Source organism: Methylorubrum pseudosasae, assembly GCF_029504475.1.
GTDB classification, from domain to species: domain Bacteria; phylum Pseudomonadota; class Alphaproteobacteria; order Rhizobiales; family Beijerinckiaceae; genus Methylobacterium; species Methylobacterium extorquens.
Genome location: NZ_JAQGDU010000002.1, coordinates 698,561 through 754,091, shown reverse-complemented (window position 1 = coordinate 754,091; position 55,531 = coordinate 698,561). Strand labels below are relative to the sequence as shown.

Below are 55,531 nucleotides of genomic sequence, written 5' to 3'. Positions count from 1 at the left end.
CCGCGCTCGTCGCGCCCGGAGCCAGCAAGGCTTCGTCCTCGTCGTCGGCCTCGCCGTCGATCTCGGCATCGGCCTCTTCGTGGCCGGTCACGCCCGCGGCTCCCGCGAGGCTGCGGGCGACGCGGCGCAGGAGCTTGCGCAGGCGGCGGCGCTCCTTGTTGTCGAAGTCTTCGAGCAGCTCGGCCTCGACCTCGTCCCAGATCCGCTCGATCGCGGCGGCCTTGGCAAAGCCTGTCTCGGTGAGGCGCACGCGCACGATGCGGCCGTCGCCGGCTTCGGCCCGGCGTTCGACGAAGCCGAGGGCGGCGAGCCGCGAGATCGTCTTGGAGGCGGTCGGCGGGCGCACCCGCAGGGTCGCGGCGAGATCGCCCATGGTCATGCTGCCGGCCGCCGCCAGCGCCTGCACCACCTGCTCCTGGCCGGCGAACAGGTCGAGTTCGGCGAGCCGGTCGCCGATCCGGGCGCGGTGCAGCCGCGCTGCCTGAACGAGCGCCCAGCCGACGCTCTTGGCCGCCGGGGGGCGCAGCCGCTTGACGGTCTTGCTCGCCTTATCCTTTGCCGCGCTTCGGCCGCCCGGCTGAGCGGGAGCTTCGCCGTGTGCCGCCATGGCGACCACTTCGTTTGCCGCCGACATGATCCGGTTTCCCTTCACGGACGTGCGGGCTCCTGAAAGCTGCCCGGAAAGAGTGCCCTCTGGGCGGCCCGCAGGGCAAGCATCTGCCGACCGGCGATGAAACTTCGATGACAGAAACCCTTCGCTTTGCCGACACAGGGCCGACAACACACCGCTTTTGCGAGAAACCGCTTCACGGCGCGGCCGATTTCGTGGATTCCGGCGCCGCATGAGCTTCCACCGGAACCGAGACGACGGGCTGTTTCCATGAAGCGCCGCGAGGCGCTCGGCCTCTACCCCCTGCGCGACCTGCGCCGTTGTGCGGACGACGCCTGGATCGCGACCGGCCCCGATCCGGTTTTCGCGCTCGGCCCGTCGGACGCGGTGTCGGCCCTGTCGGGCCAGCGCATCCGCATCCGCTGCCGGCCGGATTCGGTGCGGCCGGTGCTCGCGGTCGAGGCGCGGGGCGAGGCCGAGCCGCGCCGCTACCGGCTCACCGTGCGGGCAGACGGCACCGATGACCTGATCCGCCTGCCGCGCGGCACACGCGCGCTACGCCTGGAAGCCGCCGAGGCAGGCCCGCGCTTCCGCCTCGACGGGGTGCGGATCGCGCCGGCGGGCCGGATCGAGGCGGCCCTCCTATCCGCCCAAAAGATCATCGAACGGTTGCCGCCGCAGGAGCGTCGGCCGCTGCGCCTCCTGCGGCGCGCCGTCGGCCTCCTGCGCAGCGTGCCGCCCGGCGAAATCTGGCGCCGCCTCACCCGCGCCGCCCAGACCCACTGTCCGCCCGCCAGCTACGCCGCCTGGATTCAAGCGGTGGAAGCCAAGGCCCTGCCCTCCATCGAGACGATGCGGGCGCAGCTCGCGGCCCTGCCGGAGCGCCCATTGATCTCTCTGCTCATGGCGGGCGGCGACGATCCGGTCCAGCTCGGGGAGACGGTCGCGAGCCTGCGGGCGCAGGTCTACCCGGATTGGGAATTGTGCCTCGCGGCGGCGCCATCGGCCGCGCTTGACGCGCTAGCGGCGGAGGACGGCCGCATTCGTCTGCTGCCGTCCGCGAAAAGCAAAGCGGCCTCCCTCGATGCGGCGCTGGCGCAGGCGCGCGGCCCCTATCTCGCCACGATGGAGCCCGGCGCCCGGCTCGCGCCGCAGGCGCTTCTCGCCCTCGTCCGGCGGCTCGCCCGCGAGCCCGATCTCGACCTGCTCTACACGGATGAGGACCGGATCGGGCCGGCGGGCGAGCGCTGCGATCCCTATTTCAAGCCGGACTGGTCGCCCGAGACACTCGAGAGCAGCTTTTACATCGGCGGGCTTGCCCTCTACCGCACTGCCCTGGTGCGGGCGGCCGGCGGCTTTCCGGGCGAGAGCGAGGGCGCGGCCGACTACGACCTCGCGCTCCGCGTGACCGAGCGGAGTGAGCGCGTCGGCCACGTCGCGCAGGTGCTCTGCCATCGCCGCGCCGCCGCGCCCGATCCGGAGGCGGCCGCCCGCGCGCTGGCCGGACGCGCCCGGCGCACCGGCGGGCTCGATGCCGTCCGCGCGCTCAGCGCCTCAAATTTCGCCCTGCGGCGCGCGCTCGCGACGCGCCCGCTCGTCTCCCTGGTGATCCCGACCGCCGGGCGCGACAGCCTCATCGGCGGGCGCACGGTCGATCTGCTCGCCGCCTGCCTCGCCAGCATCCGCGAGACCGGCACTTACGACAACATCGAGATCGTGGCGGTGGATAACGGCGACCTGCGCCCGCAGACGCGGGCCGCCGTCGAGCGGTTCGGCGCGCGCACCGTCACCTGGGACAAGCCCGTCTTCAACGTCGCCGCCAAGATGAATCTCGGCGCATGGGCGGCGAGCGGCGACGTGCTGGTCTTTCTCAACGACGATATCAGCGTCGTCACGCCGGACTGGATCGAGGCGATGCTGGCGCAGCTCGCCATCCCCGGCGTCGGTGCGGTCGGCCCCAAGCTCCTGTTCGAGGATGGCAGCCATTCAGCATGCCGGCGTGGTCTTCGGCGAGGGTCTGCCGGACCATGTCTGCCGTGGCTTCCCCGGTGACGACGCCGGGTATCACGGCTCGAGTCTGGCCAACCGCAACACTCTCGCCGTGACCGGCGCCTGCGTGATGGTGCGGCGGGCGGATTTCGAAGCCATTCAGGGCTTCGACGAGGGATACGCCATCAATTACAACGACATCGACCTCTGCCTGCGGCTCGGCGAGCGAGGCCTGCGCACAGTCTATTGCGCCGAGGCGAGCCTGCACCATTACGAGAGCCGCAACCGCATCCCCACCGTCGATCCCGCCGAGCAGGCCCGCTTCCGCAAGCGCTGGGGCGCACGGCTCGCCCGCGACCCGTACTACCCGGACCCGTTCGGCATCCGCCCGCCCGCCTTCACCCTCGACGCCGAGCGGTTTCCGGCAGCACGGCAGCACATGGTAGAGGCGTGGCGATGATGACGACGACAGACAGACCCGGAGACCACCTGTGAAGGCCGTGATCCTCGCGGGCGGGCTCGGCACGCGGCTCTCGGAGGAGACCGTGGTGCGCCCCAAGCCGATGCTGGAAATCGGCGGACGGCCGATCCTCTGGCACATCATGCAGATCTTCGCCGCCCACGGCGTGACCGAGTTCGTGATCTGCCTCGGCTACAAGGGCTACGTCATCAAGGAGTTTTTCCTCAATTACCGCTTGCACTTGAGCGACGTCACGCTCGATCTCGGCCGAGGCGACGTGCAGTTCCACCGCTCGGCGGCCGAGGACTGGAAGGTCTCGCTGATCGAGACGGGAGACGCCACCATGACCGGCGGGCGGCTCAAGCGGGTGCGCGACTATCTCGGCGACGACGATTTCTTCATGACCTACGGCGACGGCGTCGCCGATATCGACCTCACGCGGCTCGCCGCCTTCCACCAGGCGCACGGGCGGCTCGCGACGCTGACGGCGGTGGTGCCGCCGGGCCGCTTCGGCGCGCTCGACCTTGCGGGCGACGCGGTGCGCAGCTTCCGCGAGAAGCCGGCCGGCGACGGCGCGACCATCAATGGCGGCTTCTTCGTATTGTCGCCAAAAGTGCTCGACCGGATCGAGGGCGACGCCACCGTGTGGGAGAGCGGCCCCCTGGAGAGCCTCGCCCGCGACGGCCAGCTCCACGCCTATCATCATCACGGCTTCTGGCAGGCGATGGACACCCTGCGCGACAAGAAGCACCTGGAAGAGCTCTGGGCCCGTGGCGACGCGCCCTGGAAGGTGTGGTGATGGGTGCGCTCAACCCCGATCCCGCCTTCTGGGCGGGCAAGCGCGTGCTGCTCACCGGGCATACCGGCTTCAAGGGCGCGTGGCTGAGCCTGTGGCTCGCCCGCCTCGGCGCCCGCGTCACCGGCTTCGCCCTTTCCCCTGAGACGCGGCCGAACCTGTTCGAGGCGATCGGATTCCCGTCCGAGGACTCGCGCATCGGCGACATCCGCGACCTGTCGGCGCTTGCCGCGGCCGTAGCGGCTGCCGAGCCGGAGATCGTGATCCACATGGCGGCGCAGGCCCTGGTGCGGCCCTCCTATACCGATCCGGTGGGGACGTTCGCGATCAACACTATGGGCAGTGTTCACCTGCTGGAAGCGGTGCGGTTGGCCCCGAGCGTGCGCGCCGTCGTCGTCGTGACGAGCGACAAGGCCTACGAGAACCGCGAATGGCCCTATGCCTATCGCGAGACCGAGGCGATGGGCGGGCGCGATCCCTACAGCGCCTCGAAGGGCTGTGCCGAACTCGTGACGAGCGCCTACCGCGCCTCGTTCTTCGGCGCAGGCGGCCATCCGGCGCGGATCGCCAGCGCGCGGGCCGGCAACGTCATCGGCGGCGGCGACTGGTCCCTCGATCGGCTAATCCCCGATATCGTGCGCGCCTTCGGGGCCGGGGACTCGGTCGAGATCCGCGCGCCGCACGCGATCCGCCCGTGGCAGCACGTGCTGGAACCGCTGGCCGGCTACCTCAGGCTCGCCGAATGCCTCGCGGGCGACGACGGCGCCGCCTTCGCGGAGGGCTGGAATCTCGGGCCGGCGGACGAGGATTGCCGGCCGGTCTCTTACCTCGTGGAGCGGCTGGCGCAGGGCTGGGGCGGGGGAGCCGGCTGGCACCTCTCGCAGAAGACCCATCCGCACGAGGCGACCTATCTCAAGGTCGATGCCTCCAAGGCCCGCGCCCGCCTCGGCTGGGACCGGCGGCTGACCCTCGACACGGCGCTCGACTGGACTGCCGCTTGGTACCGCGCGGCCGCGTCCGGCGCCGATCCCCGCGCTCTGGCCGAGGCCGAAATCGCGCGCTACGAGGCGCTGGGCCAGCCTGGAGCAAAAGCCGGAGTCCAAGCGTGACCGCCCCGACCTGCCGCGCCTGCGGCGCCGCCCTCACCCGGACCTTCTGCGATCTCGGCCTGTCGCCGCTCGCCAATTCCTACGTCACGCCGGAACGGCGCCACCGGGGCGAGGTCTTCCACCCGCTCCACGCCTATGTCTGCGATGCCTGCTGGCTGGTGCAACTCGAAGCCTTCGAGAGCCCCGAGGCGATCTTCTCCGATTACGCCTACTTCTCCGGCTTCTCCGCCGGCTGGCTGCGCCACGCCGAGAGCTACGTCGCCGCGATGATCGCGCGCTTCGGCCTCGGGCCGGATAGCAAAGTCGTCGAAGTCGCGAGCAATGACGGCTACCTGCTGCAATACTTCGTCGCCCGTGGCGTGCCGGTGCTCGGCGTCGAGCCGGCAGCCAACGTCGCTCGCGTCGCCGTCGAGCGCGGCGTGCCCACCGAGGTCGCGTTTTTCGGCCGCGAGACCGCCCGGCAGCTCGCGGCGGCGGGCCACAAGGCGGATCTGACGGCGGCCAACAACGTGCTCGCCCACGTGCCCGACATCCACGATTTCGCGGCGGGCTTTGCCGAAATCCTGAAGCCAGAGGGCGTGGCGACCTTCGAGTTCCCGCACCTCCTGCGGATGATCGAGCAGCGGCAGTTCGACACGATCTACCACGAGCACTTCTCCTACCTCTCGCTCGGCGTGGTCATCGGCATCCTGCGCCAGCACGGCTTGCGGGTGTTCGATGTCGAGGAATGGCCGACCCATGGCGGCTCGCTGCGCGTCTTCGCCTGCCACAAGGCCGCCGCGCACGCGCCGACGCCGGAGTTGGAGCGCGTGGTGCTCAGCGAGTGGGGGGCGCACCTGTTCGACCCCTCCGGCTATGCCGGGTTCGGGCGGGCGGTGGCCGACATCAAATGCGCGGCGCTCCGCTTCCTGATCGAGGAGCGGGCGGCGGGCCGCACGGTCTGCGCCTACGGCGCGGCGGCCAAGGGCAACACCTTCCTCAACTATTGCGGCATCAAGCCGGAGCTGATCCGCGCGGTGGCCGACCGCTCGCCGCACAAGCAGGGCACGTGGCTGCCCGGCAGCCGCATCCCCGTGGTCTCGCCGGACGAACTCTTGGGCGTGCGCCCCGATACGGTGCTGATCCTGCCCTGGAACCTCAAGGACGAGATCGCCGGCGAGATGGCGGCGATCCGCGAATGGGGCGGACGCTTCGCCGTGGCGATCCCCGAACTGACGGTGTTCTGATGGTCGCTTCAGCCATCCCTTTTGCGCCCTCATCCTGAGGTGCCGCGAAGCGGCCTCGATGGATCGTCAGGGATCGCGCGGCTGGCCGGAGGATCCTTCGAGGCCCGCTGGCGCGGGCACCTCAGGATGAGGGGTTAAATGGAATCAAGCGTGCCGCTGAGCCAAAGGAAGGCGAACGCCTGGTGATCTTCGAGGAACTCGCGCTGCCCGGCCTGTTCCGCGTCGTGCCCGAGCCGCACGCGGACGAGCGCGGCTTCTTCGCCCGCACCCAGTGCGAGAGCGAATTCGCGGAGCGTGGGCTGGTCGGGCACTTCACGCAGTCGAGCGTGTCGTTCAATCATCGCCGCGGCACCGTGCGCGGGATGCATTTTTCGAAGTTGCCCCACGCCGAGACGAAGCTCGTGCGCTGCACCGGCGGCGCGATCCACGACGCGGTGATCGACCTGCGGCCCGATTCGCCGACCTATCTCCGCACCGCGTCCGTGACGCTCTCGGCCGCGAACCGCCACGCCCTCTACATCCCGGCGGGCTTCGCCCACGGTTTCCAGACCCTGAGCGACGACACCGAGATTCTCTACATGATCGACCGGCCGTTCGTGGCCTCCGCCGCCGACGGCGTGCGCTGGGACGATCCCGCCTTCGGGCTCGCGTGGCCGGAGCCGGTGACGGTCATCGCATCGCGCGACCTCGCCTTTCCCGATTGGGCAGGGCGGTGAAGCGGGTTCTCGTCACCGGAGGGGCCGGCTTCGTCGGCCGCCACGCGGTCGCCGCGCTCGTCGCTCGCGGCTTCGAGGTTCAGGCCATCGGCCGAACCGCGCCGAAAGGGGTCCACGCCTTCCACGCGGCCGACCTGCTCGATCCGGTGCAGCGCCGGGCCGCCGTGCAAGCGGCCTCGGCGAGCCACCTGCTCCACCTCGCCTGGGTCACCACGCCCGGCCGCTACTGGCAGGCACCGGACAACCTCGATTGGACGGCGGCGAGCCTCGACCTCGTGCGGACCTTCCGCGAGGCGGGCGGCACTCGCGCGGTCGTGGCTGGGACGTGTGCCGAGTACGATTGGACGGGGATCAACCTTCTACCGCGCGAAGAACTGGAATCCCCCTCTCCCCGCACGCGGGGAGAGGGTCGCGACGACCTTGTCGTCGGCGCAACAAGCGGAAGCGGCGGTGAGGGGGCGTCTTGGACGGAACCTCATCCGGCCGCGCCCCCTCACCCTCGTCTGCCGCCTCGCTTCCGCGACGACAGGGTCGCCGAAGCCCTCTCCCCCCGTGCGGGGAGAGGGGATGCAGCGGCGATCCGAGAGGGTCATTTGTCGGAGGTAGCCCCCTGCCGTCCGGCGACGCTCTACGGCGCCGCCAAGGACGGTCTTCGCCGCATTCTGCAAGCCTATGCGGCGACCGCCGGCCTCTCCCTCGGCTGGGGACGATTGTTCTACCTCTACGGTCCCGGCGAGACGCCGGGCCGGCTCGTCGGCGATGCGGCGCGGGCGCTGCTCGCCGGCCAGCGTCTCGCCACCAGTGAGGGCCGGCAGCGCCGCGATTTCCTGCATGTCGCCGATGTGGGAGCGGCCTTCGCGGCCCTGCTCGACTCGGGGGTGGAGGGGCCCGTCAATCTCGGCTCAGGCGAAGCGGTGCCGGTGCGCAGAATCCTGGAAACGATCGGTGCGCTGACCGGACGCCCCGATCTGATCGATTTCGGCGCCCGCCCCCTCGGCCCGACGGAGCCGGCCTGCATCGAGGCCGACATCCGGCGCCTGACGGACGAGGTTGGCTTTTCGGCCCGCTACGGCCTCGAACAGGGCCTAGAGCAAACCGTCGCAGCTTGGCGCGCCGCGCTCAGCAATGCGGCATCAATCCCTTGAGCCGGGCCAGGATATCCTCGCCCGCGCAGGGGCGGGCGATGAACTGCGCACCCTCCGGCATGCGCTCGGGATCGGGCGAGGCGCGGCCGGACACGATCAGGATCGGCAGGTTCGGCCGCGCCTGGGCGACGGAAGCGGCCAGATCGAAGCCGTCGACCCGGCCCGAGAGCTGTACGTCGGTTACGAGGCCGCAGATGTCGGGCCGCGCTTGAAGGATGGACAGCGCGCGCTCAGCGGAGGCGCATTGCACGGTGTCGTAGCCGCCCCCCTCCAGCACGTCGCCGAGGTCCATGATGGTCAGGGCCTCGTCCTCGACGATGAGGATGACGGGACGGTCGGCTTCCGGATTCGTCGTCTCGGTCTGGCTCGCCACCTTACGCTCTCCCCGATTTGCTCCAGCGGCCCAAGGTGTTCGCAGACTTGTCGTTGACAGACTCGGCCTGCCCACAGACCTGGCCCGCTCACAGACTGAGCCTGCTCACAGGCTTGGCCGTTTCCCGTGCCGGGAACCGCTGCGCTGCGATCATCCAACGGGTAACCCCGCTGCGGGTTGCAGGGTCCCGTGGTTCTCTGCGGCCAAGCTCGCAAGCTTCGCGCCGCGGGGCCGATCGCGGCGCGTCGGCCCTACGCCACCGCCTCGGTCACCGCCGTCACCGCCGCGATCAGACGGTCGAGGTCGCCCGCATCGATGGTGAGCGCCGGGGTGAGGTAGACGATGTCGCCGAACGGGCGCACCCAGACGCCGCGCTCGACGAAACGCCGCTTGAGATCCGCGAGGTCGGGCGTCCCTGCGAATTGCACCGCGCCGATGGCGCCGAGCACCCGAACCTCCCGCACACCGAGCAACCGGCTCAAGGGAGCGAGCCCCTCCGTCAGGCGCGCGGCGATGGCTTGGGCCTGCGCGAGGCGCGGCTCGGCCTCGAACAAATCGAGGCTGGCATTCGCCGCCGCGCAGGCGAGCGGGTTCGCCATGAAGGTCGGCCCGTGCATCAGCGCGGCCGATGCCTCGTCCGACCAGAAGGCGGAAAAGATCTCGGTGGTGGCGACCGTGGCGGCCAGCGCCATCGTGCCGCCGGTGAGCGCCTTCGACAGGCAGAGAATGTCGGGCACGATGCCGGCCTGCTCGCAGGCGAACAGCGTCCCGGTGCGGCCGAACCCGGTGAAAATCTCGTCGGCGATGAGCGGCAGGCCGTGGCGGCGCGCGAGCCGCGCGACGGTGGCGAGCACCTCCGGCGGATGGGTCAGCATCCCGCCCGCCCCCTGCACCAGGGGCTCGACGATCACCGCCGCGAGTTCGTGGCGGTGGCGGGCCAGCGCCGCATCGAGGGCCGCCTCGTCCTCGGCCGTGCGCGGCAGCGCGCAAAACACCTGAGTGGGAAGGTAGGCGCCGAAGCGGCGGTGCATCCCCTCCTCGGGGTCGCAGGCCGACATCGCGCCCATCGTGTCGCCGTGATAGCCGCCGCGGAAGGCGAGCACGCGGGTACGGCCGGTCTCGCCGCGGTTGAGCCAGAGCAGAACCGCCATCTTCAGCGCGACCTCGACCGCGACCGAGCCGGAATCGGTGAAGAAGACGTGGTTGAGATCCCCCGGCAGCAGCGCGGCGAGGCGCGCGCCGAGCCGCTCAGCCGGGGCGTGGGTGAGGCCACCGAACATCACGTGCGGCATGCGCGTGAGCTGGTCGGCCATCGCCGCAGCGATGTGCGGATGGTTGTAGCCGTGCACCGCCGTCCACCACGAGGCGATGCCGTCGATGAGTTCGCGCCCGCCTTTCAGCGTGATGCGCGAGCCCCGCGTCGCGATCGCCTCAAGCGGCGGCGCGGCGGTCTTCATCTGGGTGTAGGGGCGCCAAAGGTGATGGTGTTCGAGCGCGGTCATGCGCGGGGGATTGAGGGGTGGCGCTGACGGAGTCAAACGCGCGACGCCCCTCCCCTGCTGGGGAGGGGCATGCGGCGGCCCTACTCCGCCGCCTCGCCATAGGCCTCGGTTGGCGGGCAGGAGCAGACGAGGTTGCGGTCGCCATAGGCGTTGTCGACGCGGTTCACCGGCGGCCAGTACTTGTCCATGCGCAAGCTGCCCGACGGGAAGCAGGCGGCCTCGCGGGAATAGGGCCGCTCCCAGGCGCCGATCAGGTCCTGCACCGTGTGGGGCGCGTTCTTGAGCGGGTTGTTGGCCTTATCCATCTGCCCTTCCTCGATCGCCCGGATCTCCTCGCGGATCGCCAGCATGGCGTCGCAGAAGCGGTCGATCTCGGCCTTGGTCTCGGATTCGGTCGGCTCGATCATCAGCGTGCCGGCCACCGGCCAGCTCATCGTCGGCGGGTGGAAGCCGCAATCGATCAGGCGCTTGGCGATATCCTCGACGGTGACGCCTGCGCTCTTCTGGAACGGGCGCACATCGACAATGCATTCATGCGCGACCCGTCCGTTCCGGCCGGCATAGAGGATGGAATAGGCCCCATCGAGCCGCCGGGCGATGTAGTTGGCGTTGAGGATCGCCACCCGCGTCGCCTGGGTCAGGCCGCGCCCGCCCATCATCAGGCAGTAGCTCCACGAGATCGGCAGGATCGAGGCCGAGCCGAAGGCGGCGGCCGAGACCGCGCCCTCCTCGCCTGAGCGCGGATCGGAGGGCAGAAACGGGATCAGGTGCGTCTTCACGCCGATCGGCCCCATGCCCGGCCCGCCGCCGCCATGCGGGATGCAGAAGGTCTTGTGCAGGTTGAGGTGGCTGACGTCGGCGCCGATGTCGCCGGGCCGCGCCAGCCCGACCATCGCGTTGAGGTTCGCCCCGTCGAGATAGACCTGACCGCCATGGGCGTGGACGATGTCGCAGAGTTCGCGCACCCGCGCCTCGAACACGCCGTGTGTGGACGGGTAGGTGATCATGCAGGCCGCGAGCTTTTCGGAATGCTGCTCGGCCTTCTTCCGGAAATCTTCGACGTCGATGTTGCCATGGGCATCCGCCCCGACCACGACGACGCTCATGCCGCACATCTGCGCCGAGGCCGGGTTGGTGCCGTGGGCCGAGGACGGGATCAGGCAGACCGTGCGGTGCCCCTCCCCGCGCGAGAGGTGATAGCGGCGGATGGCCAGCAGGCCCGCATACTCCCCCTGCGCGCCGGAATTGGGCTGCATCGAGATCGCGTCGTAGCCGGTGATCGCGCAGAGCTTTTGGCTGAGATCGTCGATCAGTTCGCGGTAGCCCAGCGCCTGATCCTCCGGCACGAACGGGTGCAGCTCCGAAAACTCCGGCCAGGAGACCGGCAGCATCTCGGCGGTGGCGTTGAGCTTCATCGTGCAGGAGCCGAGCGGGATCATCGCCCGGTCGAGCGCGAGATCGCGGTCGGCGAGCCGGCGCATGTAGCGCGTCATCTCGCTTTCGGCCCGGTTCATGTGGAAGATCGGGTGGGTCAGGTAGTCCGAGGTCCGCTCCAGCTCGGCCGGCAGGCGCGGCTCGGGATAGCCCTCGTCGTAGGGAAGATCGCCGCCCCCGAACGCGCGCCACACCGCCTGGACGATGTCGGGCCGGGTGCGCTGATCGACGCTGATGCCGATGCGGTCCGTGCCGATCCGGCGCAGGTTCACCCCGTTCTCGACCGCGCTCTTCAGGATCACGCCCTGGAACGCGCCAACCCGCACAGTGATCGTGTCGAAGAAATGCCGGGGCTCGACGGTGAAGCCGAGGGCTTCCAGCCCCTCGGCGAGGCGCACGGCGTCACGGTGGACGCGCCGGGCGATGGCCTTGAGGCCGGCCGGCCCATGATAGACCGCGAACATCGAGGCGATGACCGCGAGCAGCACCTGGCTGGTGCAGATGTTCGAGGTCGCCTTCTCGCGGCGGATATGCTGCTCGCGGGTCTGGAGCGCGAGGCGGTAGGAGCGGTTGCCGCGGGCATCGACCGAAACGCCGACGATGCGACCCGGCAGCGCCCGCTTGTGCGCGTCGCGGGTGGCGAGATAGGCGGCGTGCGGGCCGCCATAGCCCATCGGCACGCCGTAGCGCTGCATCGAGCCGACCGCGATGTCGGCCCCCATCTCGCCCGGCGCCTTCAGCAGCGTCAGCGCCAGCGGGTCGGCGGCGACCGCGGCGAGCGCACCGGCGTCATGGAGCCCTGCGATCACGCCGGAGAAATCGTGAACCGCGCCGTTCACGCCGGGATACTGGAACAGCGCCCCGAAGACCGTGGACGGGTCCAAATCCGAAAAGGGATCGCCGACCACGATCTCCCAGCCGAGCGGCGCCGCGCGGGTCTTCAGCACGGCGATGGTCTGGGGCAGGCAGTCCCTGTCGACGAAGAAGGCGTTCCGGTCCGACTTCGCCACGCGCTTGGCCATGCCCATGGCCTCGGCCGCCGCGGTCGCCTCATCGAGCAGCGAGGCGTTGGCCACATCGAGCGCGGTGAGATCGCAGACGAGGGTCTGGAAGTTGAGCAAGGCCTCGAGCCGGCCCTGGCTGATCTCCGGCTGGTAGGGCGAGTAGGCGGTGTACCAGGCCGGGTTCTCGAAGATGTTGCGCTGGATCGCCGGCGGCATCGTCGTGCCGTGATAGCCCTGGCCGATCAGCGAGACGAGCAGGCGGTTCTTGTTGGCAGTGGCGCGCAGCTTCTCGAGCGAGCGGCGCTCGGTCAGGGAGGCGCCGAAATCGATGTACTCGGCCTGCCGGATGTCGGGGGGCAGCGTCTCGTCGATCAACGCGTGCAGCGACTTCGCGCCGACCGTCTCCAGCATCTGGTCGATCTCGGAGAGCTTCGGGCCGATATGGCGCCGGGCTGCGAAATCGAAGGGATCGTGGCGATCGTATTTCATGGGAGGCCTTTCGAAGGCGGATGCCGTGACATCCCTCCCCCCTCTGCGGGGGAGGGTGGCCCCCGAAGGGGCTCGGGAGAGGGGAGCGACCTTTCCGGAGAGAACCTGAGCCGGCCCCTCACCCGCCTGCTCCGCAGGCACCCTCTCCCGCAGAGGGGAGAGGGAAAGCGGGCGCGCTACTTCGCGAACTCCGCGTAGGCCGCCTCGTCCATGAGCTCGTCCATGGCGGAGGGATCGTCGAGCTTGAGCCGGTAGAGCCAGCCGCCGCCCTGCGGGTCGGTGCCGACCGAGGCCGGGTCGGCGACCGCCGCCTCGTTGACCTCGGTGACTTCGCCGGAGAGCGGCGCGTAGACGTCGGAGGCCGCCTTGACGGACTCGACGACCGCGGCCGCCTCACCCTTGGTCAGCTTCGCGCCGACCTTTGGCAGCTCGACGAAGACGAGGTCGCCGAGCTGTTCGGCGGCGTGCGCGGTGATGCCGACCGTGGCGACGTCGCCGTCGAGGCGCAGCCATTCGTGCTCGTCTGTGAAACGCAGCATGGTCAAAACTCCTGACACGAGAGAGATCAGCCGCGCTTGAAGCCGGCCGGGACGAAGGGAAGCGGGGAGACGACGAGGGGGAGGCGCTGGCCGCGCACCTCGGCGAAGACGCGGGTGCCGGGGGCGGTCAGCGCGGCCGGCAGGAAACCCATGGCGACGGGCGCCCCGACGCTCGGGCCGAAGCCGCCGGAGGTCACGCGTCCGACCGGCTCGCCGCCGGCCTCGGCGGCGAAGAGTGGGGCCTCCGCCCGTACCGGCGCCCTGCCCTCGGGGCGCAGGCCGACACGCCGCCGCGACGGCCCGGCCTCCATCGCGGGGAGGATTTTTTCGGCGCCCGGAAACCCGCCTTCGCGGGCGCCGCCCCGGCGGCGGGTGGGGGAAATCGCCCAGGCGAGGCTGGCCTCGACTGGGTTGGTGCCGGGGTCGATATCCGCCCCGTGGAGCGGCAGGCCGGCTTCGAGGCGCAGGGAATCGCGGGCGCCGAGGCCGACCGGCAGCACCTCGGCCTCCGCGAGCAGGGCTTCGGCCACAGCCTCGGCGTGCTCGGCCGGCACGGAAATCTCGAAACCGTCCTCGCCGGTATAGCCGGAGCGGCTGACGAGGCAGGGCGCGCCGAGGATCGCGACCGCGCGCACATCCATGAAGCGCATCGCCTGGGTCTCGGGTGCCAGCCGCGCCAGCACCTCGGCCGCCTTCGGGCCCTGAAGCGCGATCAGCGCATCCGGCACGAGCGTCATGTCGAGATCGTCCGGGAGATGCGCCCGGAGATGCGCAAAACCGGCGGCCTTGTTGGCGGCGTTGACGACAAAGTGGAGCCGGCCGGGCAGGCGCGCGACCATGAGGTCGTCGAGGATGCCGCCGGCCTCGTCGGTCAGGAAGCCGTAGCGCTGGCGGCCCTCGGGAAGGCCGAGGATATCGATGGGGATCAGCGCTTCGAGGGCGCGGGCCGCCTCCGCGACATCGCCGGAGCGAGGCGTCAGCGCGATCTGGCCCATATGCGACACGTCGAAGAGGCCGGCCGCTGCCCGCGTGTGCAGATGCTCCTTGAGCAGCCCGGCGGGGTATTGCAGCGGCATCGCGTAGCCCGCGAATGGCACCATCTTGGCGCCGAGGCGCAGGTGGAGCGCGTGCAGCGGCGTCTGTGCCAGCGGATCAGCGGAAACGGGGGCGGCGGGGCTCACGGCACCGGCAGCTTGCAGACTCATCGGGCACTCCACGACAGACGGATCTTGCCCGCCGGCCGGCTGGCAAGTTGCCCCCATCTGTCGCGCTTACCTGAGAGCTTCCCTCACTCGGCATTCGAGCGAGGTTTCTCCTTCGGTGGACGCCGGACGGCGCCTCTCTCCAGATTGTCCAACGATACGGTGATTGTGCCTGAGAGTTTCCGGGGGTGGTTGCTCCGTCGGCGCCATGATTCATCTTTCGATGAGCCTGGGCTCTCCCGTATCGTCTGTAACGAACCCCGGAAGGCTCGCACTTTGCGCCCGCCTATGCAAGTCAAGTTCGGTGACGATCAGCGCATCATGTTGCGCTGCCGACAATAGCCACGGAAGCTCTCAGAGTCCGTCCGATAAGTCATGATGCTCGCCCGAGCCTTCGGACGAGGATCATGACGGCGGCGGCGTAGAGGAAGGCCTGGGCCGAGGCGAGGGTCGCTTCCGGGTCCTTCCAGAGGCGTCGGTTGCGGCTGATCCATCCGAAGAAGCGTTCCACCACCCATCGGCGTGGATGCACGGCGAAGCCGACCTGATCCTTCGGTTTGCGCACGATGTCGATGGTGATGACGGTGGCGGTCGCGGGTCTGTCGCCGGCATAGCCTGCATCGGCGAAAGCTCTGACGATGAACGGGAAGGTCCGCCGCGACAGGCGCAGCACCGGTCCAGCCCCATCGCGATCCTGAATGTCGGCGGTCTGCGGATCGAGCACGAGGGCGCGCCCGTCCGTGTCGACCAGGGCCTGACGCTTGCGGCCCTTGACCTTCTTTCCAGCGTCGTAGCCGCGCGGGCCGCCGCTCTCGGTGGTCTTCACGCTCTGGCTGTCGAGCACGGCCGCCGTCGGCGAGGCCTCGCGACCGGCCCGCTCCCGGTCGGCCATGACCAGGGCGTGGTTGATCCGCCCGAACAATCCCTCGTCCCGCCAGCGGCTGAAGTAGCCGAACGTCGTGCTGCGCGGAGGGAGATCCTTTGGGATCAACCGCCATGCGATGCCGCCGCGCAGCACGTAGAAGATCGCGTTCAGGACCTCCCGCATCGTCCAGACAGGCGGACGACCACGCGAGGCGGGCTCTGGCATCATGGGCGCGATCACCGCCCATTCCGTATCCGTCAGGTCGGTTTCGTATCGAAGGCGCGCACGGTTATGCTGCCGGCGAGTGGTCGGGGTCCACATGGCACGTCCAGATGAGGCTTCAGCACCCTTCTGGAATCACCGCCATTCCGGCCACTCAACCCCTGCCGGACGTTATCGGACGGGCTCTCAAAGCCGGCCGGGCAGCGGCGCACACAGGCCCCGGCCGCGTATTTCAGCGGTGGACGGCAGGCGTTGCGGAAGCGCGTCTCGCCGAACAGGTAGGACTGCGCCGGGCCGGCCGAGGCCGGCACCGGGCTGACGAGGGGACCGGCAAAGGCGATCAGCAGAAGGACGACGAGGCGACGACGCAGCATGGCACGGTTCCGGCAGAGCCTGGGCAACGCGGCGCCCCGCAACGGGTTCGCCACGCTCATCACCATCGTCTTGACATCCCCTGAGCGCCGTCGCCTTCAAGCGCCATGTCGCCGAACCCATCGAACAGCCTCGACGCCTTCGCCGGAGAAAAGCTCGCCGGCCTGGAAGCCGGCGCCCTGCGCCGCCGTCTGGCCGTGACCGCCCGCGGCCCCGAGGCGGCGGCCGAGCGGGGGGGACGCAGCCTCGTCTCGTTCTCCTGCAACGATTATCTCGGCCTCGCCCACGATCCGCGGGTGATCGCGGCGGCCACTGAAGCACTCGCCCGCTACGGCGCGGGCGCGGGCGCCTCGCGGCTGGTGACCGGCAATTCCCCCCCGCTCGCGGCGCTGGAGGAGCGGCTTGCTCGGCACAAGGGCAAGGAGGCCGCCCTCGTCTTCGGCTCGGGCTATCTCGCCAATCTCGGCATCGCGCCGGCCCTCGTCGGCGCAGGCGACCTGATCCTGATCGACGAACTCGGCCATTCCTGCCTGTTCGCGGGAGCGGCGATGTCGAGGGCGCAGACCGTGCGCTTTGCCCATAACGACGTCGCGCAGTTGCGCACGCTGCTCGCCGAGCATCGCGGCACGGCGCGGCGGGCGCTGATCCTGACCGAGCGGGTGTTCAGCATGGATGGCGACCGGGCGCCGCTGCCCGAGATCCTGGCGCTTGCCGGCGAATACGACGCCTGGACGCTGGTGGACGATGCCCACGGCCTCGGCGTGGTCGAGCCCGGCCAGCGGGCGCCGCTCGAAATGGGCACGCTCTCGAAGACGCTGGGCTCCTATGGCGGCTATCTCTGCGCCTCGCAGCCCGTGATCGACCTGCTGACCAGCCGGGCGCGCAGCCTCGTCTACACCACCGGCCTGCCGCCGGCTTCCGCCGCCGCGGCGCTCAAAGCCCTCGAGATCGTCGAGACGGAGCCGGAGCGCGCCGCCCGGCCGCTGGCGCTCGCGCGCCGCTTCACCGCGCGTCTCGGCCTGCCCGAGGCGATGAGCCCGATCGTGCCGGTGCTCATCGGCGCGGCGGAGGCGGCGCTCGCTCTCTCGACGGCGTTGGAGGCGCGTGGCTTCCTCGTGGTGGCGATCCGTCCGCCGACGGTCGCCCCCGGCACCGCCCGTCTACGGGTCGCCTTCTCGGCAGCGCATGACGAGGGGCAGGTCGATGCCCTCGCCGAGGCGCTGACGGAATTGGCGCCGGAGAGCGTCCGCGCCGGCTGAACGCCCTCAGGCGATCGGGTCGAGCCGGCGAATCGCGGTGACGGCGCCGAAACTCTTGACGGCGATGCGCTCGACCGCCTCGCGCAAAGGCTCGACCGCCACCGCCATGTGGTGGCCGTTGGCGTGGATCAGCCGGTCGGCGTCGAGCATCAGCCCGACATGGCCCTTCCAGAACACGAGGTCGCCGCGCCGCAGCCCGTCGAGCCCCGGCGGCAGGGCGTTGCCAAGCGCCCGTTCCTGCTGGTCGGCATCGCGCGGACAAGCCAGGCCCGCGGTCTCCAGGCAGAGCTGGACGAGGCCCGAGCAATCGAGGCCGAGGCTGGTACGCCCGCCCCAGAGATAGGGCGTGCCGACGAGCCGCTCGGCGGTGGCCGGAAAATCGGGCTCGGCGGTCCCGAGCGGCACGGCGTGGCCGGCAAAGACATAGCCGCCGGCGAGCCGCCAGTACTCGCCCTCCTGCGCCTCCGCCGCGAAGGCGGCGCCGAGGCTGAGATGGGCGACGTGCGGACGCTTCAGGTCGGGCGCGGGGTAGACGAAGGTGCGCAAAGCGGCGACCCGATGGGTCGGCGCCGGATCGATCGCCCCGAGCGCCGTCTCCGGCAGGTAGCCGACATAGCCGTCGCGGATGATCTGGCCCCAGGCGAATCCATCCCGGATCTCGAACACCGTCACGGCGTCGCCCATCACCGCCTCGGTCTCGAGCCCGGCCTCGAGGCGCGGCGCGCGGCGAAGGGGAGCGGAGGGCACGGCGACCCGCGCCGGCTCGCCCGCGACGTAGCGCTCGGCCGCGACGACGCCTTTCAGGCGGATATCGGCAAGGTCGGGCCGGGCCGGGGTGAGGCGGGGATCGCGTGTGTCTGGCATCGTGGTGCCTGCGTGGCGCAGGATCGGGGCGGGATTCGGGATGAAAGGTCGCGACAGCCCCGATTTTCGTGTGCCCCGCAGGCCCGTGGATTCGCCAAACCTTTTGCTGCGCTACCGCGACACTCTGACAGGCGCGGGCCTTGTTCGCCGGATGGCGCCGTCAACGAATGTGCTGGCGCCCGCGCGGATCGGCGCGCATCCTGCATGCTCGACGAGCGGGGCGTCCGCCCGGCAAGCCATGCGGCCGGCGGTCCGTCACGTCCGATTTAGGTGCAGTGCACAAACCGGACGGACCGTCCTATGATCGGTGCATGAAGACCGCGAGTCGTGCCGTGAAAAAAACTCCGAAGAGCTTTCAGGATCTGCCTCCGATCCGGGTGCGGCGCGAGCCGCCCACGGTCGACGAGGCGGTCGCCGCCGCCCAGGATCTGGCCGACGACGTCGAGCAGCAGGTGGAGATCGCCTGCGGGCTGATCGGCCTCGGCCCGGACGAGGTGCGCCCCCACGTGGTCGCTGCCGCCAAGGCCGCGGCGGCGCGTCCGGCGCACCGGCCGCTGGAGCAGCGCATCCTCGCGCCGACGAGCCCGAACCGCGCCCCGCCGCGGGCGGTGATCGTCGAGCGCCGCAGTCGCCCGACCGTGGTGGTCGAGCGCCGCAGCCGGCCCCTCGATCAGCGTCGGTAAGCTCAAGGCATCGTCTTTTTGGCAAAAGCCGGCCGCCGGCTTTCGGGACGATGCCCGGGCCTACCAGGGCAGTGTCTCGCCCCGGTGGTCGAGATAGGCGAGATCCGTCCGGCCGGCTCTCGCCTCGATCACGTCCGCCAGCCCGGCCGCGCTCGTCGCCACGTCGAGATCGGCCCCCTCGCCGCCCATATCGGTGGCGACCCAGCCCGGATGCAGCAGCAGCACGCCGAACGCGCGGTCGGCGTGGCGCGCCGCGAAGCTGCGGGCGTTGGTGTTGAGCGCCGCCTTGCTCGCCCGATAGTTCTCCCAGCCGCCCTCGGTGTTGAGGCCGACGCTGCCGAGCACCGAGGACATGAAAGCGAGCGTGCCGCCCGGTGCAAGGGTCTCGGCAAAGGCGTCCGCGAACAGGATCGGGCTCACCGCATTGGTCAGGTAGACCTGTGCATGGACCGCCCGCGCCACCGCGTTGAGCGGCTTCTCCGCCTCGATCAGCACGCCGGCCACCACGAAGACCAGATCGAATTGTTCGCGCCTCGTCCGTTCGTGCAGGGCGGCAACCGACGCATCGTCGTCGATATCGACCGTTTCGACCCGCACACCCTCCGCCGCGAGCCGTTCGAGACCGGGCGCGGCCCCGCGCCGGGTCGCGGTGACCTTCCAGCCGCGCCGCAGGAAGGTCTCGGCCAACCCGAGCCCGAGGCCGCGGGAGGCGCCGACGATCAGGGCGTGCTTTTCTTGGGGATGGCGCATGGTGGTTCGTCCGCACTCGCACCGATGGATGTGTAGGCCGTAGGCTTCACCGCAGGGCGCGATCAATCCCCCGTCTGCACCGACCACGTCGCGTGGCGCACCTCCGGCCGCTTCTCCAGATCGGCCACCACGGCGTCGAGATCCTTGGCGTGGACCGTCGTGGCGGTGAGCGTGGCGATGACGTCGACGGTGGTCTCGCCGCGCTCCTCCACCTCCGTCGTGCCGACGGGGTAGTCCGCCGCCTCTAGGCGCTCGACCAGCAGGTCGCGGGCAAGGCCGGCGGTCTCGGCCGGCACCGTCACCTGCACCGCGTAGGTCGCCTCCGTCGCGCTCTCGTCGATGGGGATGCGGTCGATGAGGTTCACTAGCGGGCGCAGCAGCGTGTTGCCGGCAAGGACCGCGATGGTGACGAAGCAGGCTTCCAGCGGAAGGTCGGCCCCGGAGAAGGCGCCCGCGGCCGCCGCGCACCAGAGGGTCGCGGCGGTGTTGAGGCCGCGCACGTTCATCCCCTCCTTCATGATGACGCCCGCGCCGAGAAAGCCGATGCCGGAGACGACATAGGCGACGACGCGGGTCGCCCCCTCCGCGCCGGTCAGACGCATGCCGAGATCGACGAAGGCGGCGGCACCCAGCGCCACCAGAACGGCGGTGCGCAAGCCCGCGCTGCGCTGCCGGTACTGCCGCTCGACCCCGATCAGGGTGCCGAGGCCGAAGGCGACCGCGAGGCTGATGCCGGAATTCACGGCTTCTGGCGTGGGGAAGGGAAAGGGGCCGGGCATGGACCGTTCGGGGACCTTTTCGGTGTCGCGCGGTTTCCCCGCTGTCGCACGAGCGTGACGGTTGCGTGACGAAACGTCAGCGATCCGCGCGCAGCCGGTTGCGTGCGGTCAATTTGCCCGTGGCCAGGGGCGCGGCGCGGGATTGACGCGGCGACCGGGCAGCGGGCACACCGGCAGGATTGTGGGAGCCTTAAGAAAAACCCACGCTGAGGAGACGCGCATGCTGCAGGATCTTTCTCCTGCGACGAGGGCCGAGGCTCGACTGGCGACGGCGCTGGCAGAGGCGCTCGTATGAGCGTCGAGGCACTCGCCCGGCCCGCGGCGGCGGCGCCCGTCCGCGATCGCATCCTGCAGCTTCGCGACGGGCTGAGCCACGGGCTGATCGGCGCCGACAAGCTGGTCGAACGCCTGTTGATCGGGCTGCTGACCGGCGGCCACCTGCTGATCGAGGGCGCGCCGGGGCTCGCCAAGACTCGTGCGGTCAAGCGCCTCTCGGACGGGCTCGACGGCTCCTTCGCCCGCGTGCAGTGCACGCCCGACCTGATGCCCGCCGACCTCACCGGCACCACCGTCTGGCGCCAGGATGCGGGCACCTTCGAGTTCCTGCCGGGACCGCTGTTCCACTCGCTGATCCTCGTGGACGAGGTGAACCGCGCGCCGCCCAAGGTGCAGTCGGCGCTGCTGGAATCCATGGCCGAGGGGCAGATCACGGTGTCGGGCCACACCCACCGCCTGCCCGACCCGTTCATGGTGGTGGCGACGCAGAACCCGATCGAGCATGCGGGCACCTTCCCGCTGCCCGAGGCGCAGCTTGACCGCTTCCTGCTCCACGTCGTCGTCGAGATGCCGGACGAGGCCTCCGAGCGCCGCATCCTCGATCTCGTCGAGGGCGAATTGAACCACCACGCCGAGGCGATGCCGGTGAAGCTCTCGGTCGCCGAGGTGATCGCCGCCCGCGAGGCCGCGCTCGCGACCTACGTCTCGCCGGCCCTCAAGGACTATCTCGTGCGGCTCGTGGCCGGCACCCGCGGCGACAGCGTCGCGCCGGAGCTGCGCGCGGCGATCGAACACCCGGCCTCGCCCCGCGGGACGCTGGCGCTGATGGTCGCCGGCAAGGCCCGCGCCTACCTGCACGGCCGCGACCACGTCGTGCCCGAAGACATTTCGGAGTTGGCCGCTGACGCCCTCGCGCACCGCATCGGTCTGACCTGGCGCGCGGCGGCCGAGGGGCGCACCACGCGCGGCATCATCGGCGGGTTGGTCGATCGGACGCGGGCGCTGTAGCCGTCATGACCGCGACGGCGGCCCCCGCAAGCGACCCGACCGACGCCCCCGGCATCCACCTGTCCGGGGCCGGACTCATGAGCCTGCGCCATCTCGCGCGGCGCGGCGTCTCGCCTGCGACCCGCACCATCGCCGGGTTGCCCGGCGGCATCGTCACGCGCAAGCGCGGGCGCGGCTCGGAGCCGGACGACGTGCGGCCCTGGTCCGAGGGGGACGACCGCCGCTTCATCGACCGCAACGCCACCGCCCGCACCGGCCAAGTGCACGTGCGCACCCATCATGACGAGCGCGACCGCGCCGTGGTGCTGCTCGCCGACTTCCGGCCCTCGATGCTGTTCGGCACCCGCCGGGCGCTGCGTTCGGTGGCGGCGGCTGAGGCGCTGACGCTGCTCGGCTGGCGCGTCGTCGGCGATGGCGGGCGCATCGGCCTGATCGCGGCGGGCGCGGGCGAGCCCGCGGTGATCCGTCCGGCCGGTGGCGAGCGGGCGATGACCGCCGTCACCGGCGCCTTGGCCCATGCCCACGCCGAAGCCCTCGCAGGCCCGGCAGTGGACGACCCGCCGCTCACCGACACGCTGGCGCTCGCCCGCTCGCTCCTGCCCTCGGGCGGACACCTCGTCGTGGCAAGCGCGCTGGACGCGCCGGGGCCGGATTTCGAGAGTCTGATCACGGCGCTCGCCGAGCGGCTCTCGATCCGCCTGCTGCTGGTCAGCGACGCCTTCGAGCGGGCACGCCCGGCCGGCCTCTATCCCTACGCCCTGCCGGGCGGGCAGCGCGGTACCGTCCAGGCCGACCGTAGGGCCCAGCCCGCCGATGCGATCGACCCGCGCCTCGCCCGCCTCCATGCCTGCGGCGTCGAGGGCCTGCGCATCGACGTCGAGGCCGGGCCGGAGAGCTACGCCCCGCTGATGGAGCGGCTCGATGCGGTGTTGTGAGATCGGGAGCGAATCCCCCTCTCCCCGCATCCGGGAAGCGGGGGCGGTTCAGGAAGAGACTCTTTCGGTGGCGCCCCCTCGCCTGCTGGCTCGCTCTGCCGACGACAAGGTCGGCAGAGCCCTCTCCCCGCACGCGGGGCGAGGAGATGCGCGGCGGAGGGTACAGGAATGACCACCCCCGCTCCCGACCTCTCGACCCTGCGCGGGCTCCATCTCCCCACCGGCGGCAACAGCGCGGTGCAGCCCGAGATGGTGGCCGCCCTGGCCCTCGGCTTCAGCCTCGCGCTGCTCGTCGGCCTGATCCGCCTCGTCCGGGCGCGGCGCGGCGCGTCGGTCCGCCGGGCGGCCCTGCGCGAGTTGGCCTTGGCCCAAAACCTCGAGCCGGAGGCCCGGCGCGTCGCGCAGGCCCGGCTGCTGCGGCGCGTGGTGCGCACGCTGAAGGGTGAGGCGGCGGCCGGCGCAAGCGGCGCGGCCTGGGCGGCGACGCTCGACACCACCTTCGCCACCGACTTCTTCCGCTCCGGACCAGGCCGCGTCTTCGCCGACGATCTCTACCGGCGCCCGAAGACCATCGATCCCGCCGCCATCGATGCCGGCCTCGGCCGCCTGCTCTCACAGATCCGGGCCTGATCCGAATGCCCACCTGGATCACGGCCCTCGCCTCCGCCTTCGATTTCGCGGCGCCGCTCGCCCTGCTGCTCCTGCCCCTGCCGCTCGCCGCCCGGCTGATCCCGCCGGAGCGCCAGGGCGGCAGCGGCGCCTTGCGCGTTCCCCCCTCCCTCGTCGGCAGCGCCGAGCACGCCGAGAGCATCGCCGCCCGCGGCCGCCGCCGACTCTGGCTCATCGGAACGCTGTGGGCGGCCCTCGTCGTCGCGCTGGCCGGTCCCCGCCTCGTCCTGCCCGCGACCGCGCTGCCGGCCTCGGCCCGTGAGATCGTGCTCGCCCTCGACCTCTCGGGCAGCATGGAGCGCAAGGACTTCTCGCTGGACAGCGAGACGGTCAGCCGGCTCGCGGCGGTGAAGCGCGTCGGCGCCGAGTTCATCCGCCGCCGGGCCGGCGACCGCATCGGCCTCGTCGAGTTCGCCGATCAGGCCTACGTCGCCGCAGCCCCCACCTTCGACACCGCCACCGTGGCCCGCACCCTGGAGGAGGCGACCATCGGCCTCGTCGGGCGCTCCACCGGCATCGGCGACGGGCTCGGCCTCGCGCTCAAGCGCCTCGCCCCGGCTCAGGTCGCGGCGGCCGACGGCGAAGGGCCGCCCCCCGCCCGCGACAAGATCGTAGTGCTGCTCTCGGACGGGGCCAACAATGCCGGCCAGACCGCACCCAAGGACGTGGCGGCGCTGGCAAAGGATCTCGGCGTGCGGGTCTACACCATCGCGCTCGGGCCGATCGACATGGCCGACAACCCCAACAACGAGCAGGACGTGGTCGATGTCGAGACCCTGCGCGCCATGGCCGAGACCAGCGGCGGCCGGGCGTTCCGCGTGAAGACCACCGACGACCTGGAGAACGTGGCCAACGCCATCGACGAATTGGAGGGTGGGCGTGCCAAGGCGCCGCCGCTGCCCCTGCGGCGCGATCTCTGGCCCTGGCCGGCGGCGCTCGCCTTCCTCTGCGCCTGCGGTCTGCTGGCGACGCGGCGCCGGATCTGAGCGGGAATCGCATGATCGAATCCCTCACCCTCCTGCGCCCGCTCTGGTTCCTGGCGATTCCCGTCGTGGCTCTGCTTGCGCTGCGGGCGGCATGGCGCTCGGCGCCGCTCGGCGACTGGAACAAGGCGGTCGATCCGCACCTGATGGCGCTGGCCGCCCGCCGCGGCGCGGTGCTGGGCGGCCGGCGGCAGGCTAATATCGCCGCCGCTCTGGCCGCCGGCATCCTGGCGCTGGCGCTCACCGGCCCGGCGGTCGAGCGCCCGGAGGCCTCGACCTTCCGCAACCTCGACGCCACGGTGATCGTGCTCGACCTCTCCCGCTCGGTCACCGAGGGCGGGCGCTTCAAGGAGGCGCGGCAGGCGGCGGAAGCGGTGGCGGAGGCCGCAGGCACCCGCTCGCTGGCGCTGATCGTCTACGCGGGCGACGCCTACACCGCGCTCTCGCCGACCAACGACCGCGAGAGCCTCGCCACCACCCTGTTCGCGCTCGATGCCGACACCGTGCCCGACCGGGGCAGCCACCCGGAGCGCGGGCTGGCGCTGGCCCGCCGGACGCTGGCCGAGGCCAACGTCGTCGCCGCCGACGTCGTGCTGATCTCCGACGGCGACGGGATCGGGCAGGCCGCCGAGCGCGAGGCTGCCGCGATCCGGGACAAGGGCTGGCAGCTCCACGCCCTGTTCGTGCCCGCGGGCAAGGCGCTACCACCCGGCGCGCCGCGCCCCGACCGAACCGCCCTCGACCGGCTCGCCGGCACGGGCGGCGGCCGGGCCGCCGACATCGATGCGTCCGAGGCGGTGCTCGAGCGTGTCGGCGCCTCGACCGCCCAGCACCTCGCCGCGAACGGCTACGGCGTGCTCGCCTTCGCCGATCTCGGCCGCTGGCTGCTGCTGCTGGCGCTTCTGCCCGCCCTCCTCCTGTTCCGACGGAGCGCGTGATGCTGGCGTCCTTTTCGCCCCGCCCCTTCACCCAGTCGGCGCCGCTGCGGCGGATGCTGCCCGTCGCCTTCCCGCGTAACTGGCGGCGGCTGGCGCGCATTGCAGGGCTTGCCCTCGCGGGCGGCGGCCTGCTCGGATTGCTGCTCGTGTCGGAGCCGCGCACGACGCTGGGCCGCTTCCTGATGGCGGCCGGTCTGCCCGGCGCAGCCGTTGAGGTGTTCGACACCCCCGCATGGCGCGCCGCCGCCCTCTACGAGGCCGGGCGCTACGGTGAGGCGATTCCGCTGTTCCGGGCGCAGGGCAAGCGCGGCGCCTACAACCTCGGCAACGCGCTCGCCCGCTCCGGCGATCTGCAAGGCGCAGTTGAGGCCTACGACGAGGCGCTGACCTACAACCCCGCGCGACGCCGACGCGCAGGCCAACCGCTCGCTGATCGCCAAGGCCCTGGAAGAGGAGATCGATCGCGGCAAGGGCGGCGGCATCGCCAATGCCTCGGCGCAGTACGGCGCCCGCTACAACAACACCGCCAACCAGGACCAGAACGACGACATCCGCGCCACCGCCAGCGGCGAGGGTCTGGCTGGCAACAAGGAGGGCGGTTCCTCCGCCTCGTTGCCGGGCACGAGCCCAGTGGCCCGCCGCGGCAAGGCCGAGCAGCAGGCAGTCGATTCCGGCAAGGGGCAGGCCCGAGGCTCGGCGAGCGACGCGGCCGGCCGCGGACGCCAGGGCGCCGGCTCGGCCATGGTCGCCGCCGCGCCCGAGCGCGAGGCACGCCGGGTGACGAAGAGCTTCGAGGCGCACGAGATCCACCCCGACCGGCTCTGGCTCCAGACCCTGCCGGACGAGCCCGGCCGCTATCTGAAGCTGCGCCTCAAGGCCGAGCAGGCCCGCCGCATCGAGGCCGGCACCGCCATCCCGGGAGGCAGCAACCCGTGGTAATGTTTTTCGACTCGTTCAGGCGGGCCATCCTCTCCCGCAGAGGGGCGAAGGGACCATTGGCGGCCCTCCTCGTGCTGCTGGCCTTCACCGCCCCGGCCCACGCCATCGAGCCCGGCGACCTCACCCTCACCGTGACGCCCGATCTCCCCGGCGGCACGCAGCCCTATGCCCGCGAGATGGTGCTGCTGCGCCTGCGCGGGGTCTACCGCACGCAGATCCTCCTGGAGGAGGTGCGCCAGCCGGCCCTGGTCAACTTCTCCTGGACCCAGCTCGGCCGCGACAACTGGGGCCGCACGCGCATGCCCGACGGGCAGATGGCGCTGGAATTCGAGCGCACGATCGCGGTCTTCCCCCAGCATACGGGGACCTTCACCATTGAGCCGTTCATCCACCGCCTGACGATCAATGACAACGGCGAGCGCAAGCAGATCGATGTGCGCTCCGAACCCGTCCCCTTCCCCGTGGCGGCCTGGACCGGCGCGAGCGGCGGCCCCGACACGGCGGAACCGTGGTGGCTGCCGGCGCGGGACGTGGCGATCACCGATTCCTGGGACCCCGATCCCGAGACGCTGAACCAGGGCGAGACCGCGCGCCGGATCGTGACGCTGGAAGCGCAGGGCATGCTCGCCGAGGGGCTGCCGCCGCGCCCCGTCATGCGCACCCGCGGCATCATCACCTTCGCCGGCCCGGTGAAGCGCGAGACGATCATCACGCCCGCCGGCCCGGTGGCGCGGGCGACCTACCAGTGGGACATCAAGAAGGGCGTGGCCGAGGTGATCCCGCTCGACGCGATCAAGATCCCCTGGTTCGACACGCTCACGCGCACCCTGCGCGAGACCGAGATTCCCGCCCGCCAGATCGGCGGCGGCCTCGCCGACCGGGCGGAGGATCTCAAGGAAGCGGGGCCCGCCGCGTGGTCGGCACTGGCCGCGGCGGCGCTCGCCGCCTTCGGCCTCGGGCTGGCCTTGATCGGCTTCCGCACCGGCCCGGGCTGGCTGCAGCTCGACCGCGGTCAGGCTCGTGCCCTGCGGCTGGCGGCGGCCTCAGGCGACGCGTCGGCGTTCCGGACGGTGCTCGGGCGAGCCGCGCAGGCGCAGCCGGATCTTGCCGCGCTCTGGCAGGCGGAGCCGGATCTGGCGCGCGACCTCGCCGCCCTCGACCGGCAGGTCTTCGGCCCTGCCGCGTCCGGCGCGGGTTCCGTCGATCTGCCCGGCCTCGCCCGGCGGCTCGGCCGGCGCCGGAGACGCGGCACCTCCGCAGCACTCGCGCCCGCCCCCCGGCTGGCTCCCCTCGACGGCCCGGTCGCGCAAGCGTGACCGGGTGGCGCTGAACGGCTGCGACTGGCCTTCGTTTGGCTTTAGACCGGCTCTGTCAGGACCGGCAGATCCACCACGAGGCTGGACGTGAGCCCTGCGAGCCCGATTCCCTATCATCCGTCCGTCGAGCAGCCGCGCACTGACGAGGCCGACATCCACGCCCAGATGCTCGCGACCTTCGCGAAGATCCAGGAGACCACGTTCAAGGATTACGGCCGGGCGGTGCGGGGCGTTCACGCCAAGGCGCATGGCCTGCTGACGGGCCGGCTCGAAATCCTGGACGGTCTGCCGCCCGAACTGGCCCAGGGCCTGTTCGAGAGGCCCGGCATCTACGAGGCTGTGCTGCGCTTCTCCACCAATCCCGGCGACATCCTCGATGACAGCGTCTCGACCCCGCGCGGCCTCGCGCTGAAGATCGTCGGCGTCGAGGGCGAGCGCCTGGAGGGGGACGAGGGCACGAGCCAGGATTTCGTGATGGCCAACGCCCCCGCCTTCACGGCGCCGGACGACGCGGCCTTCCTCAAGAGCCTGAAGCTCCTGGCCGCCACCACCGACACGCCGCAGGTGTTCAAGAAGGCGTTCTCGGCGGTCCTGCGCGGTGTCGAATCGGTGCTCGAAGGCCTCGGCACCCAGAGCCCGACCCTGATCGCGATGGGCGGCCACCCGGAGACGCACATCCTCGGCGAGACGTTCTACAGCCAGGTTCCGCTGCGCTGGGGCACCTACATCGCCAAGGTCGCGTTGGCGCCGGTTTCGCCCGAACTGACGGCGCTGACGGGCGCCAGCCTCAACGTCAATGGCCGGCCCGACGGCCTGCGTGAGGCGGTGACCGCCTTCTTCGCCGAGAACGAGGGCGTGTGGGAGCTGCGGGCGCAACTGCGCACCGACGAAGAGACGATGCCGGTCGAGGACGCCTCGAAGCCCTGGCCCGAGGAGGCGAGCCCCTATCTCGCCGTGGCCCGCCTCACCGTGCCGCGGCAGGATGCGTGGAGCGAGGAGAAGGTCCGGCAGATCGACGACGGGCTCGCCTTCAATCCCTGGCACGCGCTCGCCGCGCACCGGCCGCTCGGCGCGATTATGCGCGCCCGCCGGGCCGCCTACCCCGCCTCCGCCGGCTTCCGGGCCGAGCATAACGGCTGCCCGATCCATGAACCTCGTGCAGGCTCCGGCGTGGGTGTGTGACGCAGCCGGCGGGCCGTCGCTGACGAGTGGGCGTGGGCCGAAGGCGAAACTCTAAGCCGCTTGCGGGACGCGGCCCCGCGCGGAGCCGGGATGCGCTGGACTCCGGCTTGCTCTACGGCCTCGATTCGAGGCCGGAGACCGGGAGAGAGTCGTGTCCGCCAAACAGGTCGGCGAGACGGAACGCGCGATCGCCCGCGATCCGCGACGCCTCGTCGGCATCGCCCTGATGTGCGTCGCCCCGGTGTTCTTCGCCAGCCTCGATGCGACGGGAAAGGTGCTGGCGGGTGCGGGCGTGGATCCGCTGCTCACCACCTTCATGCGCTACGCCGTCAACGTTGCGCTGGTGACCGCCTTGATCAACCCGGTCACACGGCCGGGCGTCGCCCATTCGCGGCGCCTGCCGCTCCAGATCCTGCGCTCGCTGCTGCTGTTCGGCTCGACCGCCTGCAACTTCCTGGCCGCTGCGCTCGCTCCAGCTCGCCGAGACGATCTCGATCCAGTTCGCCGCGCCGCTCACAGTGGCGCTGCTCGCCGGGCCTCTGCTTGGCGAATGGTCGTCGCGGATGCGGCTCGCGGCGGTGGCGACGGGCTTCGTCGGCGTCCTCGTCATTGTGCGGCCGGACGCGCTGGCAGCCAAGCCGGCGATCCTGTTCAGCCTCGGCGCGATGCTCTGCTACGCAATCTACGTGATCGTGACGCGCAAGCTCGCAGCCCACGACTCGACCGCCACGACGGTGTTCTACACCGGGCTCGGCGGGCTCGCGGTGATGAGCCCGCTCCTGCCCTGGATCTGGACGGCACCGGCCTCGGGCACGGTCTGGGCCCTGCTGATCGCGGTCGGGCTGTTCGGCACGATCGGGCATTGGCTGCTGGTGCTGGCCCATGCACGGGCGCCGGCGAGCCTGCTCGCGCCCTTCATCTACACGCAGATCCTATGGTCGGTCCTGCTCGGCTACCTGCTGTTCGGCGACGTGCCGAGCGCCTGGACGATGCTCGGCGCCGGCATCATCGTCGCATCAGGCCTCGCTCTGCTGAGCGAGGATTCTCTGATGCGCCGACATGCGCGGCGGAGGCAGACCCCTCCCCGCGCATGACCGCACGCACTTAGCGGTAGCGGTGGTGGCGCGGATGATGACGCCGGTGATGGTAGGGCCGGTTCGAGCGCATCCGGGTGCGGTAGGCGCGCCGACCGGGATCGATGCCGAGCACGCCGTTCACGCCACCCACCGCACCGCCGACGGCGCCGCCCACGATGCCGCCGATCGGGCCGGCGACGCGATCGCCCTCGGCCGCGCCGCGGCGCATTCCGCCCGGAATACCCTGGGCCTGAGCCTCACCGGCGATCGGCATGAGGCAGAGCATCAGCCCTGCGGCAGCAATGGCGAAACGTCTCATGGCGGCGATTCCTCGTTGGGAATGGACACGTACCGGTGCTTCACCCGGCAGGTTGCAACCGGATGCCAGCCAACGAAGCCTTCCCCTTGCCGGTTCCAGCCAACGGCCTCGCCATCCCCAGGATCCGTGCCCCAGGATCGCTGACGAACGGGGGCGCTCCCCTCGCCGCGCAGACAAGCGGGCGTCATGTGAGACCCTGCAATGCAGAACGCCGGCCCCTTGCGGGAGCCGGCGTTCCAAGAAATCCTTCGACGCGGCGTGAGCCGGTCAGGTCTGCTGGGTGCGGCGGGGCCGAACCTGCCAGCGCTCGAACGCCTCGGTCACCTCCTCGTCGCGGCCCGGCTCCTGCGGGTTGCGGATCGCGGCGCCGAGCGCCTTCGAGAGGCTCTCGATCACGTCGTCGATGCGCGCATCCGGCGGCAACCGCTCGCCGGACTCGGCCGCCGGCTTCTGAGCCTCGGCGGTCTCGGCGGCGGGCTGCGCCTCTTCGGGCTTGGCGGCCTCGGTCGGTGCAGGCTCTTCGGCAGCGGCCGGCTCGGGCGCCGTCGCTTCGGCGGGCGCAGGCTCCTCGGCCTTGGGGGCTTCGGGCGTCGGTTCGGCCGCGGCCGGGAGAGGCTCTTCGGAGGCCTGAGGCTGCTCCTCCGACTTGGTCTCGGGCGGCGTGGCCGGCTCCGCCACCGCTGCCGCGAGGAGCGCATCCGGAACCGGCGCAGGCTTCGGCGGCTCGGGCGGACGCGCCGGAGTGTCGCGCGGGGGCGACACCGGCTTCGACGGGGTGAAGGGCGGACGATTGGAACCGAAGCGCGGCTCGATCAGGTCGAGCACCGCGTCGAGGGCGGCGTTGCTCAGGGGGATGTCACCTGGGGTCGGAACGCCGGTGATCGCGATCGACTGGCCGTCATAGGCCTTGTCCGTCGTCACCTCGGCGCCGAACCAGACTGGCGGCGTGAAGCCCTGCGCGGCCGATGCATCGGAGAAGACGAGGCTGACGATGTCGAGGCCCGACGGACGCACGTAGCGATCGACCAGCGCCTCGACCGAACCACCGAGCGAGACCGTGGTGCGCTCGTAGACGGCCCGGCCCTGGCAGACGTCGAGCAGGGCGTCGCCGTGGGCGCGCGGCACCTCGGTGCGCTCCTCGGCCATCGCCCCCTCGGAACCGGTCATCAGCACGAGGAAGCAGTTGGTACCCTGCAGCCGCACGAACGAGGTCCGCCCGGCCTGCGGCGCGAAGTAACCTTCGGTGACGCGGGACCCGCCCCGCTCCTTCCGCAGAAGACGGACCAGAGAGGGCGCCACGAGAAACCGGCGAACGACACTCATTCACTTCCCTCCGCGGGTCGGCACGCACCGGTCCGGGACCGCGCCCGAACACTCGGCCTTCGGGGCGCCGATCCCGAAGGGGATCGGCTGCCGCCCACCGTATTGGACATGGGCGGTCCGCGAAGACCGGGGCGTTAACCTGTTCTTCACATGGACCTTCATGGCGAAGTGATGGGCCCGAAACAACCACGCGGCAAGCCTGGAGGCCGAAAAGGCGTGGAATTCATCGGGCCGATCCCATGAATTCAGCCCTCGGGTTCGAAGCCGAGAGCGACGCCGTTCATGCAGTAGCGCAGCCCCGTCGGGGCCGGACCATCCTCGAAGACGTGGCCGAGATGGCCCTTGCAGCGGGCGCAATGCACCTCGGTGCGGGTCATCCAATGGCTGCGGTCGACCGTCGTCTCCACCGCATCGTCGAGCGGCGCGAAGAAGCTCGGCCAACCGCTGCCCGACTCGTATTTGGTGTCGCTCTCGAACAGCGGAGCGCCGCAGCCGGCGCAGACGAACGTGCCGGGGCGCTTCTCAGCATTGAGGCCGCTCGTGCCGGCCCGCTCGGTGCCGTGCTCGCGCAGCACGCGGTACTGCTCTGGCGTTAGCGCCGCGCGCCATTCTTCTTCCGTGCGAATCTCGGGATCTGTGCCGATGACGTCGGATCCGGCCATGTCGCGTTCCTCCGGTGCTTTTCTCGTTTGGCAAGATGGTGCCGGGCACCGCTTGTCACGAGTGCGACCCTCCCGCGCAAGAACGGATGATGCGTTGTGCGCCTCAGGCCGCCGCACCCACGGTATCGGCCATGCGCGCGCCGCGCTGCCCCAGCGGCTTCTGCGGGCTCGTGGTCGAATCGCGGGCGGTCTGGTGCTCGATCTCGGCGTTGATCTCACCGCCGAGCAGCACGATCGTCGCCGAGATCCAGATCCAGGTCATGAAGCCGATCACGGCGCCGAGCGAGCCGTAGGTCTCGTTGTAGTTGCCGAAATTGGCGACGTACCAGGAGAACAGGATCGAGGCGATGAGCCAGAGCACGCCCGCCACGACGCTGCCGGCGCCGACCCAGCGCCAGCGCGCCCGCTCCCGGCTCGGGCCGTAGCGATAGAGCACGGCCAGCCCGCCGAGCAGGACGAGGAGCAGCACCGGCCAGCGCGCCATGGCGATGAGGCGCGCGCCGTCGCCCAGACCGAGGAAGTTGAACACCACCGGCAGCACGACGATCGAGATCAGCGCCAGGATGATGAAGAGCAATGCGCCCGCGGTGAAGGTGAGCGAGCGGACATTGAGCCAGAAGAAGTTTCGCTTCTCCTCCTCCTCGTAGACGACGTTGAGCGCGTCGAACATCGCCTTCATCGCGGCGTTGGCGCTCCACAGCGACAGCGTCAGGCTGGTGAAGAAGGTGAAGCCGAGTGCGCCGCTCCCCTTGGTGGCGATGCGCTTGACCTGCTCGCCGATGATCTCGATGGCGCTCTCCGGCAGCACGCCGTGCAGGGTGGAGAGGTGGACGTTGATCGTATTTACGTCGGCCACGAGCCCGTAGCAGGTGACGAGCGCGGCAATCGCCGGGAACAGCGAGAGCAGGGTGTAGAAGGTCACGCCCGCCGCGACCGAGAGCACCCGGTCCTTGTTGAATTCGAGGTAGACCCGCGTGGCGATGTCCCACCAGCCGGGCGAAGGGATCTCGCCGGGATGGTCAGCGGCGCGCCCGCGATTGGCTTGCGTCGCCGCCACCCAGCGGGCGGAGCGCCCCTCGTGGGAATGGGCGCCGCCGTTGCGCTCCTTCGCCGCCTCAGCCGCAGGCGCGTCGTCCGCGTCGGGCGGGCGTCGGGACGCGGCGGCGAGCGCGACCAGCGCCGCCCCCATCATTAGGGTCCAGAGCACGGAGGCCGTGCCTTCCGCGGGCAGGCGGGGCGGGGTCTGGGGGGAGGACGGCATGATTCGCGGGGTCGGGCGCAAGCGCCTGGATAAGAGTGCCTCACAAAACTCCCGGTCTCCGACCGTTCTCGCTCTGGCGATGACAGCGGGGCGGGAGTTCTGTGAGAGACACTAAGACGCGGTTCAACCCCGGATCAGGCTTGGCCGTTCCCTCGAACCGCGGCGCATCCACCGGAAACGTCGGGACGGGCGACGGCTTCGGCGCGCGTGACCCTCAGGCGACCTCGCGCTCGGGCAGCGGCGCCTCGAGCGTGAGGACGAGGCCGCGGCTGCGGTAGTCGATTTTGGCCTCGCCGCCGAACTCGGCCGCCAGCACCCGCTCGATCATGCGCGTGCCGAAACCGACCCGCGACGGCCTCTCGACCGGCGGACCGTCGAACTCCTCCCAGCGCATCAGCAGGCGCTTGGACGCACGACCCTCGACGTCCCAGTTGAGGATGATGCGGCCCGAATTGTTCGAGAGGCCGCCATACTTCACGGCATTGGTGGCAAGCTCGTGCAGTGCCATCACCACGGCCAGCGTCAGGCGGGAGGTGAGGCGCACCTCCGGCCCGCCGAAGCGGATGCGGTTGCGCGGACTGACCCGGAACGGCTGCAGGGCGCTCTCCACCGCCTCGGCGAGCGTCACCCCGGCGGTGGCTTCCGTGGTGAGGATGTCGTGGGCGGCAGCGAGCGAGTTGAGACGCGCGTCCAGCGTCCGTCGGGCATCGTCGAGCGAAGCGGCGTTGCGCAGGGTCTGGTGGGCGATGGATTGGACCGTGGCGATCGTGTTCTTCACCCGGTGCTTCATCTCGGCGGCGAGCAGGGTGCGCTGCTCGTCCGCCCGCTTGCGGTCGGTCACGTCCAGCGAGATGCCGGCCATGGAATGCGGCGCCCCGTCGGCCCGGTAATAGGCCCGGCCGCGCAACTGCACCCAGCGCACCTCGCCGCCGAGGGCCGTGACGCGGTACTCGACGTCGTAATCGCTCCGGCGGTCGATGGCCGCCTGCATCGCGGCCTGCATCCGTTCGCGATCCTCAGGCACCACCGCCTCGACGAGGTCGTCGTAGCTGAAGGGCTCGGTGAGCGGGCGCCCGAAATTCTGCTTGCACAGGGTGGAGGCGACGAGCCGGCGCTCGGCGAGGTCGAGGGACCAGGCACCGAGCCGGCCGGCGGCCAGCATGAATTCGAGGCGGTGCTCGCTCCGGGTGAGGTCGTCGTTGCGGCGCTCGACCTCCTGTTCCAGGGCGTCGCGGTCGCGCTGGAGCCGGACCATCCGGTCGCGTTCCAGGGTCACGTCGAACTGCGAGGCGAAGAAGTAGGTGAGCTGCCCCTCGTCGTCGAAGACGGGGGAGATCAGCAGGCGGTTCCAGAAGACCTCGCCGCTCTTCTTGTGGTTCAGGAGGTCGATCTCGACGGGCACGCGCCGCTCGACGGCGTCACGGATCCGGGCGACGTCGCGCGGGTCGGTCTCCGGTCCCTGCAGGAAGCGGCAATTGCGCCCCAAGATCTCTTCGCGGCTGTAGCCGGTGAGCTTGCTGAAGGCGCCGTTGACGAAGACGATCGGGTTGTCGGGCCGGTGCGGGTCGGTGATCAGCATCGGCATCCGCGTCGCCTTGACGGCGGCCGCGAACGGGTCGGTGCTTTTGGAAACGCGGACCAGTTCGGCTTCGATCCGGTCGTGTTCGGCACTCTTAGTCACGTTCGGACGAAACTCCGAGGATTCAAGACGGAGAAAACATGGACCGCCATCGGGTCCACGCCCCCGAGACGCAGAGTTCCCGGAGCATAAGCAGGCTCATAACACCGGTCACCGCCAGCATTGCATCACAGGCTTGAGAGCACCAGCGCGGCCCTCTCGGCCGGTCTGACAGGGGAACCCGCCGGCGCGAGCGGGCAACCGCGTCAGCCGCGGTAGAGGTCGGCATGGGTCTCGCGCAGAAGGTTCTTCTGCACCTTGCCCATGGCGTTGCGCGGCAGTTCGGCCGCGAACAGAACCCGCTTGGGGCATTTGTACTTGGCCAGCCGGCCTTCCAGCGCCACCAGAACCGTCGCCTCGTCGGGCGCGCCCTCGCCCGGCACCACCACCGCCGTGACGCCCTCGCCGAAATCGGGATGGGCCAGGCCGATCACCGCGGATTCGACCACGCCGGGCAGCGCGTCGATCTCGACCTCGATCTCCTTCGGGTAGACGTTGTAGCCGCCGGTGATGATGAGGTCCTTGCCGCGCCCGACGATGTGGACGTAGCCGTCGCGGTCGATCTTGCCGAGATCGCCGGTGATGAAGAAGCCGTCCACCTTCAGCTCGGCGGCGGTCTTCTCCGGCATGCGCCAGTAGCCCTGGAACACGTTGGGGCCCTTCACCTCGATCATCCCGACCTCCTCGGGCCCGAGCGGCGCACCGGTCTCGGGATCGACCACGCGCAGGGTCACCCCCGGCAGCGGGAATCCGACCGTGCCGGCCCGCCGCGCACCCTCGTAGGGGTTCGAGGTGTTCATGTTGGTCTCGGTCATGCCGTAGCGTTCGAGGATGGCGTGGCCGGTGCGCTGCGCCCATTCCCGGTGCGTCTCGGCGAGCAGCGGCGCGGAGCCCGACACGAACAGGCGCATATGGGCCGCCGCCTCGCGGGTGAGGCCAGGCTCCTTGAGCAGCCGGGTGTAGAAGGTCGGCACCCCCATCATCGCGGTGGCCCGCGGCATCAGTTCGAGGATCTTCTTCGCATCGAGCCGGGGCAGGAACAGCATCGTGCCGCCCGTGGCTAGGACGATGTTGGTGGCCACGAACAGCCCGTGGGTGTGGAACACCGGCAGGGCGTGGATCAGCACGTCACGCTCGGTGAAATGCCAATACTGCGCCAGCGTGAGCGCGTTCGAGGCGAGGTTGTCGTGGCTCAACATGGCGCCCTTGGAGCGCCCGGTCGTGCCCGAGGTGTAGAGGATCGCGGCGAGGTCGTCGGCCCCGCGGGGCACGTCCGCGAAGTCCGGGCTCGCCGCGTCGGCGGCCTGCGCCATGCTGCCGTGCCCGGCGGCGTCGAGGGTGCGGGTCTGCGGCACGCCGGCTTGGCCCGCGACCGCTGACAGGTCGGCTTCGCGGGCGGGATCGCAGACGAACAGGGCCGGCTCGGCATCGCCGAGGAAGTAGGCGATCTCGGGTCCCGTATAGGCGGTGTTGAGCGGCAGGAAGACCGCGCCGGCCCGCACCGCGCCGAGATAGAGGAAGATCACCTCGGCGCTCTTCTCGACCTGCACCGCGACCCGGTCGCCGGGCTTCACGCCAAGGGTCTGGAGCGCGCTGGCATAGGCGCCGGAGCGGGCCAGGAGGTCGGCATAGGTGTAGCGCGCGCCGTCCGAGGTCTCGATGAAGACCTTGGCGCCCGGATCGGCCGGGCAATGGGTGCGCACGAGGCCGAACAGGTGATTGACGATCGGTTCGGCCATCGCGCGGTTCCTCACCAAATGCCCTGTGATCGATGTTCTTGCGACGGATCCTTGCGGCGGACCCTTGCCCTCCGCATTGGCGCGGGCGCGCGCTTCGTTCAAGCGGGAACGATCGGGAAGACGGCCGTGCCGTCTGTCAGCCCTTACTCCGTCGGGATGCGCCCGACCGAGCAGAGGGTCCGGAGCGCCCCGACGCTATCGGTGTAGCAGCTCGCCGACCAGCCGTTCTGCTGGATGAAGGATTTGCGCCCCTCGCGCAAAGCCGTCTGATAGGCCCGCGCCAGGATCGGCTGCACGGTCGCGGCCGGCTCGCCGACCACGAGTTCGGACGCGATCGTCAGCTCGCGGAAAAATTCGGCGGAGGGCGAGGGATCGCCCGAGGATGCCTGCACGATGGGCTGGGCGCGGCAGGTGAGATCGAGCCGGACCCCGCTCGCGGCCCGGACGTCGATGCTCGGACCGACCCGGCGGCCGGCCTTCTTCGCCCCCGTCGCCTGGGCGATGCGGGCGGCGAGCGCGTCGCAGTCGTCGGCCTGCGCGGCGGTGGACAGGAGGAACAGGACGGCGAGAAGCGGGCGAAGCATGGCGGTGGTTCGGTCTCGAAGGTCGCAAGCCAAAGTCGTAGGCCTAGGCCGGCCGTGCCCGTGCGGGCTGTCGGCGGACCGGGCACTCTGCCGGCCGTCTTAACGGATCGACCCGCGGGTGGCTTCCGGCTTTTGCCGGCAAGTCTCCGCACGGCGCGTCGGCTTCACGTCCGGTGGGCCGGATCTGTGGACACAATCTGAAAACCGCATTCCGCCTCAGCCGCTTGGCCTGTGGATGGGCGGTGTGGACGAGTGTGGACGACGCCGCGGGCTTGACCCTGGCCGGCCGGCAACCGAAACCTTTCCTCCGCCGCGCCGGGGAGATGCGCGGGACAAGATCGGAGGAGCGAGCATGCCGACGACGCGCGACCTGGGAGCACGAAAGCCGGCCAATTCGCGAGCCGTTTGGCCGACCCTCTCGCCGATCCTGATCGCGCTGGGCCTCGTCCTTGCCGGACCGGCGGCGGCGCAGAGCCAGGGCGAGACGCAGTTGCGGGCGGCCCGTGCCAAGGCGCCGAGCTCGCCGGCCCAGCCGATCCAGATCTGGGACGCGCGCATCGAGGGCGGCGACCTGCGCATGAGCGGCAGCGTGGGCAAGAGCGGCGTCACCGTGATCCTCGACGACGACATCTCCGTCCTGTCGGACCGCCGCGGACGCTTCGAGTTCCGGCTGCCCTACCGGCCCGCGACCTGCATCGCGATGGTCAAGGCCGGCGAGAACGAGCGCGAGGCGGTGGTCGCCAATTGCGCGCCGGAGGGGCCGGCCGGCAAGGCGGGCGAACAGGGCCCCGCCGGCCCGCAGGGCAGCGCCGGCCTCCAGGGGCCGCCCGGTGCCGCCGGGCCGAAGGGTGATCCAGGCCCGAAGGGTGAGCAGGGGGCCAAGGGCGAGCAGGGGGCCAAGGGCGAGCAGGGGGACAAGGGCGAGACCGGGCCAAAGGGCGAAGCGGGTCTGGCCGGGCCTCCGGGCGCGCCGGGGCCGAAGGGCGAGCAGGGCCTCAAGGGGGAACCGGGCTCGAAGGGCGAGCGCGGCCCCAAGGGCGATCCGGGATCGAAAGGTGAGACCGCCGCGACGGTGTCGGCCCCGTTCCGTGTCGTGCGGGCGCGCGCCTGCACCGATTCGGGCTGTACGCTCTCCTGCGATGCGGGCGAGGTGCTGGCCTCGGCCACCTGCCAGACGGGCGGCACGGCGACCCTGGACGGCGACACAAAAGCCTCCTGCGCGGCCGGCAGCAGCGGCATGGTCGGGATCTGCGCCCGGCCCTGAGCCGGACCGGGTTCATCCCTGCTCGTTGAGCCAGGCCAGCATCCCCTTCGCCGCGGCTCGGCCGCTGGCGAAGGTGGCCTGAAGCAGGTAGCCGCCGGTCGGGGCCTCCCAGTCGAGCATCTCGCCGGCCAGGAAAGTGCCGGGCCGTGCTCGCAGCATGAAATGCGCGTCGAGTTCAGCCAAGGCGACACCGCCCGCCGTCGAGATCGCCCGCGCGATCGGGGCTGGCCCGAGAAGCCGGAGCGGCGCCGCCTTGATCGCCGCCGCCAGCGGCTCCGCTTCGGTCGGCAGAGCATTGGCATGCGCCTCACGCAGCAGGCCGATGGCGGCGGGGCTCAGCGCGGCCGCCTTGCGCAAGCGGGTGGAGAGACTTTCGCCAGGGCGGCTTCGGGTAAGGCGCGCCCGGAGCGCGCCCGCATCGAGATCTGGGCGCAGGTCGAGGGTAAGTTCGGCGACGCCGTCGCGCTCCACCGCCTCGCGGATCGGCCGCGAGAGCGCATAGATCACCCCGCCCTCGATGCCATCCGCGGTGGCGACCGCCTCGCCGCGGGCGCTCGACCCGCCGATGCGCGCGGCGAGGCGCTTGAGCGGCTCGCCCGCGAAGCGTCCCGAGAAATGCGCCGACCACGCAACGTGGAAGCCGACATTGGCAGGCTTGAGCGGTGCGACCGCGACGCCGTTCCGCTCCAGCAGCGGCACCCAGGCCCCGTCCGATCCAAGCCGCGGCCAGCTCGCCCCACCGAGCGCCAGCAGCGTCGCCCGCGGCCGGACGCGGAGCGGGCCCTCCGGCGTTTCGAAGGCCAGCGCGCCGTCTTCCAGGCCGACGAGCCGGTGCCGGGTGCGGATCGTGACGCCCAAGGCGTCGAGGCGGGTGAGCCAGGCGCGCAGCAGCGGCGAGGCCTTGAAGCTTTCCGGAAACACCCGGCCGCTCGACCCAACGAAGGTGCTTTGCCCCAGCTCTTCGCACCATGCCCGCAAAGCGTCCGGCGGATAGGCCTCGACCGCCGCCGGCAGGCGCGGATCGACGGGGGCGTAACGCCCCAGGAAGTCCGGCAGCGGTTCGGAATGGGTCAGGTTGAGCCCGCCGCGCCCGGCAATGAGCAGCTTGCGGCCGACGGACGGCATGCGCTCGTAGACGGTGACGGGCTGCCCCGCCCCGGCCAGCACCTCCGCCGCCATGAGCCCGGCCGGCCCGCCGCCGACGATGGCGATTCCATGCTCTCGATCCGCGTCCATGATTTGCGGCAGGGCCCGGAGACCCCGCTTCTGTCAAGCGCGGCCGGGCTGAAAATCAGCACATGCGCTTTGTGGGTGAGGATCAGGGATGAAAATCGCCCTGCCCTTGATTCGACGCGATCGCGCGTCTAACTGCCCGACATCGGCTGCGGGCCCCTCTGGCGGAACGCGCACCGTCCCCCTCGCGATGCTCCCGGTACTCCGGTGAGATCATCTGTCCGCCGGATCGGCGGCCCGTTCGGGAGGGAGACGGCAGACGCTTCCGCGATGTCGGAGTCGATGCTCTCCCAAAGTGAAGCATCCGGTCCCGCGCGATGATGATGGAATTTTTGAACCACGAGTGGCTCGGCAAGCCCGTCTGGATGTGGCTGGGCTTCCACGCCTTGGTGGCCGGCCTGCTGGCCTTCGATCTCGGCCTGCTCCACCGCGACAAGAACCACGAGATCGGGGTGAAGGAGAGCCTGCTCCTCACCGCCTTCTACTTCACCCTCGGCCTCGCCTTCGGCGGCTGGATCTGGTGGATGCTCGGGTTCGACCCGGCCCAGGAATACGTGACCGGCCTCGTGATCGAGAAGTCGTTGTCGATGGACAACGTCTTCGTGATCGCGGTGATCCTCACTTCGCTCGGCGTGCCGCGGGCGGCGCAGCACCGGGTGCTGGTCTGGGGCATCCTCGCGGCGGTGCTACTGCGCGGCCTGATGATCGGGCTCGGCTCGGCTCTCGTCCAGCAGGCGCACTGGGTGCTCTCGGTCTTCGCCGCCTTCCTGATCTATGTCGGCATCAAGATGCTCGTCTCGAAGGAAGAGGACGAGCATGACATCAAGAACAGCGCCTCCATGCGCCTGCTCAAGAAGTGGGTGCGCGTCACCGACAAGCCGGAGGGCCAGCACTTCATCGTCCGAAAGCCCGATCCGAAGACGGGCAAGATGGTGCGCTGGCTGACGCCGCTCGCTGTGGCTTTGGTGCTCGTGAACATCGCGGACGTGATCTTCGCCGTCGACAGCGTGCCGGCAATCTTCGCCATCACCACCGACCCGTTCATCGTCTACACCTCGAACATCTTCGCGATCCTGGGCCTACGCGCGCTGTACTTCGCGCTGGCCGCGATGGTGGACCGCTTCGCCTACCTGAAGACGGCGCTCGCCCTCATCCTACTGTTCATCGGCGCGAAGATCGTCGTCGCCGACACCCTGGAACTCGTGCACCTGCCGCCGTGGGTCTCGCTCGTCGTCACCCTGGTCCTGCTCACCCTCGGCGTCGTCTACAGCCTGTGGCGCACCCGCGGCGCGGCGGAGACGGAGGCCGAGAAGACCCGCGCGGAAGTCGCGCACCGGATCTGACGCAGGCAGGATCCGCGAGGCGCGCCTTCCCGATCCGGCACGCTTCGTCGGCGTCACCTCGGAGGGTTCGTTCACGATCTTGCGCGATGCTGGGGACAGGCCGGGGAACCGGCTGCGTTCCCAGCGTTTTCGGGCCTCACCATGCGGCGTTTCCTGACCGGCGGCATCAAGGCGATCCTGGCCATCGCCGTCCTTTCCACCGCCGCCCATTGGGCGATGCGCGTCCAGCGGGAGCCCGCATCAGCGGCCCTGCCGGTGGCGGCGCTCGCTGACCCCGTCACCACCGGCTCCATCGCGGCGCGCAAGACTGAGCGCTCGGCACCGGAGGCGGCCGTGATGCCGGCGAGCCTCGGCAGCGGCGTCGACAAGGATCACCTCGCCAAGCTGATGGCCGGTGCCGCCTCGGAGCGACCGAAGATTCAGAAGGCCGTCGCCAAGCGCTGACGGCGGCACGTCATCGGGCATAAAAACAGCCGCCGATCCGAGGATCGGCGGCTTTGTCGTGCCGGTGAGGCGAGGTTCAGGCGGCGAGCTGACGCGGCTCGTGGCGGCCTTCCTTCACCTCCTCGATGATCTTGGCGCAGAAGGCATCGAGGTCGCCGGGGTTGCGGCTGGTGATGATGCCGCCATCGGTCACGACCGCCTTGTCCTGCCAATCACCGCCCGCGTTGATCACGTCGGTCTTGATCGAGGCGAACGAGGTGAGGGTGCGCCCCTTCACCGCGCCGGCCTCGATCAGCAGCCAGGGGCCGTGACAGATCGCGGCCACGACCTTGCCGGAGGTGAGGAAGTTGCGGACCACTTCGAGCGCCTTCGGCTCGAGACGCAGCTTGTCCGGATTGATCTGTCCGCCCGGCAGAACCAGCGCGTCGTAATCGGCCGGGTTCACGCTCTCGAGATCGAGATCGACCGGCACGTCCTTACCCCAGTCGGTCTTGTCCCAGCCGCGGATGGTCCCCTTGGACTGGCGCGATTGCGGGCTTGCCACGGTGACCGTGGCGCCGGCCTCCTTCAGCTTGGCCTGCGGTACCGTCAGCTCGCTTTCCTCGAACCCGTCGGTGGCGACGATGAGGATCTTGGCCTCGCGAATATCGGGCATGGCTTTGCTCCGTTGATGTCAGGGATTGCCGGGCCAACGGACCGCTCCCGGCACGGTTCCAGAAACCATGACCGCGCTGTCACGGCGCCGCACCTGCACGGCCCACGAGACGAACGAGGAACGGAACTGGACCGAAGGGCATGTGTTGGACCGCCATACCCGAAGCCAGACAGGAGGCGGTCCATGGCCAATCCCGGCGCCCCGACCCCCGAGCCCATCCCCGGCGGACAGATCCCCGGCGATCTTCCCCCGCCGCCGCAGCCCGACGATCTGCCCGATATCGGGCCGACCGGTCCGCGCACACCCTACCCGGTCGATGATCCGAACATCGACGAACCGCGCGGACCCGGCTCCGAGCCGGACTATCTGCCCGGCGGACCGACCGATCCCGGCATCCGGCTCTGAGCCGAGGCCAAGGCCGCGCCCCCGCCGAGCGGGGCGCGGCCAACCGACGTCACATTTTCATCACACGTTGACGACCGTGCGAGCTGTCCCCGACCTCTCGTCTTCCGCACCCTTGCGTTGAGACGAAGCCGTCTCAACAACCGCCCCACCGCCCGCAGAGGCAGTTGGGGGACACCACATCATGTTCAAGCAATCTCTGGCCGCCGCGCTCGTCGCGGTGAGCCTTGCCGCGTGCGGAAGTGTCACGCGCGGCACGACGGAGCTGATCGCCTTCACCTCCGAGCCGCCCGGTGCTGCCGTCGCCACCACGACGAGCCGGTACTGCGCGACGACGCCATGCTCGCTCGACGTGCCGCGCTCGGAGGAGTTCGACGTCACCTTCACGAAGCCCGGATTCCAGCCGCAAACCGTGCCGGTGCGCACGAAGCTGGCCGGCGCAGGGGCGGCGGGTTTTGCCGGAAACGTCCTGGCTGGCGGCGTCATCGGCATGGGCGTCGATGCCTATACCGGTGCGGCCATGGATCACACGCCCAATCCCGTCGCCGTCACCCTGATGCCCGATGCCTTGCCGAGCGCGGAGCGCACGCGCCGTCGCCGCGGCAGGCCGGGCGTCTGACCGTAACAGGGGCGGATCGCCGCTCCGCCGAAGCGTCACCCTTCGGCAGGGCGGGCCTTCAATGCCCGCCGTGCGAGGTGCGGACGTCCCGCGGCGCGGCCAGGATCTCGCTGAGGCTGGAGGCGACGTGGCGTGCTTCCTCGTCGGTCAGGCGGAGCTGGAACGGCGGCAGCGCGCCGGCCTGGAGGGCCACCACCGCCTGACCCTGCTCGTCGGTGCCCACCTCGATGGCCGAGGACGTCACGTCGAGCATGGCGACCTCCTCGTCGCCGTTCTCATCGGGCAGATCGACCTCACCGTCGTCATCGATCGCGGTGAGGAGCTGGCCGACGGCGCGCACGAGCGCGCGGGCGGCGCGGGCATCCATGACCACCGCCGTCGATTGGTCGTCCTTCTGGAACGAGAGCTGGATGTTCGCGCCTTCGAGGGAAACCGAGATGCCCGCCATGAACCGCCTGACTGCACTGCCTTGGAGCGGTGCGTAACCGCCTGGATTGACGTTCATATATGCACCGGCCCCGTGCTTTGTCACAGGGTGGCGGCGGCAGTACTCCAGGCTCGATCGGCCTGGTCCGCTCCCGCCTCGCGCGCGCGGCTCCGGGGCGGCCGCGTTCCGTCCCGCCTTGTTAAGGCCGCATCGTCAGCCTACATGTTGTCGTGACGGGCGCGGCGGAGCGAATGGCTTCGGTCCATTTGCAACCCGCTTGTCATCCCGCAAAATCGGCGGACGCTGCCAGGTGCTCGCTTCGAGCAGATGCTTGCGCTTGGCGTGTGAAGAACGAAGGAACTATTCGTGGATACTGGGACTGTTAAGTGGTTCAACGAGACCAAGGGCTACGGCTTCATTCAGCCGGATGACGGCGGCAAGGACGTGTTTGTCCATATCTCCGCTGTCGAGCGTGCTGGCCTGCGCAACCTCGTCGAGGGCCAGAAGGTGTCCTATGAGGTCCTGACCGACAAGCGTAGCGGCAAGGACGCGGCCGGCAATCTGCAGGCCGTCTAAGTCGCTTCGGGACCGGGGTTAAACCGGCCCGACGGCGCGTTCTCAACCAACGAAGCGGCACCCACCGGAGGAAGGCTCCCGGAACGCGTTTCCAGGGATGTCTCACGGCGGGCGCCGCCGACGCCGAAATCACCAAACCAAAACAACCAGAAACGACACCGGCCACGCCGAGAGGGCGCGGGATCCGGTGCGAGAAGAAGAAAAACAATGAAATTCGAGTTCCGGCGCCAGGACGGCGCCATTTCGCCCGTCACCAACGCGGCGACATTCCGGGTGGGCAGCTTGGTCGATACGCAGGCACGCAGCCCGCAGGCCGACCTCAGCCACCTCATCGACGCTTCCTACGAGTATCATTCCCCGCGCGAACTGCGCTGGCACCTTGCCGACCGCCTCGGGGTTACCCCGGCCGTCGTCGGGTTGCAGGAAGCCGCCTGACCGACCCGGCCTCGCACCCATTCGGAGCGAGGCCAATCGGCCGCCGCCACGAGGCAGGCGGCCTCACTCCAAATCCGAATGATCCCCTTGGGACACCGGCTCGAGCCTCGGCGCAAGCGCCGCTCGGGCCCAGCAAGACGCGTCCCGCTTGGATCAAGCGGCAACCGCCTCAGATCAAACCCAACGCCACCAATTCCCGCCGTAGGCTCTCGGGCATCTCGGCGACCTCCCCGGCACTGGCCCGGTCGAGGTCGGCGGGCGCGTCACGCGCTTCGAGATAGCGCCAGCCCTGGAACGGGCGGCAGGGGCGCGGCGAGACCGGCGTCACCGCCGGATCGAGCACGAGGCGGCAGCGGTCGATCCCGTCGATTCCCGTGACCGGCTCGATGGCGCGGATCGACTGACGGCAGCTCAGCGTCCCCTTCATCACCCAATAGATCGAACCGCCGCCGGCGATGGCCCCCGCGCGCTTGGGGAACATGCGGGTGACGTGAACCGTCTCCGGCGCGTGGCCGAGGCGTAGAGCCTCCGCCCGGTAATGTGCGATCCGCGCCTCCAACTCCTCGATGGAGGAGGGACCGACGCACAGCTTCAGAAGATGCAGGGCCATGACCGGGCCCGTATAAGCCATCCGCCGAAAAAGGGGCCGCCGGTTTTCAGGCGGAAAGATGCGGCATGACGAACCGCAACGCCCGCCCCCGGAGCCCGCTCCCTCACGCGAAGAGCGCGATCTTTTCCTCGATGCTCAGGGTATCGAGATCGGGGAAGGCCGCGGCGAGATCGTCGGCCGCCATCGGCTCGACCGCCGCCACGATCAGGGGCTCGGCCAGCGGCATGACCGCTTCGGGGGTGGCCGGGATGGTGAGTTCGGCGGCCGGTTCGGCCTCATCCACCACGTCGACCGCTTCGACGTCTGCCACGACCTCGAACGCGGCCTCGTCCTCTGCCCCGAACATCTCCGCCAATTCCGGCTCGGCCGGAGCCGGAACGAGCACGGCTGAGACAGTCTCCGGTTCGGCTGCGGCTTCGATCTCCGGCATCTCCATCGCGAAGAGATCCGCCGGGATTTCATCGGCCAGAACCGCGACGGGCGCCGCCAGCTCGGTCGTGACCGGCTCCGCCGGCTCCTCTTCGTAGGCCGGTTCCGGCGTCTCGGGGACGGCCGGCAGGAAGGCGAGGTCGTCGTCGAGCACCATGGTCGGCAATGGCCGCAGGGTCGACAGAACCGGAGCGGGCGCCGGCCCTTCCATATCGAGGAAGCGATCGACATCGCTCTGATCGAGGGCGGTAGCCGGTCCAGGTGCGTCCTCGCCGAGCGGGGGCACCGCGTCCTCGGGGCTGCCCCAGATCCCGATCATCGAAGCGATGCGGTTCTCGAGGTAGCGCAGAGTGTGCACCACGCGGCTCGTGCGCTGCGCGGTGAGATCCTGGAACGAGCAGGCCGTGTAGATCTGCGTGGCGTGCCGATCGAGGGCGTCGCACAGCTCGGAATCGATTCCGGTCTCGCGCAGGGTCCAGGCGGCTTCCTGCACCTCCTCGGCGGCGCTGAGGATGTCGGAGGTCGCCCGCTCGGTGGCGCGCACGATGGCGTCGAGGGCTTCCGAGGCGACCGTGAGACGGCTCTCTCCCTGCTCGGCGGTCGAGAGGGCGGCCACCTCCGCGCGGGTACGGGCGATGGCGTTGGCCATCTCCATCAGGTCGCCGCGGAAGCGCCCGACATCGTCCGGCCGATCCGTCGTGACGACGTTCTCGATGCGCCGGATCGCGTCCAGCAGCACCTCGGTGTCGGCATTGCGGTTGCGGCGTGCGTATTCGGTCAGAAACCACCGGCCGCGCTCGGTCTCCCGGACGGCGTCCTCGATGGCATCGTATTGCGACGCGTCCAGAGGCGTCAGGGAACGGGAACTCGACATCACACCCCCGCAAAGACTCGGCCCCCACCGCGAGGAGTGCCGCGACGATTGACGGTCGGCGGCAGATTGACAGGCGTGCTTTAACAGCGGCTTACGCTTTCCTTCGCTTCGCCCCGCCGCGCGACGTTTTTGACCGATCGAAAGGGGCGGCCCGCTTCGCCGCGATTCCGTGACACGCACAGCCCCGACCGGCGAGCCCGATCCCGTCCGCCTCGGTCTCCTCTACGCCGTGGTCTTCGTCGAGATCGGCATCGCCATGCCGTTCATGCCCGTGTGGCTCGGCGCGCTCGGCCTCGATGCCGGGCTGATCGGCCTGCTGCTCGCCCTGCCGATCGCCACCAAGGTCGTCGCGACGCGGCCGCTGATGGGGCGGATCGATCGCGGCGTGCGCCCGCGCACGCTGCTCGTCGCCGGCAGCCTCACCCTGGCGATGAGCTATGCCCTGATGCCGGCGGCCGCCGCCATTGCTGCGGCCTTGCTCGTCCCGCTGATCGTCGTGAACGCCGTGGCGCAGGCCCCGCTGGTGCCAAGCATCGACTACCTGACGCTTGCCGCCGCCCGCCGCTCGAAGCGGATCGACTATGCCCGCATCCGGCTGTGCGGCTCGGTCGCCTTCCTCGCCGCGAACCTCGCGGGCGGCGCGCTACTCGGCGTGCTTGGTGACCGGGTGGCGGTGCCACTGCTGCTCACCGCGCTCGCGCTCGCCGCGACCCTGGTCGCAGCCTCGGGCCAGGAGGTCGCGCCGCCCGCCGAGCCGCATTCGAAGCGGGGAGCCTCTCCGCCCCTGCCGCGGGTGTTGCGGCTCTCGATTGCCGCGGCGGCGCTGATCCAGGCGAGCCATGCGGCGATCTACGCCTTCGGCAGCCTCGATTGGGCCCGCCATGGCGTCTCGCCGCCCTGGATCGGCGCGCTCTGGGCGGTCGGCGTCGCGGCCGAGATCGCGCTGTTCGCCCTCGTCGGCCGCTTTCCCGCGCGCTGGCGCAGCCCGTTCCGCCTGCTCGGGCTCGGGGCGGCGGCGGCTCTGCTACGGGCCCTGGGCCTCAGCCTCGCGGACGGGGAGCTGGCCCTGCTCCTGCCGCTTCAGATGCTGCACGGCCTCACCTTCGGCGCGACCCATCTCGGCATCATGGCGGCCGTCTCCGGCTTCGCGCCGGACGGCGCCCGCGGCCGGGCGCAGGGGACGATCGGCGCCTCGACCGCGCTCGTCTCGGCGCTAGCGACGCTGGCCTGCGGCGCCGTTTACCGCTCGTTCGGCGGGCCTTCGACCTTCCTGATGATGGCGCCGCTGGCGCTTGCCGGCCTCGTCCTCGTGGCGCTGGCGCAACGCATCCATGATCCCCGGCGATTTGGCAGCAGCTCGAGCCATAAGGTATAGGCGACGCTTCCCCAGCAATCCCGAGAGCGGGATTCCAAAGGAATCATCCCTTTGGCGGGGATCGGGGCAGCGCCCCGGTAGGCGACTTCGGTCGGCCGCAACGTCGAACCCGACAAATCGGATTCGACGCATCTCTGGTAAGAATTTCGTTTCAAGATTTTCGGAGCGGAAGCGGGAGCGGCGCGTGCGGATCGCAGACGGCTCGGGCATCTCGGAAGCCGCGGGCGCCGACCTCGATGCGGGCGGCGGCCGCGTGATCCTGCATGGCCGCTGGACCGCGGACCAGGGTCCGGCGGTCGAGAGCGCCTCGGCGCGCATCGCCGCCCAGGGCCGGACTCAGCCCGTGCTGGTGGACCTCAGCGGCTTGGCCCGGCTCGACACCCTCGGCGCCTGGGTCTTGGAGCGGACCCGCGCCGAGATCGAGGCGGCGGGCGGGCGGCTGGCCTATGCCGGGGCGCGGCCCGAGCACCGCATCCTGCTCGGCGAGATGGGCCTGCGCGAGCCCGAACCGGTGCCGCAGGATACCCGCAACCCGGTCCTGCGCTTCCTCGACACCACCGGTCAGCGCGTCGCGCGCGGCGGCAACGAGATCCTGTCCGGCATCGCCTTCCTCGGCGAGGTGGTCGCCGCCGGCGGCCGGGTCGCGCGCCGGCCGCAGACTTTTCGCATGGCCGCGCTCGTCAACCAGCTCGAACAGGTGGCGCTCCGCGGCGTGCCGATCATCGTGCTGATCTCGTTCCTCGTCGGCGGTATCGTCGCGCAGCAGGGCATCTTCCAGCTCCAGCGGTTCGGGGCGCAGAGCTTCGTCGTGAACCTGATCGGCCTGCTGATCCTGCGCGAACTCGGGGTGCTCCTCACCTCGATCATGGTGGCGGGCCGCTCCGGCTCGGCGTTCACCGCCGAGATCGGTTCGATGCGGATGCGCGAGGAGGTCGATGCCTTGCGTGTGATGGGCCTCGACCCGATCGAAATCCTGATCCTGCCGCGCATTCTCGCACTTGTGATCGGCCTGCCGATCCTGGCCTTCCTCGGCTCGCTCGCCGCGCTCGCGGGCGGCGGCCTCACCGCCGCGATCTACGGCGGCATGACCACCGACGCCTTCCTGGCGCGGCTCCAGGCGGCGGTGTCGTTCCACCATTTCGCGGTCGGGCTCATCAAGGCGCCGTTCATGGCGCTGACGATCGGCATCATCGCGACGATCGAGGGGTTCGCGGTCGAGGGCTCGGCGGAGTCGCTCGGGCGCCACGTCACCGCCTCAGTCGTCAAGTCAATCTTCATGGTGATCGTGCTGGATGGCCTGTTCGCGGTCTTCTTCGCCGCGATCGATTTCTAGCCTTTTTCAGGCAGACGACGTTCGGACGGACCCTTTGACCACCCCTCATCTTTCCCCGGCCGGGCCAACCGCCGCCCAGAGCGACGCGATTATTCGCGTGCGTGATCTCGTGGTCGGCTTCGGCCAGCGCACGGTGATGAAGGGGCTCGACCTCGACATCCGCCGCGGCGAGATTCTCGGTTTCGTCGGTCCCTCGGGTCAGGGCAAGTCGGTGCTGACGCGCACCATCCTCGGGCTAGTGCCGAAACGCTCGGGCACGATCGAGATCTTCGGCGAGAACGTGGACGGGCTCACCGTGGCCCGGCGCCGTCAATTGGAGCAGCGCTGGGGCGTGTTGTTCCAGCAGGGGGCGCTGTTCTCGGGTCTCACCGTCAAGCAGAACATCCAGATGCCGATGCGCGAGCATCTGAAGCTGTCCGAGCGCCTGCTCGACGAGTTCGCCCGCCTCAAGATCGAGATGGTCGGCCTCAAGCCGGATGCCGCCGACAAGTACCCCTCGGAACTCTCGGGCGGCATGATCAAGCGCGCCGCGCTCGCCCGCTCGCTGGCGCTGGACCCGGAGATCCTGTTCCTCGACGAGCCGACCTCGGGCCTCGACCCGATCGGCGCGGGCGAGTTCGACGACCTCGTCTCGACCCTGAAGAAGACGCTCGGCCTGACGGTCTTCATGGTGACGCACGATCTCGACAGCCTCTACACCGCCTGCGACCGCATCGCGGCGCTGGGCGACGGCCGGATCATCGCGCAGGGGACGATCGAGGAGATGCTGGCGAGCGACCATCCATGGCTGCGCTCCTACTTCCACGGCAAGCGCGCCCGCGCCATCGCTACGCCGAGCCAAACGGCGCAGCCCGGCCAAGCGGCGCAGCCCGGCTACGCCCATGCATAAGGCCGCGATGATCGCCCCCGGTGCGGTTTCGCACCGCTTCGCCCCCTCGGATCGGGATTAGAGCTGAGCCGATGGAGACTCGCGCAAACTACGTCCTGATCGGCGCCTTCACCATCGGCGTCGTGCTGGCCGCCTTCGGCTTCGTGTTCTGGCTCCAGGGCGGCTCCCGGGGACAGGCGACCCAGGCGCTCCGCATCGTATTCTCCGGCTCGGTCGGGGGGCTGGCCAAGGGCTCGACCGTCTCGTTCAACGGTATCAAGGTCGGCGAGGCGCTCGACGTGCGCCTGCTGCCGCAGGACCCGCGCCGGGTCGTGGCGATCGTGCAGGTCGATCCCTCGACGCCGCTGCGCGCCGACACCCGCGCGCGGCTCGATTCCGCGATGCTGACCGGCGTCTCTCAGATCGCGCTTTCCGGCGGCAGCGCCGACGCGCCCGCCCTCACGCCGGGCTCGGGCGACAAGATGCCGACGATCTTCGCCGATTCGAGCGACATCCAGGACATGATGGCGGCGGCCAAGCAGATCGCGCAGCGGGCCGACGACGTACTGCAGCGCCTCGACAAGGTGGTGGCCGGCAACGAGGGCGCGATCACCCGCACCCTCGCCAATGTTGAGTCCTTCTCGAAGACGCTGGCCGAGGCCGGGCCCTCCATCGCCGGTCTCGTCAAATCGGTGGACGGGCAGCGCCTCAACCGGGTGATCGAGAACGCCGAGACCTTCTCGACTGCGCTGGCGAATTCGAGCGGAGACATCCAGGCCGGGCTGCATAATGCCCGCAGCCTCGCGGCCAAGCTCAACGCCTCCGCCGACAAGATCGACGGCGTGCTGAAGGGCGCGGAGGGCTTCCTCGGCTCGGCCTCGGGCCAGCAGGGCGCGGGCACCTTCGCCGAGATCCGCGAGGCGGCGATCTCCGTGCGCGACGCCGGCCGTGCGTTCCGGGCGCTGTCGGAGAACCTCGACAAGCGCACCGCCAACATCTCCACGAGCTTCAACCGCCTGTCGGGGACGAGCCGGCGCGAGGTCGAGGCGCTGTCGAGCGACGGCCAGCGCACGCTCAATACCCTGAGCCGAGCGGCCCGCAGCCTGGAGCGCGACCCATCACAAGTTATTTTCGGCGGCAAGCCGTCGTTGCCGGAATACAACGGTGGCCGCTGAGCGGTTCGGATTCCGAACGATGTGTCGGCACGCACGGCGCAGCTTGAGCGTTGGCGTATGCTCCCGCGTGCTAGAGGGGGTGTCAGTCTCCCCGACAGCGAACGGACGGTGCCCGAGCGTATGACGCGTCTTCCTCTCTCGCCTGCTCTTCCCGGTCGCCCCCTGTCCGGCCGCATCCTGAGGGCGGGCGCCCTTCTCGCGCCGCTCGCGCTCCTTGGCGGCTGCGGCGGCGGCACGCCGCTCACCTTCGACCTCGCCGCCCTGCCGGGTCAGGCGCGGGCGGGCGGCGCAGCACGCTCGATCGTCGTGTCCGAGCCCGTCGGCCTGCAGCCGATGGAGGCCGACCGCATCATCGTGCGCGAACCCGGCGGCTCCCTGTCCTTCCTCGGCGGCGGCCAGTGGGCCGACCGCCTGCCGCGGCTGATCCAGACGCGGGTGATCCAGAGCCTGGAGAATACCGGCCGCCTGCGCTCGGTCTCGCGGCCCAGCGACAAGGTGCCGTCGGACTACCAGCTCGTCAGCGAGATCCGCGAGTTCGACGTCAATTCCGGCACCGGCGAAGCGGTGGTGGACCTCTCGGCCAAGCTGATCGCCGAGGGAACCGGACGGGTCGTCAACGCCCGCGTCTTCACCGCCCGCGTCCCGGTGAAGAAGGTCGATCCGCAAAGCGCCGCCGCCGGCCTCGACGCGGCTTTGGGCCAAGTGCTCGCCGACCTCGTGCGCTGGGTGAATACCGCGCGGTAGGGCCGCGGCCCTCTCACCCTTTACCCGAGCGAGTTCGCCCGGCTCCGGCGCTCACGCCTCCAGCGCAGCCAGCGCGGGATCGCGCAGCGGCAGCGGCACGGCGATCAACTCGCCGTGACGCGGCTCCGGGCGGTTATAGACCGCCGGCCGGCCTTGGAGATCACAGACCACGCCGCCCGCCTCGCGAACGATGAGGTCCGCGCCGGCGAGATCCCAGTCCCGCGCATCCCGGGAGACGAGGCCGAGATCGATCCGGCCCTCGGCCACCCGCGCGAGCCGCAGGGCCAGCGAGGGCACCCGATCGACCACCGTGACCGAGGGGCGCGGCCCGAGCCGCGCCGCGCCGTCGAGCAGGCGGTCTTGCATTGGCTTAGGGCCGGTGATGCGTGCGCCCTCCAACGTGGCCTGCGGCGCGACGCGAATGGGCGCTCCGTTGAGGGTCGCGCCCTCGCCCGCCACGGCCTCGTAGAACTGCTCGGTCGCGGGGGCGAAGACGCCGCCGAGCACCGGCTCGCCCCGGGCCAGCAAAGCGACGGCGATCGACCAATCCGGATGTCCGGACAGGAAGGCGCGGGTGCCGTCGATCGGATCGACGATCCAGACGAAGTCGTGACCGAGCCGCACCGGATCGTCGCTGGTCTCCTCCGAGAGCCAGGCGGCCCGCGGCTCGATCTGCGACAGCCGGATCTTGAGGAAGGTGTCCACGGCGACGTCCGCCTCGGTGACCGGCGAGCCGCCGGCCTTCGACCAGACCCGGGCGCTGGTCTGATCCCCCTGGCGGAAGAAGGGCAGCGCGAGCGCGGCGGCCTCCCGGATCGCGTCGTGCAGCACGGGCCGCAGCGCCGCGAGAGAGGATGTCGTCTGGGTCATGGATCCGGTCGGAGCCGTTCGTTCAAAGCCGGCCTCATGCCGCTTGAACGGCGCCGACACCCTTTCGTTCTAGAGCATCGGCGGAAAAAGTAGCCATCGGATTTCGGAACGCAGTGATGCAGGGCCGGCCGCCCCGGCCGCGCGCACGCTCGGCGGCATCGCCGGGCCGGCGCCGCGGCGCCCGCACGGTTACCGACATTTGCACCAATCCCGGCAAGGGTCCGTTGAGCATCCGGCAGACTTCGGCTCGATCCACGAACGCTTAACGCTCACTCTTAAGGCGCCTTGGGGGAGACGACCGGCACTGTGCTTGTCAGATCAGCGCGTCCGACAGAGACCGCGACACGGGATAGGGCGTCGAACCGATGATGACTTTCGAGATCATGAATCAGAACTGTCGGCCCGGCAGCGAGGACGAGATGAGCGCGCCCTGCATCACGGTTCAGGCGACGCCGCTGCCGGTTCTCGGGGCGACCCATGGCCTCGCGCCCGCCGGCGTGGCGCTGGCTTTCGCCGACGATGCGGCCGATGCCTGCGGCGAGGACCGCTTCTCGCTGCTTCTCGTCGATAACGAGGGCGAGGTGTCGATGCGGCTCGGGCCGTTCCCGGAGGAGGATGTCGTGGCGGTGTGGCGCGACATCTCGAACCACGGGCGGTCTCGCCCGGATGCTGCTGCGCGAGGACGGCGCCATCGTCCCGGTCTCGCAGCAACTGGGGCCGGTCGTGCTCGGCAAGGGCCGCCAGCGCCGCCGTCACGCCGCGCTCAGCGGACGCCGCCCGCGCTTCCTCGTGCGGCGCAAGCCCGCCCGTCTCCCGGCCCGGCCCTGCATCCACCGGGGCGAGAGCGAAATCATCTCCCGCGGCTGAGATGGTGTCCCGCCTCAGCCGTTATCGAGCGGCCTGTCCGACGAACGGTCGGCCGGAGAGCCGTCATAGCCCTCGAGCCACGCCGTGCGCTCGGGCGAATTCACCGGATAGGGGCAGGCGTCGCGCGGACGCCCCTGAATCCGGGCACGGGCGCCCTGGGTAATCGGATCGTCGGGTGGTCGGTGCGGATCTGTCTCACTCATGGAATCGAATATGGCGCGGGGACGAGCCCTCGCCACGGCCGATTCAGTGCAGACCCTGCCACAGCGCGTCGGCGGCGAGCCCCGCGAACAGGATGAGGCCCGCATCGCGGTTCGAGCGGAACAGTGCCAGAGCCCGCAGGCCGTCGCGCTCGGAAAGATGCATGACCTGCCGGGCGAGATGGGCGGCGAACAGCCCGAGACCTAGCCAGCTCAACAGGCCGGCCCCGGCGCCGATCAGCGCCGGCACGAACAGGGCGATGGTGCCGGCGTAACACAGCCCCACCGCGAGCCGCAGGCGCGTCCCGAACAGCCGGGCCGAGGAATGGATGCCGACGATCTCGTCATCCTCGATGTCCTGCACCGCGTAGATCGTGTCGTAGCCGACAATCCAGCAGATCGTGCCCGCATAGAGCCACAGGGCCGGCGGATCGAGGCGGCCGAACACGGCGACCCAGCCCATTAAGGCGCCCCAGCCGAAGGCGAGGCCGAGCACCGCCTGCGGCATCGGCATCACCCGCTTCATGAACGGGTAGATCGCCACCGGCGCCAGCGAGAGCATGCCGACGAGAATTGCGGTCGCGTTGAACTGCAGCAGCACCGCGAGGCCGACCAGCGCCTGGGCTACCAGGAAGGCGGCGGCCTGTTTCGTCGTCACCTGCCCCGAGGGGAGCGGGCGCGAGCGGGTGCGCTCGACCTGCGCGTCGAGCTTCCGGTCAGCGATGTCGTTGTAGGTCGAGCCGGCGCCGCGCATCGCCACCGCGCCGATCAGGAACAGCACGAGATGGCCGAGATGGGGGCCGGGATTCCCGGCGGCGGTCGCAGCGAGGGCCGCCGACCACCAGCACGGCAGCAGCAGCAACCACCAGCCGATCGGCCGCTCGATCCGGGCGAGGCGCAGATAGGGCCGCGCCCCGGCCGGCGCGAGCCGGTCGGCCCAATGGCCGGCGACCGCGTCGGCGACGCGGCCGGAGCCGGGCTCGGACGGAGAGGGCAACGGTGACGCGGAGCTGAAGACCTTAGAACGCGTCTTTTAAAGCGCGCCCTGCGGCATGCGGAAGGCGCCCGACAGGCCGGGACCGCCGAGCAGTCCGCCGCCACCGCCGCCGTTCTGCGCCTGAGTCTTGGCCTGGGCTTCCATCTTCGTGGCCTGGGCGGCGATGCCGCAGACCTTGGTGCGGATCGCCGCGACCTTGTTATGGTCGGCCTTGAAGCCTTCCGAGAACGAATCCGGGATCGAGCACCACTCCTTGTTGGCGGTGATCCACTTGATGCCGGTGGCGCCGTTGGCCTGGAGCTGGCCGAACAGGGAGCACGCCTCCTGCGGCGTCATCTTCTTCTTCGAGTTCGAGGCGGAGTTCGCCTTGGCCACGAGGTTCTTGCGCTCGATCAGCGTCTTCTGGATCGAGCTGCAATCCGTGCCCGCCTGCTGCGGCACAGACTGGGCGGGCGCAGCCGGCGCCATCGGCGCGGGAACGCTCATCGGCGCGCCGGCCGAGGGCGCGGGCTCCG

The 55,531-nt window shown here is 70.4% G+C and carries 54 protein-coding genes, 4 pseudogenes and 1 riboswitch (2 of these 59 cut by a window edge); of the genes and pseudogenes, 31 read left to right on the top strand and 27 right to left on the bottom strand.

Translation table 11 applies throughout. The features are described from left to right. Positions 1 to 634, bottom strand: partial view of a MarR family winged helix-turn-helix transcriptional regulator gene (locus tag M2437_RS04385; protein WP_253389476.1) — the 5' portion only. Its footprint begins 8 nt before the window's first position; 634 of the gene's 642 nt are visible here — the first part of the coding sequence; it begins with the start codon at positions 632 to 634; the stop codon falls past the left edge of the window. Between the two features lie 246 nt (positions 635 to 880). On the opposite strand from M2437_RS04385, the gene M2437_RS04380 reads away from it, so the two are divergent. From M2437_RS04380 to M2437_RS04350, 7 genes are all read left to right on the top strand, one after another. Continuing rightward, entirely contained in the window at positions 881 to 2,662 is a 1,782-nt protein-coding gene (locus M2437_RS04380) for a glycosyltransferase family 2 protein (protein WP_499006494.1), read from the top strand. Then, positions 2,586 to 3,059: a glycosyltransferase gene (locus M2437_RS04375; RefSeq protein ID WP_499006493.1), complete on the top strand. Its 474-nt coding sequence runs from the start codon at positions 2,586 to 2,588 to the stop codon at positions 3,057 to 3,059. The genes M2437_RS04380 and M2437_RS04375 overlap by 77 nt, the downstream gene beginning before the upstream one ends. Before the next feature lie 31 nt (positions 3,060 to 3,090). After that, positions 3,091 to 3,858: a glucose-1-phosphate cytidylyltransferase gene (gene rfbF, locus M2437_RS04370; RefSeq protein WP_253389474.1), complete on the top strand. Its 768-nt coding sequence runs from the start codon at positions 3,091 to 3,093 to the stop codon at positions 3,856 to 3,858. After that, positions 3,858 to 4,964 carry a CDP-glucose 4,6-dehydratase gene (gene rfbG / locus M2437_RS04365; protein ID WP_253389473.1) on the top strand — a complete coding sequence of 369 codons (1,107 nt, stop codon included), beginning with the start codon at positions 3,858 to 3,860 and terminating at the stop codon, positions 4,962 to 4,964. Before rfbF ends, rfbG begins: the two co-directional genes overlap by 1 nt. Continuing rightward, positions 4,961 to 6,190 carry a class I SAM-dependent methyltransferase gene (locus M2437_RS04360; protein WP_253389472.1) on the top strand — a complete coding sequence of 410 codons (1,230 nt, stop codon included), beginning with the start codon at positions 4,961 to 4,963 and terminating at the stop codon, positions 6,188 to 6,190. The genes rfbG and M2437_RS04360 overlap by 4 nt, the downstream gene beginning before the upstream one ends. Positions 6,191 to 6,372: 182 nt before the next feature. Further along, complete coding sequence (locus tag M2437_RS04355; protein WP_253389471.1) at positions 6,373 to 6,906, top strand: dTDP-4-dehydrorhamnose 3,5-epimerase family protein; 534 nt, start codon at positions 6,373 to 6,375, stop codon at positions 6,904 to 6,906. Beyond that, complete coding sequence (locus M2437_RS04350) at positions 6,903 to 8,051, top strand: NAD-dependent epimerase/dehydratase family protein (RefSeq protein WP_253389470.1); 1,149 nt, start codon at positions 6,903 to 6,905, stop codon at positions 8,049 to 8,051. Before M2437_RS04355 ends, M2437_RS04350 begins: the two co-directional genes overlap by 4 nt. Here M2437_RS04350 and M2437_RS04345 read toward each other — a convergent pair. From M2437_RS04345 to M2437_RS04315, 7 genes and pseudogenes are all read right to left on the bottom strand, one after another. Then, on the bottom strand, positions 8,026 to 8,424 hold the full coding sequence (locus M2437_RS04345; protein ID WP_003603986.1) for a response regulator: 399 nt from the start codon (positions 8,422 to 8,424) through the stop codon (positions 8,026 to 8,028). The genes M2437_RS04350 and M2437_RS04345 overlap by 26 nt on opposite strands. A 251-nt stretch (positions 8,425 to 8,675) precedes the next feature. Continuing rightward, a complete protein-coding gene (locus tag M2437_RS04340) occupies positions 8,676 to 9,926 on the bottom strand; it encodes an adenosylmethionine--8-amino-7-oxononanoate transaminase (protein ID WP_253389469.1) in 1,251 nt (416 codons plus the stop codon). A gap of 80 nt (positions 9,927 to 10,006) precedes the next feature. Further along, on the bottom strand, positions 10,007 to 12,853 hold the full coding sequence (gene gcvP / locus M2437_RS04335; protein WP_253389468.1) for an aminomethyl-transferring glycine dehydrogenase: 2,847 nt from the start codon (positions 12,851 to 12,853) through the stop codon (positions 10,007 to 10,009). Positions 12,854 to 13,029: 176 nt separating this feature from the next. Next, positions 13,030 to 13,392 (bottom strand): glycine cleavage system protein GcvH, encoded by a 363-nt coding sequence (gcvH, locus tag M2437_RS04330; protein WP_056120181.1) that lies wholly within the window; start codon positions 13,390 to 13,392, stop codon positions 13,030 to 13,032. 26 nt (positions 13,393 to 13,418) lie between these two features. Then, positions 13,419 to 14,597 (bottom strand): glycine cleavage system aminomethyltransferase GcvT, encoded by a 1,179-nt coding sequence (gcvT, locus tag M2437_RS04325; RefSeq protein WP_253389467.1) that lies wholly within the window; start codon positions 14,595 to 14,597, stop codon positions 13,419 to 13,421. Positions 14,598 to 14,744: 147 nt separating this feature from the next. Continuing rightward, a riboswitch (glycine riboswitch) is annotated at positions 14,745 to 14,846 on the bottom strand. Positions 14,847 to 14,967: 121 nt separating this feature from the next. Next, positions 14,968 to 15,780: an IS5 family transposase gene (locus tag M2437_RS04320; RefSeq protein ID WP_060768287.1), complete on the bottom strand. Its 813-nt coding sequence runs from the start codon at positions 15,778 to 15,780 to the stop codon at positions 14,968 to 14,970. A gap of 62 nt (positions 15,781 to 15,842) precedes the next feature. Then, positions 15,843 to 16,055, bottom strand: a pseudogene (locus M2437_RS04315) (hypothetical protein); the annotation flags it as partial. A 105-nt stretch (positions 16,056 to 16,160) separates the two neighbouring features. Here M2437_RS04315 and M2437_RS04310 point away from each other — a divergent pair. Next, positions 16,161 to 17,312: an aminotransferase class I/II-fold pyridoxal phosphate-dependent enzyme gene (locus M2437_RS04310; protein WP_253389466.1), complete on the top strand. Its 1,152-nt coding sequence runs from the start codon at positions 16,161 to 16,163 to the stop codon at positions 17,310 to 17,312. Between the two features lie 6 nt (positions 17,313 to 17,318). Here the strand turns inward: M2437_RS04310 and M2437_RS04305 are convergent, their stop codons facing one another. Then, the gene (locus M2437_RS04305) at positions 17,319 to 18,176 is read right to left on the bottom strand and encodes a C40 family peptidase (RefSeq protein ID WP_253389465.1); all 858 of its coding nucleotides are present in this window, start codon (positions 18,174 to 18,176) and stop codon (positions 17,319 to 17,321) included. 311 nt (positions 18,177 to 18,487) lie between these two features. On the opposite strand from M2437_RS04305, the gene M2437_RS04300 reads away from it, so the two are divergent. Continuing rightward, a complete protein-coding gene (locus M2437_RS04300) occupies positions 18,488 to 18,859 on the top strand; it encodes a hypothetical protein (protein ID WP_041357427.1) in 372 nt (123 codons plus the stop codon). Between the two features lie 60 nt (positions 18,860 to 18,919). Here the strand turns inward: M2437_RS04300 and M2437_RS04295 are convergent, their stop codons facing one another. After that, entirely contained in the window at positions 18,920 to 19,609 is a 690-nt protein-coding gene (locus tag M2437_RS04295; RefSeq protein ID WP_499006491.1) for an SDR family NAD(P)-dependent oxidoreductase, read from the bottom strand. A gap of 62 nt (positions 19,610 to 19,671) precedes the next feature. Further along, positions 19,672 to 20,388 carry an MgtC/SapB family protein gene (locus tag M2437_RS04290; protein WP_003605733.1) on the bottom strand — a complete coding sequence of 239 codons (717 nt, stop codon included), beginning with the start codon at positions 20,386 to 20,388 and terminating at the stop codon, positions 19,672 to 19,674. Positions 20,389 to 20,679: 291 nt separating this feature from the next. On the opposite strand from M2437_RS04290, the gene M2437_RS04285 reads away from it, so the two are divergent. The 9 genes and pseudogenes from M2437_RS04285 (at position 20,680) to M2437_RS04245 (ending at position 29,728) form a co-directional block, all read left to right on the top strand. Next, positions 20,680 to 21,672, top strand: coding sequence for an AAA family ATPase (locus M2437_RS04285; protein WP_253389463.1), 993 nt, complete (start codon positions 20,680 to 20,682; stop codon positions 21,670 to 21,672). A gap of 5 nt (positions 21,673 to 21,677) precedes the next feature. Further along, positions 21,678 to 22,607, top strand: a complete 930-nt coding sequence (locus M2437_RS04280) for a DUF58 domain-containing protein (RefSeq protein WP_253389462.1) — start codon at positions 21,678 to 21,680, stop codon at positions 22,605 to 22,607. A 168-nt stretch (positions 22,608 to 22,775) separates the two neighbouring features. Continuing rightward, on the top strand, positions 22,776 to 23,237 hold the full coding sequence (locus tag M2437_RS04275) for a DUF4381 family protein (RefSeq protein WP_253389461.1): 462 nt from the start codon (positions 22,776 to 22,778) through the stop codon (positions 23,235 to 23,237). Between the two features lie 5 nt (positions 23,238 to 23,242). Beyond that, on the top strand, positions 23,243 to 24,262 hold the full coding sequence (locus M2437_RS04270) for a VWA domain-containing protein (protein ID WP_253389460.1): 1,020 nt from the start codon (positions 23,243 to 23,245) through the stop codon (positions 24,260 to 24,262). 11 nt (positions 24,263 to 24,273) lie between these two features. After that, positions 24,274 to 25,197, top strand: coding sequence for a VWA domain-containing protein (locus M2437_RS04265; protein ID WP_253389459.1), 924 nt, complete (start codon positions 24,274 to 24,276; stop codon positions 25,195 to 25,197). Then, positions 25,197 to 26,136 (top strand): annotated as a pseudogene (locus M2437_RS04260) (tetratricopeptide repeat protein). The gene M2437_RS04265 and the pseudogene M2437_RS04260 overlap by 1 nt, the downstream one beginning before the upstream one ends. Beyond that, positions 26,136 to 27,452: a hypothetical protein gene (locus M2437_RS04255; protein ID WP_253389457.1), complete on the top strand. Its 1,317-nt coding sequence runs from the start codon at positions 26,136 to 26,138 to the stop codon at positions 27,450 to 27,452. Before M2437_RS04260 ends, M2437_RS04255 begins: the two are co-directional and overlap by 1 nt. Positions 27,453 to 27,539: 87 nt before the next feature. Next, the gene (locus M2437_RS04250) at positions 27,540 to 28,634 is read left to right on the top strand and encodes a catalase family protein (protein WP_253389456.1); all 1,095 of its coding nucleotides are present in this window, start codon (positions 27,540 to 27,542) and stop codon (positions 28,632 to 28,634) included. Positions 28,635 to 28,785: 151 nt separating this feature from the next. Continuing rightward, positions 28,786 to 29,728: pseudogene (locus M2437_RS04245) on the top strand (DMT family transporter). A gap of 10 nt (positions 29,729 to 29,738) precedes the next feature. Here M2437_RS04245 and M2437_RS04240 read toward each other — a convergent pair. From M2437_RS04240 to M2437_RS04210, 7 genes are all read right to left on the bottom strand, one after another. Continuing rightward, on the bottom strand, positions 29,739 to 30,029 hold the full coding sequence (locus tag M2437_RS04240; RefSeq protein ID WP_253389454.1) for a hypothetical protein: 291 nt from the start codon (positions 30,027 to 30,029) through the stop codon (positions 29,739 to 29,741). A 267-nt stretch (positions 30,030 to 30,296) separates the two neighbouring features. Continuing rightward, positions 30,297 to 31,352 (bottom strand): CYTH domain-containing protein, encoded by a 1,056-nt coding sequence (locus M2437_RS04235; RefSeq protein WP_076640935.1) that lies wholly within the window; start codon positions 31,350 to 31,352, stop codon positions 30,297 to 30,299. Positions 31,353 to 31,597: 245 nt separating this feature from the next. Further along, positions 31,598 to 32,014 (bottom strand): peptide-methionine (R)-S-oxide reductase MsrB, encoded by a 417-nt coding sequence (gene msrB, locus M2437_RS04230; RefSeq protein WP_253389453.1) that lies wholly within the window; start codon positions 32,012 to 32,014, stop codon positions 31,598 to 31,600. A gap of 103 nt (positions 32,015 to 32,117) precedes the next feature. After that, positions 32,118 to 33,275, bottom strand: coding sequence for a YihY/virulence factor BrkB family protein (locus M2437_RS04225; RefSeq protein WP_253389452.1), 1,158 nt, complete (start codon positions 33,273 to 33,275; stop codon positions 32,118 to 32,120). Positions 33,276 to 33,489: 214 nt separating this feature from the next. Beyond that, positions 33,490 to 34,956 (bottom strand): HWE histidine kinase domain-containing protein, encoded by a 1,467-nt coding sequence (locus tag M2437_RS04220; protein ID WP_253389451.1) that lies wholly within the window; start codon positions 34,954 to 34,956, stop codon positions 33,490 to 33,492. Positions 34,957 to 35,159: 203 nt separating this feature from the next. Next, on the bottom strand, positions 35,160 to 36,692 hold the full coding sequence (locus M2437_RS04215) for a malonate--CoA ligase (RefSeq protein ID WP_253389450.1): 1,533 nt from the start codon (positions 36,690 to 36,692) through the stop codon (positions 35,160 to 35,162). A gap of 143 nt (positions 36,693 to 36,835) precedes the next feature. Next, complete coding sequence (locus tag M2437_RS04210) at positions 36,836 to 37,276, bottom strand: hypothetical protein (protein WP_253389449.1); 441 nt, start codon at positions 37,274 to 37,276, stop codon at positions 36,836 to 36,838. 352 nt (positions 37,277 to 37,628) lie between these two features. On the opposite strand from M2437_RS04210, the gene M2437_RS04205 reads away from it, so the two are divergent. Then, complete coding sequence (locus M2437_RS04205) at positions 37,629 to 38,540, top strand: collagen-like protein (protein WP_253389448.1); 912 nt, start codon at positions 37,629 to 37,631, stop codon at positions 38,538 to 38,540. A 12-nt stretch (positions 38,541 to 38,552) separates the two neighbouring features. On the opposite strand, the gene M2437_RS04200 is transcribed toward M2437_RS04205, so the two are convergent. Beyond that, positions 38,553 to 39,776, bottom strand: coding sequence for a TIGR03862 family flavoprotein (locus M2437_RS04200; protein WP_253389447.1), 1,224 nt, complete (start codon positions 39,774 to 39,776; stop codon positions 38,553 to 38,555). Positions 39,777 to 40,090: 314 nt separating this feature from the next. On the opposite strand from M2437_RS04200, the gene M2437_RS04195 reads away from it, so the two are divergent. Together M2437_RS04195 and M2437_RS04190 are read left to right on the top strand one after the other, a co-directional pair. Next, positions 40,091 to 41,116 (top strand): TerC family protein, encoded by a 1,026-nt coding sequence (locus tag M2437_RS04195; protein WP_012252598.1) that lies wholly within the window; start codon positions 40,091 to 40,093, stop codon positions 41,114 to 41,116. Between the two features lie 141 nt (positions 41,117 to 41,257). Next, positions 41,258 to 41,560: a hypothetical protein gene (locus tag M2437_RS04190; RefSeq protein ID WP_003598909.1), complete on the top strand. Its 303-nt coding sequence runs from the start codon at positions 41,258 to 41,260 to the stop codon at positions 41,558 to 41,560. Between the two features lie 76 nt (positions 41,561 to 41,636). Here the strand turns inward: M2437_RS04190 and M2437_RS04185 are convergent, their stop codons facing one another. Continuing rightward, on the bottom strand, positions 41,637 to 42,215 hold the full coding sequence (locus tag M2437_RS04185; RefSeq protein ID WP_238505969.1) for a type 1 glutamine amidotransferase domain-containing protein: 579 nt from the start codon (positions 42,213 to 42,215) through the stop codon (positions 41,637 to 41,639). 183 nt (positions 42,216 to 42,398) lie between these two features. On the opposite strand from M2437_RS04185, the gene M2437_RS04180 reads away from it, so the two are divergent. Both M2437_RS04180 and M2437_RS04175 read left to right on the top strand, forming a co-directional pair. Further along, the gene (locus M2437_RS04180) at positions 42,399 to 42,620 is read left to right on the top strand and encodes a hypothetical protein (protein WP_003598905.1); all 222 of its coding nucleotides are present in this window, start codon (positions 42,399 to 42,401) and stop codon (positions 42,618 to 42,620) included. Positions 42,621 to 42,801: 181 nt separating this feature from the next. Next, entirely contained in the window at positions 42,802 to 43,236 is a 435-nt protein-coding gene (locus M2437_RS04175) for a translation initiation factor 2 (RefSeq protein WP_253389446.1), read from the top strand. Positions 43,237 to 43,294: 58 nt separating this feature from the next. Here the strand turns inward: M2437_RS04175 and M2437_RS04170 are convergent, their stop codons facing one another. Beyond that, positions 43,295 to 43,684, bottom strand: a complete 390-nt coding sequence (locus M2437_RS04170; RefSeq protein ID WP_003598900.1) for a hypothetical protein — start codon at positions 43,682 to 43,684, stop codon at positions 43,295 to 43,297. 345 nt (positions 43,685 to 44,029) lie between these two features. Between M2437_RS04170 and M2437_RS04165 the strand changes: the two genes are divergently transcribed. Together M2437_RS04165 and M2437_RS04160 are read left to right on the top strand one after the other, a co-directional pair. Continuing rightward, positions 44,030 to 44,239 (top strand): cold-shock protein, encoded by a 210-nt coding sequence (locus M2437_RS04165; RefSeq protein ID WP_003598898.1) that lies wholly within the window; start codon positions 44,030 to 44,032, stop codon positions 44,237 to 44,239. Positions 44,240 to 44,446: 207 nt separating this feature from the next. Further along, positions 44,447 to 44,674, top strand: a complete 228-nt coding sequence (locus tag M2437_RS04160; RefSeq protein WP_003598896.1) for a hypothetical protein — start codon at positions 44,447 to 44,449, stop codon at positions 44,672 to 44,674. A gap of 169 nt (positions 44,675 to 44,843) precedes the next feature. Here M2437_RS04160 and M2437_RS04155 read toward each other — a convergent pair whose 3' ends face one another. Next, complete coding sequence (locus M2437_RS04155) at positions 44,844 to 45,284, bottom strand: DUF1489 family protein (protein WP_253389445.1); 441 nt, start codon at positions 45,282 to 45,284, stop codon at positions 44,844 to 44,846. A gap of 103 nt (positions 45,285 to 45,387) precedes the next feature. Beyond that, positions 45,388 to 46,587 (bottom strand): hypothetical protein, encoded by a 1,200-nt coding sequence (locus M2437_RS04150; RefSeq protein ID WP_253389444.1) that lies wholly within the window; start codon positions 46,585 to 46,587, stop codon positions 45,388 to 45,390. 169 nt (positions 46,588 to 46,756) lie between these two features. Here M2437_RS04150 and M2437_RS04145 point away from each other — a divergent pair, with 169 nt between their 5' ends. From M2437_RS04145 to M2437_RS04125, 5 genes are all read left to right on the top strand, one after another. Continuing rightward, positions 46,757 to 47,962, top strand: coding sequence for an MFS transporter (locus M2437_RS04145; RefSeq protein WP_253389443.1), 1,206 nt, complete (start codon positions 46,757 to 46,759; stop codon positions 47,960 to 47,962). Between the two features lie 184 nt (positions 47,963 to 48,146). Further along, positions 48,147 to 49,295: an ABC transporter permease gene (locus M2437_RS04140; protein ID WP_253389442.1), complete on the top strand. Its 1,149-nt coding sequence runs from the start codon at positions 48,147 to 48,149 to the stop codon at positions 49,293 to 49,295. A 34-nt stretch (positions 49,296 to 49,329) separates the two neighbouring features. After that, entirely contained in the window at positions 49,330 to 50,184 is an 855-nt protein-coding gene (locus tag M2437_RS04135; RefSeq protein WP_253389441.1) for an ABC transporter ATP-binding protein, read from the top strand. A 71-nt stretch (positions 50,185 to 50,255) separates the two neighbouring features. After that, positions 50,256 to 51,338 carry an MlaD family protein gene (locus M2437_RS04130; protein WP_253389440.1) on the top strand — a complete coding sequence of 361 codons (1,083 nt, stop codon included), beginning with the start codon at positions 50,256 to 50,258 and terminating at the stop codon, positions 51,336 to 51,338. Positions 51,339 to 51,458: 120 nt separating this feature from the next. After that, a complete protein-coding gene (locus M2437_RS04125) occupies positions 51,459 to 52,082 on the top strand; it encodes an ABC-type transport auxiliary lipoprotein family protein (protein WP_056463206.1) in 624 nt (207 codons plus the stop codon). Positions 52,083 to 52,133: 51 nt separating this feature from the next. On the opposite strand, the gene M2437_RS04120 is transcribed toward M2437_RS04125, so the two are convergent. Beyond that, on the bottom strand, positions 52,134 to 52,952 hold the full coding sequence (locus M2437_RS04120; protein WP_003598885.1) for an inositol monophosphatase family protein: 819 nt from the start codon (positions 52,950 to 52,952) through the stop codon (positions 52,134 to 52,136). Between the two features lie 365 nt (positions 52,953 to 53,317). Here M2437_RS04120 and M2437_RS04115 point away from each other — a divergent pair. Then, positions 53,318 to 53,819, top strand: a pseudogene (locus M2437_RS04115) (DUF6101 family protein). Positions 53,820 to 53,833: 14 nt separating this feature from the next. On the opposite strand, the gene rmf reads toward M2437_RS04115, so the two are convergent. The 3 genes in view from rmf to M2437_RS04100 are tightly spaced (at most 43 nt apart) and all read right to left on the bottom strand, a layout consistent with a single transcriptional unit that may run on beyond the window. Next, a complete protein-coding gene (rmf, locus tag M2437_RS04110; RefSeq protein ID WP_076640912.1) occupies positions 53,834 to 54,022 on the bottom strand; it encodes a ribosome modulation factor in 189 nt (62 codons plus the stop codon). A 43-nt stretch (positions 54,023 to 54,065) separates the two neighbouring features. After that, positions 54,066 to 55,016 (bottom strand): 4-hydroxybenzoate octaprenyltransferase, encoded by a 951-nt coding sequence (ubiA, locus tag M2437_RS04105; protein ID WP_253389439.1) that lies wholly within the window; start codon positions 55,014 to 55,016, stop codon positions 54,066 to 54,068. 36 nt (positions 55,017 to 55,052) lie between these two features. Further along, positions 55,053 to 55,531, bottom strand: the 3' portion of a protein-coding gene (locus tag M2437_RS04100) for a hypothetical protein (protein WP_003598880.1). It continues 124 nt past the right edge of the window; the window shows 479 of its 603 coding nt (coding positions 125-603); its start codon lies off the right edge, out of view; it ends in the stop codon at positions 55,053 to 55,055.

Coding starts and splice junctions, on each gene's coding strand:
- M2437_RS04150 (WP_253389444.1), bottom strand. CDS start 46,587: ATGTCGAGTTCCCGTTCCCTGACGCCTCTGGACGCGTCGCAATACGAT.
- M2437_RS04340 (WP_253389469.1), bottom strand. CDS start 9,926: ATGACCGCGCTCGAACACCATCACCTTTGGCGCCCCTACACCCAGATG.
- M2437_RS04130 (WP_253389440.1), top strand. CDS start 50,256: ATGGAGACTCGCGCAAACTACGTCCTGATCGGCGCCTTCACCATCGGC.
- M2437_RS04120 (WP_003598885.1), bottom strand. CDS start 52,952: ATGACCCAGACGACATCCTCTCTCGCGGCGCTGCGGCCCGTGCTGCAC.
- M2437_RS04180 (WP_003598905.1), top strand. CDS start 42,399: ATGGCCAATCCCGGCGCCCCGACCCCCGAGCCCATCCCCGGCGGACAG.
- M2437_RS04300 (WP_041357427.1), top strand. CDS start 18,488: ATGAAGACCGCGAGTCGTGCCGTGAAAAAAACTCCGAAGAGCTTTCAG.
- M2437_RS04310 (WP_253389466.1), top strand. CDS start 16,161: ATGTCGCCGAACCCATCGAACAGCCTCGACGCCTTCGCCGGAGAAAAG.
- M2437_RS04155 (WP_253389445.1), bottom strand. CDS start 45,284: ATGGCCCTGCATCTTCTGAAGCTGTGCGTCGGTCCCTCCTCCATCGAG.
- M2437_RS04305 (WP_253389465.1), bottom strand. CDS start 18,176: ATGCCAGACACACGCGATCCCCGCCTCACCCCGGCCCGGCCCGACCTT.
- M2437_RS04235 (WP_076640935.1), bottom strand. CDS start 31,352: ATGAGTGTCGTTCGCCGGTTTCTCGTGGCGCCCTCTCTGGTCCGTCTT.
- M2437_RS04285 (WP_253389463.1), top strand. CDS start 20,680: ATGAGCGTCGAGGCACTCGCCCGGCCCGCGGCGGCGGCGCCCGTCCGC.
- gcvT (WP_253389467.1), bottom strand. CDS start 14,597: ATGAGTCTGCAAGCTGCCGGTGCCGTGAGCCCCGCCGCCCCCGTTTCC.
- M2437_RS04205 (WP_253389448.1), top strand. CDS start 37,629: ATGCCGACGACGCGCGACCTGGGAGCACGAAAGCCGGCCAATTCGCGA.
- M2437_RS04255 (WP_253389457.1), top strand. CDS start 26,136: ATGTTTTTCGACTCGTTCAGGCGGGCCATCCTCTCCCGCAGAGGGGCG.
- M2437_RS04265 (WP_253389459.1), top strand. CDS start 24,274: ATGATCGAATCCCTCACCCTCCTGCGCCCGCTCTGGTTCCTGGCGATT.
- M2437_RS04185 (WP_238505969.1), bottom strand. CDS start 42,215: ATGCCCGATATTCGCGAGGCCAAGATCCTCATCGTCGCCACCGACGGG.
- M2437_RS04175 (WP_253389446.1), top strand. CDS start 42,802: ATGTTCAAGCAATCTCTGGCCGCCGCGCTCGTCGCGGTGAGCCTTGCC.
- M2437_RS04280 (WP_253389462.1), top strand. CDS start 21,678: ATGACCGCGACGGCGGCCCCCGCAAGCGACCCGACCGACGCCCCCGGC.
- M2437_RS04170 (WP_003598900.1), bottom strand. CDS start 43,684: ATGGCGGGCATCTCGGTTTCCCTCGAAGGCGCGAACATCCAGCTCTCG.
- gcvH (WP_056120181.1), bottom strand. CDS start 13,392: ATGCTGCGTTTCACAGACGAGCACGAATGGCTGCGCCTCGACGGCGAC.
- M2437_RS04160 (WP_003598896.1), top strand. CDS start 44,447: ATGAAATTCGAGTTCCGGCGCCAGGACGGCGCCATTTCGCCCGTCACC.
- M2437_RS04125 (WP_056463206.1), top strand. CDS start 51,459: ATGACGCGTCTTCCTCTCTCGCCTGCTCTTCCCGGTCGCCCCCTGTCC.
- msrB (WP_253389453.1), bottom strand. CDS start 32,014: ATGGCCGGATCCGACGTCATCGGCACAGATCCCGAGATTCGCACGGAA.
- M2437_RS04380 (WP_499006494.1), top strand. CDS start 881: ATGAAGCGCCGCGAGGCGCTCGGCCTCTACCCCCTGCGCGACCTGCGC.
- M2437_RS04215 (WP_253389450.1), bottom strand. CDS start 36,692: ATGGCCGAACCGATCGTCAATCACCTGTTCGGCCTCGTGCGCACCCAT.
- M2437_RS04320 (WP_060768287.1), bottom strand. CDS start 15,780: ATGTGGACCCCGACCACTCGCCGGCAGCATAACCGTGCGCGCCTTCGA.
- rmf (WP_076640912.1), bottom strand. CDS start 54,022: ATGAGTGAGACAGATCCGCACCGACCACCCGACGATCCGATTACCCAG.
- M2437_RS04290 (WP_003605733.1), bottom strand. CDS start 20,388: ATGCCCGGCCCCTTTCCCTTCCCCACGCCAGAAGCCGTGAATTCCGGC.
- gcvP (WP_253389468.1), bottom strand. CDS start 12,853: ATGAAATACGATCGCCACGATCCCTTCGATTTCGCAGCCCGGCGCCAT.
- M2437_RS04275 (WP_253389461.1), top strand. CDS start 22,776: ATGACCACCCCCGCTCCCGACCTCTCGACCCTGCGCGGGCTCCATCTC.
- M2437_RS04295 (WP_499006491.1), bottom strand. CDS start 19,609: ATGCGCCATCCCCAAGAAAAGCACGCCCTGATCGTCGGCGCCTCCCGC.
- M2437_RS04375 (WP_499006493.1), top strand. CDS start 2,586: ATGGCAGCCATTCAGCATGCCGGCGTGGTCTTCGGCGAGGGTCTGCCG.
- rfbG (WP_253389473.1), top strand. CDS start 3,858: ATGGGTGCGCTCAACCCCGATCCCGCCTTCTGGGCGGGCAAGCGCGTG.
- M2437_RS04200 (WP_253389447.1), bottom strand. CDS start 39,776: ATGGACGCGGATCGAGAGCATGGAATCGCCATCGTCGGCGGCGGGCCG.
- M2437_RS04190 (WP_003598909.1), top strand. CDS start 41,258: ATGCGGCGTTTCCTGACCGGCGGCATCAAGGCGATCCTGGCCATCGCC.
- M2437_RS04210 (WP_253389449.1), bottom strand. CDS start 37,276: ATGCTTCGCCCGCTTCTCGCCGTCCTGTTCCTCCTGTCCACCGCCGCG.
- M2437_RS04225 (WP_253389452.1), bottom strand. CDS start 33,275: ATGCCGTCCTCCCCCCAGACCCCGCCCCGCCTGCCCGCGGAAGGCACG.
- M2437_RS04270 (WP_253389460.1), top strand. CDS start 23,243: ATGCCCACCTGGATCACGGCCCTCGCCTCCGCCTTCGATTTCGCGGCG.
- M2437_RS04240 (WP_253389454.1), bottom strand. CDS start 30,029: ATGAGACGTTTCGCCATTGCTGCCGCAGGGCTGATGCTCTGCCTCATG.
- M2437_RS04195 (WP_012252598.1), top strand. CDS start 40,091: ATGATGATGGAATTTTTGAACCACGAGTGGCTCGGCAAGCCCGTCTGG.